The 56565-nt window shown below is 60.2% G+C and carries 53 protein-coding genes and 1 pseudogene (1 of these 54 only partly in view); 35 read left to right on the forward strand and 19 right to left on the reverse strand.

Going from position 1 to position 56565, the window contains the following annotated elements; all coding sequences use genetic code 11:
• The 4 genes and pseudogenes from ACQZ6F_RS00005 to mctS all read right to left on the reverse strand — a co-directional run.
• A pseudogene (locus tag ACQZ6F_RS00005) lies at window positions 1-510 on the reverse strand (sodium:solute symporter); the annotation flags it as partial.
• On the reverse strand, window positions 500-697 hold the full coding sequence (locus ACQZ6F_RS00010; RefSeq protein WP_068391887.1) for a DUF3311 domain-containing protein: 198 nt from the start codon (window positions 695-697) through the stop codon (window positions 500-502). The gene ACQZ6F_RS00010 and the pseudogene ACQZ6F_RS00005, both read right to left, overlap by 11 nt.
• A 270-nt stretch (window positions 698-967) precedes the next feature.
• Window positions 968-1609, reverse strand: a complete 642-nt coding sequence (gene mctR, locus ACQZ6F_RS00015; RefSeq protein WP_449095468.1) for a two-component system response regulator MctR — start codon at window positions 1607-1609, stop codon at window positions 968-970.
• The gene (gene mctS, locus ACQZ6F_RS00020; RefSeq protein WP_449095467.1) at window positions 1606-2982 is read right to left on the reverse strand and encodes a two-component system sensor histidine kinase MctS; all 1377 of its coding nucleotides are present in this window, start codon (window positions 2980-2982) and stop codon (window positions 1606-1608) included. Before mctS ends, mctR begins: the two co-directional genes overlap by 4 nt.
• 329 nt (window positions 2983-3311) lie before the next feature.
• Between mctS and ACQZ6F_RS00025 the strand changes: the two genes are divergently transcribed.
• From ACQZ6F_RS00025 to ACQZ6F_RS00055, 7 genes are read left to right on the forward strand one after another with little or no spacing between them, the layout of a single operon-like run.
• Entirely contained in the window at window positions 3312-4499 is a 1188-nt protein-coding gene (locus ACQZ6F_RS00025; RefSeq protein ID WP_449095466.1) for a PfkB family carbohydrate kinase, read from the forward strand.
• 37 nt (window positions 4500-4536) lie between these two features.
• Window positions 4537-5304 carry a glutamine amidotransferase gene (locus ACQZ6F_RS00030; RefSeq protein WP_449095465.1) on the forward strand — a complete coding sequence of 256 codons (768 nt, stop codon included), beginning with the start codon at window positions 4537-4539 and terminating at the stop codon, window positions 5302-5304.
• A 25-nt stretch (window positions 5305-5329) separates the two neighbouring features.
• Complete coding sequence (locus ACQZ6F_RS00035) at window positions 5330-6100, forward strand: ATP-binding cassette domain-containing protein (RefSeq protein WP_068391896.1); 771 nt, start codon at window positions 5330-5332, stop codon at window positions 6098-6100.
• Window positions 6101-6132: 32 nt separating this feature from the next.
• Complete coding sequence (locus ACQZ6F_RS00040) at window positions 6133-7119, forward strand: autoinducer 2 ABC transporter substrate-binding protein (RefSeq protein ID WP_077467249.1); 987 nt, start codon at window positions 6133-6135, stop codon at window positions 7117-7119.
• A 17-nt stretch (window positions 7120-7136) separates the two neighbouring features.
• Window positions 7137-8114 carry an ABC transporter permease gene (locus ACQZ6F_RS00045; protein WP_449095464.1) on the forward strand — a complete coding sequence of 326 codons (978 nt, stop codon included), beginning with the start codon at window positions 7137-7139 and terminating at the stop codon, window positions 8112-8114.
• The gene (locus ACQZ6F_RS00050) at window positions 8111-9067 is read left to right on the forward strand and encodes an ABC transporter permease (protein WP_077467247.1); all 957 of its coding nucleotides are present in this window, start codon (window positions 8111-8113) and stop codon (window positions 9065-9067) included. The genes ACQZ6F_RS00045 and ACQZ6F_RS00050 overlap by 4 nt, the downstream gene beginning before the upstream one ends.
• A 2-nt stretch (window positions 9068-9069) precedes the next feature.
• Window positions 9070-10386 (forward strand): M20 family metallopeptidase, encoded by a 1317-nt coding sequence (locus ACQZ6F_RS00055; protein ID WP_449095463.1) that lies wholly within the window; start codon window positions 9070-9072, stop codon window positions 10384-10386.
• A gap of 85 nt (window positions 10387-10471) precedes the next feature.
• Here ACQZ6F_RS00055 and ACQZ6F_RS00060 read toward each other — a convergent pair whose 3' ends face one another.
• The gene (locus ACQZ6F_RS00060) at window positions 10472-14173 is read right to left on the reverse strand and encodes an autotransporter domain-containing protein (protein ID WP_449095462.1); all 3702 of its coding nucleotides are present in this window, start codon (window positions 14171-14173) and stop codon (window positions 10472-10474) included.
• Between the two features lie 315 nt (window positions 14174-14488).
• Here ACQZ6F_RS00060 and ACQZ6F_RS00065 point away from each other — a divergent pair, with 315 nt between their 5' ends.
• From ACQZ6F_RS00065 to ACQZ6F_RS00095, 7 genes are all read left to right on the forward strand, one after another.
• On the forward strand, window positions 14489-15823 hold the full coding sequence (locus ACQZ6F_RS00065) for an epoxide hydrolase family protein (RefSeq protein ID WP_449095461.1): 1335 nt from the start codon (window positions 14489-14491) through the stop codon (window positions 15821-15823).
• Between the two features lie 248 nt (window positions 15824-16071).
• Window positions 16072-16521 carry an ester cyclase gene (locus ACQZ6F_RS00070; protein ID WP_449095460.1) on the forward strand — a complete coding sequence of 150 codons (450 nt, stop codon included), beginning with the start codon at window positions 16072-16074 and terminating at the stop codon, window positions 16519-16521.
• Between the two features lie 219 nt (window positions 16522-16740).
• Window positions 16741-17838, forward strand: coding sequence for a bifunctional DNA-binding transcriptional regulator/O6-methylguanine-DNA methyltransferase Ada (gene ada, locus ACQZ6F_RS00075; RefSeq protein WP_449095459.1), 1098 nt, complete (start codon window positions 16741-16743; stop codon window positions 17836-17838).
• A gap of 122 nt (window positions 17839-17960) precedes the next feature.
• Entirely contained in the window at window positions 17961-18893 is a 933-nt protein-coding gene (locus ACQZ6F_RS00080) for a DMT family transporter (RefSeq protein WP_449095458.1), read from the forward strand.
• 150 nt (window positions 18894-19043) lie between these two features.
• Window positions 19044-19295 (forward strand): hypothetical protein, encoded by a 252-nt coding sequence (locus tag ACQZ6F_RS00085; protein WP_449095457.1) that lies wholly within the window; start codon window positions 19044-19046, stop codon window positions 19293-19295.
• A gap of 96 nt (window positions 19296-19391) precedes the next feature.
• The gene (locus tag ACQZ6F_RS00090; protein WP_449095456.1) at window positions 19392-19940 is read left to right on the forward strand and encodes a methylated-DNA--[protein]-cysteine S-methyltransferase; all 549 of its coding nucleotides are present in this window, start codon (window positions 19392-19394) and stop codon (window positions 19938-19940) included.
• The gene (locus tag ACQZ6F_RS00095; protein WP_449095455.1) at window positions 19937-20689 is read left to right on the forward strand and encodes a 2OG-Fe(II) oxygenase; all 753 of its coding nucleotides are present in this window, start codon (window positions 19937-19939) and stop codon (window positions 20687-20689) included. The genes ACQZ6F_RS00090 and ACQZ6F_RS00095 overlap by 4 nt, the downstream gene beginning before the upstream one ends.
• A gap of 71 nt (window positions 20690-20760) precedes the next feature.
• Here ACQZ6F_RS00095 and ACQZ6F_RS00100 read toward each other — a convergent pair whose 3' ends face one another.
• The 4 genes from ACQZ6F_RS00100 to ACQZ6F_RS00115 all read right to left on the reverse strand — a co-directional run bounded on the left by ACQZ6F_RS00100 (window position 20761) and on the right by ACQZ6F_RS00115 (window position 22624).
• On the reverse strand, window positions 20761-21060 hold the full coding sequence (locus ACQZ6F_RS00100; RefSeq protein ID WP_077467239.1) for a hypothetical protein: 300 nt from the start codon (window positions 21058-21060) through the stop codon (window positions 20761-20763).
• A gap of 234 nt (window positions 21061-21294) precedes the next feature.
• On the reverse strand, window positions 21295-22140 hold the full coding sequence (locus tag ACQZ6F_RS00105; RefSeq protein WP_449095454.1) for a VOC family protein: 846 nt from the start codon (window positions 22138-22140) through the stop codon (window positions 21295-21297).
• 81 nt (window positions 22141-22221) lie between these two features.
• Window positions 22222-22413 carry a hypothetical protein gene (locus tag ACQZ6F_RS00110; RefSeq protein WP_068391935.1) on the reverse strand — a complete coding sequence of 64 codons (192 nt, stop codon included), beginning with the start codon at window positions 22411-22413 and terminating at the stop codon, window positions 22222-22224.
• A gap of 13 nt (window positions 22414-22426) precedes the next feature.
• On the reverse strand, window positions 22427-22624 hold the full coding sequence (locus ACQZ6F_RS00115; RefSeq protein ID WP_449095453.1) for a hypothetical protein: 198 nt from the start codon (window positions 22622-22624) through the stop codon (window positions 22427-22429).
• Between the two features lie 707 nt (window positions 22625-23331).
• On the opposite strand from ACQZ6F_RS00115, the gene ACQZ6F_RS00120 reads away from it, so the two are divergent.
• The 15 genes from ACQZ6F_RS00120 to ACQZ6F_RS00190 all read left to right on the forward strand — a co-directional run bounded on the left by ACQZ6F_RS00120 (window position 23332) and on the right by ACQZ6F_RS00190 (window position 39407).
• Window positions 23332-23880 (forward strand): OsmC family protein, encoded by a 549-nt coding sequence (locus ACQZ6F_RS00120; RefSeq protein ID WP_449095452.1) that lies wholly within the window; start codon window positions 23332-23334, stop codon window positions 23878-23880.
• Window positions 23881-23950: 70 nt separating this feature from the next.
• Window positions 23951-24943, forward strand: a complete 993-nt coding sequence (locus ACQZ6F_RS00125; RefSeq protein WP_449096319.1) for a fatty acid desaturase — start codon at window positions 23951-23953, stop codon at window positions 24941-24943.
• 62 nt (window positions 24944-25005) lie between these two features.
• Window positions 25006-25815 (forward strand): phosphate/phosphite/phosphonate ABC transporter substrate-binding protein, encoded by an 810-nt coding sequence (locus ACQZ6F_RS00130; protein ID WP_449095450.1) that lies wholly within the window; start codon window positions 25006-25008, stop codon window positions 25813-25815.
• Between the two features lie 244 nt (window positions 25816-26059).
• Window positions 26060-27046: a sulfate ABC transporter substrate-binding protein gene (locus ACQZ6F_RS00135; protein WP_449095449.1), complete on the forward strand. Its 987-nt coding sequence runs from the start codon at window positions 26060-26062 to the stop codon at window positions 27044-27046.
• A gap of 79 nt (window positions 27047-27125) precedes the next feature.
• Window positions 27126-27947, forward strand: a complete 822-nt coding sequence (gene cysT, locus ACQZ6F_RS00140) for a sulfate ABC transporter permease subunit CysT (protein WP_449095448.1) — start codon at window positions 27126-27128, stop codon at window positions 27945-27947.
• 2 nt (window positions 27948-27949) lie between these two features.
• Window positions 27950-28828 (forward strand): sulfate ABC transporter permease subunit CysW, encoded by an 879-nt coding sequence (gene cysW / locus ACQZ6F_RS00145; protein WP_449095447.1) that lies wholly within the window; start codon window positions 27950-27952, stop codon window positions 28826-28828.
• Window positions 28825-29844 carry a sulfate/molybdate ABC transporter ATP-binding protein gene (locus ACQZ6F_RS00150; protein ID WP_449095446.1) on the forward strand — a complete coding sequence of 340 codons (1020 nt, stop codon included), beginning with the start codon at window positions 28825-28827 and terminating at the stop codon, window positions 29842-29844. Before cysW ends, ACQZ6F_RS00150 begins: the two co-directional genes overlap by 4 nt.
• A 91-nt stretch (window positions 29845-29935) precedes the next feature.
• Complete coding sequence (locus tag ACQZ6F_RS00155; protein WP_077467228.1) at window positions 29936-31288, forward strand: FAD/NAD(P)-binding protein; 1353 nt, start codon at window positions 29936-29938, stop codon at window positions 31286-31288.
• Between the two features lie 293 nt (window positions 31289-31581).
• Window positions 31582-32718, forward strand: coding sequence for a transporter substrate-binding protein (locus tag ACQZ6F_RS00160; RefSeq protein ID WP_449095445.1), 1137 nt, complete (start codon window positions 31582-31584; stop codon window positions 32716-32718).
• Window positions 32715-33296: an ANTAR domain-containing response regulator gene (locus ACQZ6F_RS00165; protein WP_449095444.1), complete on the forward strand. Its 582-nt coding sequence runs from the start codon at window positions 32715-32717 to the stop codon at window positions 33294-33296. Before ACQZ6F_RS00160 ends, ACQZ6F_RS00165 begins: the two co-directional genes overlap by 4 nt.
• Window positions 33296-34144: an ABC transporter permease gene (locus ACQZ6F_RS00170; RefSeq protein WP_174074534.1), complete on the forward strand. Its 849-nt coding sequence runs from the start codon at window positions 33296-33298 to the stop codon at window positions 34142-34144. Before ACQZ6F_RS00165 ends, ACQZ6F_RS00170 begins: the two co-directional genes overlap by 1 nt.
• The gene (locus tag ACQZ6F_RS00175) at window positions 34144-35064 is read left to right on the forward strand and encodes an ABC transporter permease (protein WP_449095443.1); all 921 of its coding nucleotides are present in this window, start codon (window positions 34144-34146) and stop codon (window positions 35062-35064) included. Before ACQZ6F_RS00170 ends, ACQZ6F_RS00175 begins: the two co-directional genes overlap by 1 nt.
• Before the next feature lie 26 nt (window positions 35065-35090).
• On the forward strand, window positions 35091-36710 hold the full coding sequence (locus tag ACQZ6F_RS00180) for an ABC transporter substrate-binding protein (RefSeq protein ID WP_449095442.1): 1620 nt from the start codon (window positions 35091-35093) through the stop codon (window positions 36708-36710).
• Window positions 36711-36786: 76 nt separating this feature from the next.
• Window positions 36787-37731, forward strand: a complete 945-nt coding sequence (locus ACQZ6F_RS00185; protein WP_077467222.1) for an acetamidase/formamidase family protein — start codon at window positions 36787-36789, stop codon at window positions 37729-37731.
• Window positions 37728-39407, forward strand: a complete 1680-nt coding sequence (locus ACQZ6F_RS00190; protein ID WP_449095441.1) for an ABC transporter ATP-binding protein — start codon at window positions 37728-37730, stop codon at window positions 39405-39407. The genes ACQZ6F_RS00185 and ACQZ6F_RS00190 overlap by 4 nt, the downstream gene beginning before the upstream one ends.
• Before the next feature lie 91 nt (window positions 39408-39498).
• On the opposite strand, the gene ACQZ6F_RS00195 is transcribed toward ACQZ6F_RS00190, so the two are convergent.
• From ACQZ6F_RS00195 to ACQZ6F_RS00220, 6 genes are all read right to left on the reverse strand, one after another.
• Entirely contained in the window at window positions 39499-40080 is a 582-nt protein-coding gene (locus ACQZ6F_RS00195; RefSeq protein WP_449095440.1) for an NAD(P)H-dependent oxidoreductase, read from the reverse strand.
• Complete coding sequence (locus tag ACQZ6F_RS00200; RefSeq protein WP_449095439.1) at window positions 40077-41486, reverse strand: FAD-binding oxidoreductase; 1410 nt, start codon at window positions 41484-41486, stop codon at window positions 40077-40079. The genes ACQZ6F_RS00195 and ACQZ6F_RS00200 overlap by 4 nt, the downstream gene beginning before the upstream one ends.
• A 1-nt stretch (window position 41487) precedes the next feature.
• Window positions 41488-42801, reverse strand: a complete 1314-nt coding sequence (locus ACQZ6F_RS00205) for a cytosine deaminase (protein WP_449095438.1) — start codon at window positions 42799-42801, stop codon at window positions 41488-41490.
• Window positions 42801-43667, reverse strand: coding sequence for an ABC transporter permease (locus tag ACQZ6F_RS00210; RefSeq protein WP_449095437.1), 867 nt, complete (start codon window positions 43665-43667; stop codon window positions 42801-42803). The genes ACQZ6F_RS00205 and ACQZ6F_RS00210 overlap by 1 nt, the downstream gene beginning before the upstream one ends.
• Window positions 43667-44428, reverse strand: a complete 762-nt coding sequence (locus ACQZ6F_RS00215; RefSeq protein WP_449096328.1) for an ABC transporter ATP-binding protein — start codon at window positions 44426-44428, stop codon at window positions 43667-43669. The genes ACQZ6F_RS00210 and ACQZ6F_RS00215 overlap by 1 nt, the downstream gene beginning before the upstream one ends.
• A gap of 211 nt (window positions 44429-44639) precedes the next feature.
• Window positions 44640-45656: an ABC transporter substrate-binding protein gene (locus tag ACQZ6F_RS00220; RefSeq protein ID WP_449095435.1), complete on the reverse strand. Its 1017-nt coding sequence runs from the start codon at window positions 45654-45656 to the stop codon at window positions 44640-44642.
• Between the two features lie 184 nt (window positions 45657-45840).
• Between ACQZ6F_RS00220 and ACQZ6F_RS00225 the strand changes: the two genes are divergently transcribed.
• Window positions 45841-46809, forward strand: a complete 969-nt coding sequence (locus tag ACQZ6F_RS00225) for a LysR substrate-binding domain-containing protein (RefSeq protein ID WP_068393916.1) — start codon at window positions 45841-45843, stop codon at window positions 46807-46809.
• Here the strand turns inward: ACQZ6F_RS00225 and ACQZ6F_RS00230 are convergent.
• Window positions 46797-47594 (reverse strand): creatininase family protein, encoded by a 798-nt coding sequence (locus ACQZ6F_RS00230; protein WP_449095434.1) that lies wholly within the window; start codon window positions 47592-47594, stop codon window positions 46797-46799. The two genes, ACQZ6F_RS00225 and ACQZ6F_RS00230, sit on opposite strands and share 13 nt — an antisense overlap.
• 220 nt (window positions 47595-47814) lie before the next feature.
• On the opposite strand from ACQZ6F_RS00230, the gene ACQZ6F_RS00235 reads away from it, so the two are divergent.
• On the forward strand, window positions 47815-48810 hold the full coding sequence (locus ACQZ6F_RS00235) for a GntR family transcriptional regulator (protein ID WP_449095433.1): 996 nt from the start codon (window positions 47815-47817) through the stop codon (window positions 48808-48810).
• Between the two features lie 15 nt (window positions 48811-48825).
• Here the strand turns inward: ACQZ6F_RS00235 and ACQZ6F_RS00240 are convergent, their stop codons facing one another.
• The 3 genes from ACQZ6F_RS00240 to ACQZ6F_RS00250 all read right to left on the reverse strand — a co-directional run bounded on the left by ACQZ6F_RS00240 (window position 48826) and on the right by ACQZ6F_RS00250 (window position 52430).
• Complete coding sequence (locus tag ACQZ6F_RS00240) at window positions 48826-50358, reverse strand: UxaA family hydrolase (RefSeq protein WP_449095432.1); 1533 nt, start codon at window positions 50356-50358, stop codon at window positions 48826-48828.
• A 102-nt stretch (window positions 50359-50460) separates the two neighbouring features.
• Window positions 50461-51195: a response regulator gene (locus tag ACQZ6F_RS00245; RefSeq protein ID WP_449095431.1), complete on the reverse strand. Its 735-nt coding sequence runs from the start codon at window positions 51193-51195 to the stop codon at window positions 50461-50463.
• Complete coding sequence (locus tag ACQZ6F_RS00250) at window positions 51192-52430, reverse strand: GAF domain-containing sensor histidine kinase (RefSeq protein ID WP_068392108.1); 1239 nt, start codon at window positions 52428-52430, stop codon at window positions 51192-51194. The genes ACQZ6F_RS00245 and ACQZ6F_RS00250 overlap by 4 nt, the downstream gene beginning before the upstream one ends.
• 297 nt (window positions 52431-52727) lie before the next feature.
• On the opposite strand from ACQZ6F_RS00250, the gene ACQZ6F_RS00255 reads away from it, so the two are divergent.
• The 4 genes from ACQZ6F_RS00255 to ACQZ6F_RS00270 form a co-directional block, all read left to right on the forward strand.
• The gene (locus tag ACQZ6F_RS00255) at window positions 52728-53744 is read left to right on the forward strand and encodes an ABC transporter substrate-binding protein (protein ID WP_068393917.1); all 1017 of its coding nucleotides are present in this window, start codon (window positions 52728-52730) and stop codon (window positions 53742-53744) included.
• A gap of 81 nt (window positions 53745-53825) precedes the next feature.
• Window positions 53826-55316 (forward strand): ATP-binding cassette domain-containing protein, encoded by a 1491-nt coding sequence (locus ACQZ6F_RS00260; RefSeq protein WP_449095430.1) that lies wholly within the window; start codon window positions 53826-53828, stop codon window positions 55314-55316.
• Window positions 55313-56257, forward strand: coding sequence for an ABC transporter permease (locus tag ACQZ6F_RS00265; protein WP_449095429.1), 945 nt, complete (start codon window positions 55313-55315; stop codon window positions 56255-56257). The genes ACQZ6F_RS00260 and ACQZ6F_RS00265 overlap by 4 nt, the downstream gene beginning before the upstream one ends.
• Window positions 56254-56565, forward strand: the 5' end (the start) of a protein-coding gene (locus ACQZ6F_RS00270) for an ABC transporter permease (RefSeq protein WP_449095428.1). Its footprint extends 639 nt past the window's final position; only the first 312 of its 951 coding nucleotides appear in the window; its start codon is at window positions 56254-56256; its stop codon lies off the right edge, out of view. Before ACQZ6F_RS00265 ends, ACQZ6F_RS00270 begins: the two co-directional genes overlap by 4 nt.

Below are 56565 nucleotides of genomic sequence, written 5' to 3' on the forward strand. Positions count from 1 at the left end.
GAAGGCGACGGCAAGCGGCAGCTCACCATGCAGCCCCAGCGCCTTGAACACCGCCGTCATGCCGACGAGCTGCAGGGCGATATAGGGCATGGTGGCGATGACGCCTGTCAATGCCACCGCCAGTTCGAGCGACCGTGAGCCATATTGGCCATGGACGATATCGCCGGCCGTGACATAGCCGTGATCCTTGGCGCGCCGCCACAGAAGCGGCATGACCATGAAGACGAAGGGATAGACGACGATCGTATAGGGCAGCGCGAAGAAGCCATAGGCGCCGACGGTATAGACCAAAGCGGGGACGGCGATGACGGTATAGGCGGTGTAGAAATCGCCGCCGACGAGGAACCAGGTGATCCAGGTGCCGAAGGTGCGGCCGCCGAGACCCCATTCGTCGATATGGGCGAGCGTCTTCGGCCGGCGCCAGCGGGCGGCAACGAAGCCCATGACGGTGACGAGCGCCAGGAAGAAGATGAAGACGGCCAGTGCTGTCGGATCGATCTCAGTCATCATGGCGCATGCTCCGATAGGCGATCCAGGTCAGGAACGCGGTGATCGGCACCCAGGCGAGCTGGTACCAGTAGAAGAACGGAAAGCCCAGCAAGACCGGATCGTGGCTGTTGTAAAACGGCACCCAGAGCAAGCCTATATACGGTATCACCAGCAGCCAGCAGGCCGCCGTCCCAAAGCGTTTGTCCATATCCGATACCTCTCAGGCGGCGTGTCCGCGCCACCATGTTGCAGTTGTCAGAGTGGAAGGTGGCGCGCGTCAGTCCGCGATCGCAGCGCGCATTCATTGGCGTAAACCAAGAAGCTTTGGCTATGCGGAAACAGACTGACGAATGTGAATTCCTCCCAACGGCCCGCCGAAGGCCAGCCGCTGACAATGTCCTACGGCGAGCCTGCTGCCCGAACAAGATGCATGTAGATGCGAAGTGCGCGGGCCTACCCAGAAGTGGGTAGACGGACGTTAGGCCGCTCCCGCCGCGATCCCGTGGTCAAGAGCGTAGCGGATCAGACCGGCTGTGGTCGCGATGCCGAGCTTCTTCTTCAGATTCTTGCGATGCGTTTCGGCCGTTGCGGGTGTAATTCCGAGTTCTTCGGCGATCTCGCGGTTGCTACGGCCTATGACGATCAAACCCAGGATGTGGCGTTCGCGCGCCGTCAGCGGGTCGGCTTCCTTTTGGATCTGGTCCGCTATCAATATGTCGCGCACGCCGGATGAAAAATAAGTCCCGCCGCCAGCCACGGTTTCGATGGCGCAGACGACTTCGTCGGTCGACACGTCCTTGAGAATATATCCGACTGCGCCGTGCATGATCGATGAAGAAATATATTCGCGGCTGTCATGCATGGACAGCATCACGATCCGCGTCTGCGGAACCTCGCGGCGAAAGAGTTCGATCGCATCAATGCCGCTGAGCTTCGGCATGTTGATATCCATCAAGGTCACTTGTGGCAGCGTCCGTCGGGCAACCTCCAGGCCGGTTTGCGCAAGGCCTGCCGTACCCACCACCTCGATATGATCGAAGGTCTCCAGCACGGCTTTCAGTCCGTCCAGCACCACGGGATGATTGTCGATCAGCAGAACGCTGATCCTGTCTCTTTTCATGCTGCGTCCACCCTTGCTCTTGGCGAGGCATTGGCCGATTTCGGCAGCATCGCAATAAGTGTCGTGCCATCGGCCGTACTTTGAACGAGAAGCAGGCCGCGGAAATGCGCCATCCGTTCCTGCATGTTCCGGAGCCCGAGCCCGCCCTTGCTGTCCTCAGTGCCGTCAAAACCAATGCCGTTGTCCGAAATTCGCAGGCGTGCGCGTCCCCGATCGCTCCAGAGCTTGATCGTGAGACGCGTCGCGCCGGAATGGCGTTCTACGTTATTCAGGGCCTCCTGAGCGACACGGTAGAGTGCCGTGCTCGCCTCAGGCTTCAACATACTGATGAAGCCCGAAGTCTCGATCTCGGTTGCGATCCCGGTTCGCTCGGCGAAATTGTTCGCGAGCGCCGTGAGTGCTGCCGTCAGACCGAGATCATCGAGCACGCGAGGACGGAGATCATGCGAAAGTCGCCTGATGTCCTTGATCGCGCTGTTCAAGGTATCTATCCCCTTCTCGATGGTCGTGGCGGCGTCATCGACCTGGTTTCGTACCTTGCGGTTGGCAAGATCCATGACATAGCGCACGCCGAGGAGGTTCTGCGACACGCCGTCATGCAATTCACGGGCAAGACGTGCGCGCTCCTCCTCCTGCGTATCGATCACCCTTTGTGTCAGCTCCTTGAGCCGGCCGTCGGCCATGCGTCGCTCGCGGAAAGTCAGCAGCATGCAGGTCGTGAAAACGACCAGAACGGCAGGAACGGCAATGAGTGTGACGACGATGAAGGTTCCTCTTATGTTGGCTCGCATGGCGGAATTGGCAGCCGCGGTCTGGATGAAAATATCGTCCAGATAGACGCCGGTTCCAACAACCCAGTGCCATTTGTCAAGGCCGACAGCGAATGAGAGCTTATCGGCGACACGACCGGTGGAAGGCTTCTCCCATTTGTACTGGTGCAAGCCTCCGCCAGCCTTCGCTGTTTTGATGAGCTCCGCGATGACCTTGTCACCGTCAGGGTCGGTCAAATCGAGCCAATTGCGTCCGTTGCGAAATTTCTCGCGCGGATGAACGATGTTGTTCCCATCATAATCGTAGACGAAGAAGTATCCGTCCGGGCCGTAGTCAAGGGATGTCAGGATCGCGGCAACCTTGTCCTTCGCAGCCTGGTCGTCCGGCGCTGCATCCCGATAGGTCGCCTGAATGGCCGACACTGCGAGATTTGTAAGGTTGACGATTTCCTTTTCCTTCGCCTTCAGCATGTTCTGCTCGAAGGTCTCGATATTGCTCTTGGTGAGGGTGATCGATTGCCAGGTAATGAAGGCGGTGATTGCCAGGATCGAAATCACGAGAGGCGCAAGCGCGAGCGCAATAATCTGGTTGCGTAGTGTCAACGATTGCTCCTCCCAAGAACCGACGCGGAACCATGGCGCGTGTTGGATACGAATTCAACGGCTTCTCAGCTGTGCACATCCATAAGTGTCAATGACCATCGGGCATAGACCCCTCTCGGAGTCCACCTTGAGAGCTGACGGCGACCTGATGTGTGCTTTACGATCAATTGAAGGAAATTCAATTTCCGCCCGGCGTAGTCAATTTTCTTCTGAAAATCGGCAATTCTTGCCTTTGCAAGCGAAATGCAGGTTAAAATTAGATTTCGATTTCTTTGACGTACCCCTGATGGCTCCATAGCATTTGAAGCGTTTCAATGGATCGGGAAGCCATGAAAAAGGGACGTCCGACAATTGCAGATGTAGCGCGCGCCGCCGGTGTCTCCGTCGGAACCGTGTCCAATTTCCTGAACGAAACGGTTCCCGTCAAAGCCGAGACGGCCGAGCGGATCCAGGCAGCCATACAGAAGCTCGCTTATCGCCCGAGCGTATTTGCCCGTTCCTTGCCGATGCTGTCAGCAAAGACGGTTCAGGCAAAGGAGGGCAATCCGCGGCTGCTCGTCGTCGGCCATATTTGCCTCGATTATCTCTGCCGCGTCCCCGTTCTTCCCCATCGGGACGATCGCGTGGCGGCCGAGCACATCAACAAGGCGCTTGGCGGCCCCGCCGCCAATCTGGCCGTTGCCGCCGCTGGCGTCGGCGCCCCTTACGAGCTTCAGATCGACCTTGCGACGGCAATCGGAGATGACGGGGACAGCGAATGGGCGCTGGCCGAATTGCTGGCGCGTAACGTCAATGTTCTCCCCATTCGCCGGCCGATCAAGAACCGCCTGCCGCGGGCGATCGTGATCATCGAGGCCAATGGCAGCAGGACGATCATCCACGAGACATTCGAGCTGAGCGAGATCGACTTGACCGAAAATATGGAGATCGCTCCGGCCAATGTCCGCTCCTGCGTTCACATTGAAGGCTTTCACTACGAACGGATGATCCCTTCGATCGCCCGGTTTCATGCCGCTGGCTGGAAGGTGAGCCTGCACACCGCCGGGCTTCCCGCCGGCTCGCGGACGCCGGCAGCCTTTGCCGATCTTATCGGGCAAGTCGATCTGACCTTCATCAATGATGAGACGTTTCGCGAAGTTTTCGGCATACGCACGCCGCTGGCATCCATGCTGGATGAAGCGGAACATATTCTCAAACGGATCAAGATGCGTGGCGACGTTGTGCTGACGCTTGGCGAATTCGGGGCTGTCGTCTTCAAGAAAGGCGGCGGCACGACCATTGAGGTTCCGGCACTGCCGGTGACGCGGGTCGATGCCACGGGGGCCGGCGACGCCTTTGCGGGGATATTCCTAAGCCTCTGGCTGCACGGCAAGTCGCTTGCCGACGCCGCGCGCCACGCCGCGATCGGCGCCAGCCTGACAACAACGGCCGAAGGCGCGCAGGGACGGCCGGCGAGTGCTAACGAGATCAAGGCCCTGCTGCCATCGATCGAAGTAAAAACCGCGGTCCGGATGTGACCGTCATGTCCAACCGAAATTACGCAAGGAGATAATGATGACGATTAAGGTTCTGCTGGTTGGAGAGAGTTGGGTGAGCTCGGCCACTCACTACAAGGGCTTCGATCAATTTGGCAGCGTCACCTTCCACCTCGGCGCAGAGCCGCTGGTTGCGGCACTCCAGGGCGGCGAATTCGACATCACCTACATGACTGCACATGACACGGTGGAGAAATTTCCGTTTTCGCTGGAGGAACTGTCCGCCTATCAAGCCATCATCCTCTCGGATATCGGCGCGAATTCCCTGCTTCTGCCGCCGGCCGTCTGGCTGCACGGCAAGCCCGTGGCAAACCGACTGAAGATTATTCGCGATTGGACGGCAGCGGGCGGCGGCCTGGTGATGGCCGGCGGGTATTTCAGTTTCCAGGGCATCGACGGGAAGGCGCGTTGGCGCCGAACGCCGGTCGAAGAAGCGTTGCCCGTGACCTGCCTGCCCTATGACGATCGGCTTGAGATTCCGGAGGGATTTCGGGCTGACATCAAGCAGAAGCATCCAATTCTGGCCGGTATAGACGGCGAATGGCCGCTGCTTCTCGGCGCCAATGAGGTCGTCGTCAAACAGCAACCTGGCGTCGAAGTTCTTGCCGCGCTGCCTGAAGCCGAGGGTGGCCATCCGTTGCTCGTGACCGGCGGATACGGCAAGGGCCGCACGGTCGCCTGGACCTCGGATATCGGGCCGCATTGGCTGCCGAACGAATTCGTCGCCTGGCCGGGCTACGCCACTCTCTGGAAGAACATCCTGCGGTGGGTCAGCCATGCTGCATGAGGCCCACCAAGCAAGGGGATCGACAATGACACAGCCATTCCTGCGGGCAAACGGCATCAGCAAGCGCTTCGGCGCACTGGCGGCGCTGACCGGCGTCGATCTCGATATCAACAGCGGCGAAGTCCTGGCTCTGCTCGGCGACAACGGCGCCGGCAAATCCACTTTCGTTAAGATCCTGGCCGGCGCCCATGCCCAGAGCGACGGCGAGCTTCTCGTCGAGGGGCAGCCGGTCAACTTCTCATCTCCAAAGGATGCGGCAAGCTCCGGTATTGCCACGATTTTCCAGGAGCTTGCTCTATCGGAGAATCTGTCGATTGCCGAAAATGTCTTCCTCGGCCGCGAATTGAAGCGATCCGTACTCGGCATCCCTTTTCTGCGGCGGACGGAAATGCGCGAGCGCGTCGATGCCCTCCTGCACGAGCTTGAGGCCCATATTTCCGATCCGGAGGCACCGGTCGGCAGTCTGTCCGGTGGTCAGCGCCAGGCGGTCGCCATCTGCCGCGCCCTCAATCTCAATGCCAGGCTTGTCATCATGGATGAGCCGACAGCGGCACTCGCCGTTGCCGAGACACGCAAGGTGCTGTCACTGACGCGGCGGCTTGCCGAGCGCGGCTGCGCTGTCGTGCTGATCAGCCACAACATTGCCGACGTCTTCGAGGTCGCCGACCGCATGGTCGTCTTCCGCCGGGGCCGCAAGGTCGCCGAAAGACGGCGGCTCGAAACGACACCCGAAGAAATCGTCTCCCTCATAACAGGCGCTCATCCCGACGTGCGGGCGCTTGAAAACAATAAATAAAAAAGCGCGTTCAATCTCCAGAGGATCATAAAATGTTCAATCAATTCAAGAAGGCATTCATAGCATCATCACTAGGCTTGGCTCTCGCATCGGCGGCTGTCGCTCAGGACAAGCCTAAAGTTGCGTTCGTGCCCCAGCTGATCGGCATTCCCTATTTCAACGCCATGGAAGAAGGCGGCAAGCGCGCCGCTAACGACCTCGGCGTGGATTTCATCTACTCCGGTCCCGTCGATACGAACCCCGTCGACCAACTCCAGATCGTACAGAACCTGATCGATCAGGGCGTCAATGCGGTTTCCGTCAGCGTGCTCGACGCGTCCTCCATCGCGCCCGTCGTCGAGGCGGCCAAGGCGAAGGGCGTCAAGTTGTTCACCAGCGACAGCGATGCTCCCGATAGCGGCCGTGCCGTCTATGTCGCACAGGCGACCGATGAAGGCCTCGGCGGTGCCATCATCGATGAACTGGTCAAGCGGGTCGGAGACGACGCCAAGATCGGGATCGTTTCCGGTGAGGCTACGGCGTCAAACCTCAACGCCTGGATCGGCTTCATGAAGCAGCGTGCCGCTGCCAAATATCCCAAGCTCAAGCTGCTCGAGCCGCAATATGCCGGCGGCACCGCACAGCGCGCCGGCCAGATTGCCGGTGACCTCATGACGGCCAACCCCGATCTCAAGGCGATCATCGCGGTTGCCTCCTCGACATGCCCTGGCGTGGCGCAGGCCATCGAGACGGCGGGCAAGATCGGCACCGTTATCGGAACCGGCTATTGCAGCCCGAATACCGCACGCGCCTACCTGAAAAGCGGCGCCTTCGGCTTCACGGTTCTGTGGGATCCGGCGCAACTCGGCTATCTGACTGTTTGGGCTGGCAAGCAGCTGATCGACGGCAAGGCCTTTGCGGCTGAGAATACGGTTCCGGGCTTTGCTGCTCCCGTCACTTACGACGCAGCCAAGGGCATCCTGCTGCTCGGACCTCCAGCGATCTTCACTGCCGACAATGTCGACAAGTTCAACTTCTGAACGTGGATGATCAGGCAATGCGACGGTCTAGTCCACACTTCTTAGCCATGGGCGGACGTGAATGGGCGCTATTCAGCGCAATCATTCTCGCCGCGCTCGTCTTCACCGTCGCATCGCCCTTTTTTGCGACAATGGGCAATATTGATACCATCATCCGTAACAGCATCGAATTGATGCTCGTCGGTCTCGGCATGACCCTGCTGCTTGCCATGGGCGGCATCGATGTCTCCATCGGCATTGTCATGGGTCTTGCCGCAATCGGGGTTGCGAATGCCTTGCTCGCGGGTTGGGGCGCGTTGCCCGCGGCATTGTTGGGGCCGGCCATCGGCGCGGCACTCGGTCTGCTCACAGGCAGCGTCGTCGTCATCGGGCGCATTCCGGCAATCGTCGGAACGCTCGGTCTCTTCGGCGTCTATCGAACGGCGGTCTTTGCATTGCTCGGCGGCCAGTGGCTGTCGGGCCTGCCGACCAACCTGACAGGGCTCCTGGGAGCGACGGTCTTGGGCATCCCCGTTGCTGCCATTGCCATCGCCATCGTCTATCTCGCGCTTTGGCTAGCATTGCGGCGCACGCCCTTCGGCCCGCACCTTCTATCGATTGGCAATTCCGAGGAGAAGGCGCGTCTGTCCGGCGTTCCGGTGACGAAGGTACGTCTTGCGACCTTCGTCGTCAGCGGCGCACTGACCGGGCTTGCCGCAAGCTTTTACGTCGCCAACTACCGCAATGTGGAAATGGCGATCGGATCGACACTGGCGCTGGATGCAATCGCCGCCGTCGTCCTCGGCGGCACCAGCATCATGGGCGGCCGTTGCAGCCTCATCGGCACGGCCCTTGGCGTCATTCTTCTCAGAATTCTGCAGAACGGCCTGCTGCTGGTCGGCGTGCCCTCGCTCTGGCAGCCGGTGGTGACGGGCGCCCTTCTCATCGGCGTCCTCGCACTGGAGATGCCGACCTCGCAACTCGTTGCACTGAAGACGAAGTGGATGCGCGGATGACCAGCAATCCAGCAATGAACGGTTCCTCTCGCATCCTGCTTCTATTGGCGGCCCTTTGGATCGCGGTGGTCATCCTGCTTGCGTTCTTCAAGCCATCCATGTTTGGCGAGGCAACCGTCACCACCATCCTCCAGTTCTCGACCATTCTGGCGCTTGTGGCACTGGGGCAGGGCTTGGTCGTACTCGCCGGCGGTGCGGGCATCGATCTCTCGGTCGGCGGGATCGCGTCGCTATCGGCGGTCATCACCATGCTTGCGGTCAAGAGCGGCATGCCGGTGCTTGCCATCCCGCTTGTTTGCATCGTTGCCGGAGCGGCGCTCGGCGCCTTCAACGGTCTGCTGGTGACGCGCCTCTCCATACTCCCCTTGATCGCCACACTCGGGACGCTCTTCATCTACTCGGGCCTCGCCGTCGCATTGACGGGTGGAGCCGCGCAATCCGGCGTTCCCGCCTGGCTGCTGACATGGGGAAGGGGAGTGGTCTTCGGTTTGCCGGTTCCCTTCATTACCATTGTCGTTCCGGTATTTGCCGTCGGTTCCCTGCTGCTGATGCGAACGGCATGGGGATGCTGGATTTTCGCCATGGGCTACAACGAACGTTCTGCGCGGCTTGTGGGTATTCCGGTCGATCGCGCCCGGCTCACCATGTATGCGCTCAGCGGCGCCTTGGCCGGCCTTGCCGGGCTCGTCTCGATCGCCTGGCTCGGCAGCGCCCGGCCGAATATCGGGCAGAACCTCGAACTTGAATCCCTGACGGCCGTGATGCTCGGAGGCGTCGCCATTACCGGCGGCGTCGGCGGAGTTGGCGGCGTTCTCGCCGCCGTCATTCTGCTGATCACTCTCAAAACCGGCCTGTTGCAACTGAACGTCAATACGGTCTGGCAGGTCGGCATCGTCGGCGCGCTGCTGATCGCCGTCCTGTTGATAGACCGCCTTTCGAAACGCTGGAGATAACCATGCCATCCATTGAAAAACTGATTGCCGAACGGGTCGAGGCCGCACATGAGCGCATCGTCGCAACGCTGAGCGATCTCGTCTCTTTCCCGTCGATCGTCAAATCGAACCCGAAGGAAGCCGGCCCCGGCGAGCGCGATTGCCAGCTCTATCTTCAAAAGCGTCTCGAAAGCATCGGCTTTACCACTGATCTGTGGGATCCGGATGGTCCGGCGCTCTATGCCAAATACGAGGGGCGCCCGGGTGCAAACAAAGGCAGGACCTTTGAGGGAAGGCCGAATCTCGGCGGTGTGCTGAAGGGCACCGGCGGCGGGCGTTCCCTCATGCTGACCGGTCACATCGATGTCGTGCCGCCCGGCGCGCCCGAGCATTGGACGACCGATCCTTTCGGCCCGGTGCTCAAGGACGGTTTCCTGCATGGACGCGGCACCGTCGACATGAAGGGCGGGGTCGCCTGCATGCTGATGGCAGTCGAGATCCTGAAGGAGATGAATATTCCGCTGAAGGGCGACGTGGTCTTCACGACGGTGGTCGATGAAGAGATCGGCGGCATGGGTTCTCTTGCCATGGTCGATCGCGGCTTCCGAGCGGATGCCGGCATCATGACCGAGCCGACGGCCAACCGCATCGCTCCGCTCTGCCACGGCATTCTGTGGGGCAAGATCATCATTGACGGGATCGGCGGTCACGCCGAGCTGACGCCGAATTCCTGGTACACGAGCGGCCCGGTGGATGCGGTGCAGCTTTGCCGCCAGATGCTTGACGGCATCGACATTCTCAACCGCCGCTGGATGTTCGACCCGAAGAAGAACCATCCACTCATGGACCTGCCGAACCAGATCATCGTCACCCAGCTCAAGGCTGGCGAGCATCCATCGTCCATGGCAGGCAAGGCTGAGATCATCATCGATGCGCAATATCTGCCGAGTGAAAAGGACGAGTTCGGTCTCGGCGGTCATGTGAAGCGAGAGATCGAGGAGCATGTCCGCAACATCTGCCAAGCAGATCCATATCTTCGCCAGCATCCGGCGCGGGTCGAATGGATCCTCGATGCCGATTGCGCCGAGGTGCCCGCCGATAATCCGTTCGTGCAACTGCTTCAGGAGGCGGTTGAAACCGCCGATCTATCGCCCGTGCTTTCCGGGTTCGGCGCGCACAGCGATATCGGGCTCCCGACCTCTCTTGGCAATACACCGACCGTCAATTTCGGACCGGGCGATCCCGCTCAGGCGCATCAGCCAAACGAGCGCGTATCGGTTCGCGACCTTGTCGATTGCACCAAGGCCATCGCACTCGCCGTGCAGAAATGGTGTGCCTGACCGGGCGTCCATGTAATGTGGCCCGGATATTTTGATTGATGCAAGTTCCGACGCTGAACACACGGCGTCGGCCTTCCCACTGCAATCAATAGCGCGCTTGCAGGAGCAGCCTGAAGAGATGGGCTCGGTTTTCAGCACCGAAGCTGCCACTGTAGTTCATTGCGAGTGACACCTGCTGGCTGAGGGCAATATCGAAACCGGCATCGAGCACCAGCGAGTCCTGATCGACCACCGTGCCGCTTTCGGTGAAAATATCGCCGCCGGCAAAGGCCATGCGGGACGTGATATCGAGATCACCGAAGGCGTGCCGCCAGCCAAGGGAACCGTAGAGCTTGCCGGGCATGCCCGCCAGAGCGATCTCGCGCTCCGCACGAGCACCGAATGTAGCGAAGGTAATGGCAGACTGATCGGCGCTTCCGCTCAAGGCAGCTGCTCCTCCGCGCTCAGAGAACGCATTGGTGCGCACATCGGTGAAGGTGAGGTTTGCGAAAGGCTCGAGGCGAGTCTCGCCTGCGGAGACCTGATAGGCCAACTCGCCAAACACCTGCGCCGTATGCGCATAATAGTCGGCTCTGAGTTCGTCCGAATAACCCGAGAAATTAATGTCTCTCAGAGTTGAAACGGATTGCAAGGTGTAGGTGCTGCCGAGCCGAAGCGCCAGGGCGCCCCACTGCCTGCCGGCATAGAGCCCGACATTGTAATTGTCGGTATCGGCATGGGCCGAGACGCCCGATTGACTGAACCGGCTGCGGCCATAACCTGCAAGCGCGCCAACGCGCCAGTCCGAGCCATCAAGCATGGTATCGAAACCGAACAATATACCGCCGGTATTGCTGCTGCCATTGTCCGAAGACGTCCAACCCCCGTAAGGCGCGCTCCAGAATGTCGCGAGGCCGTTGGCTGGGTCGGAAAGGATGTCATCGATCGCTCGTTCCGATCCCGTCTTCTGGCGCTGGCCGACATCTGTATAGGCAAGGCCTGCATCTCCCGATATTCGTGTCTGCGCGGTGCTGTTGGTGACACCACCTTGCAGGCCGCGCAGGCGATCGATCGCGGCGTCACGGACAAAGCGGCCATTGTCGAAGGCCGTGCTGGCAAGGGACGTGTGAATCTCGCCGGCCAGTTGCTTCAGCGCGGCGGACGCTTCATTGAGAGTCAACACGGCGACGGCATTATAGAGCGTGTTCGACGCCCCCAGGCTTTCAATACCGTGTGCCGCTGAACGCTGGTTGGCATTTGCCCCGGCGGTGGCAAACGAAATGCCATTGCGTTCCAGCGTGAGGTCGATCGTGTTGCCGGAATAGCCAAGAACAGGGGTGACAAAGGCGTAGTTCGATTGAATGGCATCAAAGCTGCCGGAGATGCCATTTCCTGCCGAAATGATCGTATAATTCGTGAAGGCCTTCAGATCAGCGCCGACCAGCGAAAGCGTTCCGCCTGTCAGGTTGGCGGCCCCGGTAACGTCGATCCGGCTGGAAGTCGTTCCATTCCCTTCGATGAGAATGGTGGAGCCGCTTTGCGCGGTAAGATCGCCATCGATGGTCAGCGTGCCGGCGCCGTTGCTGCCAGGTGCTAGCGTCGAACCGGCTCCGACAACCATCGAGCCGACAGTACCTGTTCCACCGAGCTGTCCATAGCCGCTCAAGGCAATCGTGCCGCCCAAGGTGCCATCGACAATGAGGCTGCCGCCCGTGATCGTCGTCAGACCACTGAAGGCGCTCGAATTGCCGGTCAGCGTAACGTTGCCGGATGCGACATAGATGGATCCGGTCCCATCGATTGCGGCATTCAACGATTGGGGAGCACCGGCGAAATTGAAGACGAGAGAGCCATTGCCGCTGCCGAAATGAATGGCGTCGACGTCGAGGGTTGCAGTCCCCGTCGCGGTCTGGCCGAGCGCCGATCCGATATTGACCGAGGCTGTCGATCCTGTCTGGGCTGATATCGTCAGGCTCGAGGCGGAAAGCGCTGCGCCGCCGCTCAAGGTGAGGGCGGCGTCACCGGCCTGCCCGACGGTGAGCGCGTTGTCGACGGAAAGGGTCGATCCTTCGCCGGTGACGGTCACAGCGCCGCGGCTTCCCGTAGCATTGCCGATGATAGCGTTTGCCGTGCTGACCTTGCCGCCGAGAATGACATCCAGGCTGCCGTTTCCGGCATCACCGACGGCAAGCGTGCCCTGATTGCTCCAGCTTGAACCGGAACCCGTGACAGTCGCCGAACCGCTTGAGCCTGACGATGCCGCGATGCTGGCGCCCTGGCTTTTCACCGTGCCTGCCGATGAAACCGCAAGCTCTCCCGTTCCCTCATTTGCGCTGCCGATCTCCAGCTCGCCATTGATATCCCAATGGCTGCCAGCGCCGCTGACAAGTGCCTGGCCATTGCCGCCCGAAGCGGTGCCGAGCGAGGCGTTTCCAGTGGAAGCCGTGGCCCCGGCCAGAACTTTCAACGACCCGGAGCCGGCTACCCCGTCTTCAAAGTCGCCGTTGATATCGAAATGGCTGTTGCTTCCAACAACGACCACGCTGCCACTCGATGGACTCTCCTTGCCGAGCGTTGCCGTCGCAGCGCTAACACTTGCCTCTCCCGATACGGTCAGCGATCCGTCACCCTGATTGCCGATCCCGAGATCGGCATTGATATCCCAATGCGAGCCGGCACCATCGACTGTCACCGCCCCAATCGAATTCTTGCCGTCAGCAATGACAGCCGACGTGCTTTTGACTTCCCCACCGGTGCTGATATCAAGCCTGCCATCCGCGCCGGAACTATCGGCGTCGGCGTGATCGCCGCCGACCAGCAGCGCGCCGGTATCCCAAAGCGAACCGGAGCCACCAACCGTGACGGAGCCGCTGGCGAAGCGACCGACGATGGCAGAAGCACTTGAAACCGTTGCTCCGGAATAAACCGAGAGAGCACCATCGCCACTCGATCCCACGGTCAAGATGCCACTCGTGGTCCATTGCGAGCCGAGACCCGAGACCGTCAGGGAGCTGGTGCCGTTGCTGCTCCCAAGGCCGATCGTGCCATTGTCGTTTGAAACGGTTGCACCAGTGGATATGGCCATCGTTCCAGTACCGTTGTCGCCAACGATCAGATCGCCATTGATCAGCCAGCTGGTTCCGGAGCCGGAAATCGAGACGTTGCCAGTGCTGCCCGCGCCATAGCCGAGTGTCGCATCGCCGGTGCTGGCGGTTGCGCCCGATGTCACATCAAAAGAGCCTTGCCCGTTATAGCCGATGAACAGGGGCTGACCGCCGGAGAGCGTGAAGGTCGATTGGCCGTTCACGGCGATGCTGCCGACACTGCCGGCTGCATTGCCGATATAGGCAGCTCCATCGCCCAGATACTGCGCTCCGGCGCTGATCGTAAATGTTCCCGCTCCCTGATCGCCTACGACAAGTGTACCGTCATTTTGCCAGCTGGCACCGGCACCCGTCAGGTCAAGGAGACCGGTAGCGCCGGCGTGGGAGCCCAAGGCGGCCGACGATGTATGTAGGGTGGCGAAAACCGTCAGGGCGCCATTGGCGTCGAGACCGACCGTCAGGTCGCTCGCGGAAACCGAGCTGCCACCCAGGACTTCGGCGGGAAGATTACCGCCGTCGATTACGACGGAGGTAATGGAGCTCGGGACCGAGACCGCCGACCAGTTGCCGGCGTTGCTCCAGTCGCTATCGACGGCACCCGTCCACGACAACGACGCAGCGCCGGCTGCTACCGGCGTCATGCAGGCCGAAATCGGCACGAGAAAGGTCGAGATGCGCAAGATGGCGCGAGCCGCAGCCAACATTGAAAATGCTTCCTACAACGTGATGTTGCACATCTGTAGAAACGACATTTATGGTTAACGTTCTGTAAATTCGGCGCCAAAATTGATCGCTTAGGTCCGCGAAGCCTCTGGAAATTCATTCCGCCCGCGCAAGGGAAACCGTCGCTTTCCGCGACCGGAGCATTCAGCCGGTCAATCAATTTCAGTCGGGCGACCGCGCCTCTCCTACAAGCCGATACAATTCGGGCCGTTCCCGAAACATGCGGGATACGTCGATCTTTCAAGGTCCCTTCGTCAACGGGTGCCGCAGGTGCGGCACAGAACAAGGAGTATCTCATGACAAAGATCGAAGGGGTTTCCAGCCGAAATCGTCTCACCGCGCGGGTGGTCTCATTCGCCGTCGGTTCTATTATGCTCGTGCCTGTCGGATATCTGACGCCGGCCAACGCGGCCGATACCTCCCAGACCGCTGTTGTAAAAGCAAGTTCGGATGAAAGCATAAGGCCGTTCCCGATCCATGTTCCGCAGGCGCAACTGGACGACCTGCGCAAGCGTATCGCGGATACGCGCTGGCCGGACAAGGAAACGGTCGGCGATTCCTCGCAGGGCATCCAGCTGGCACAGGTCCAGGATCTCGTGCGGTACTGGGGCACGGATTACGACTGGCGCAAGGCTGAAGCGCAACTCAACGCCTTGCCGGAATTCGTCACCACGATCGATGGTTTGGACATCCAGTTCATCCATGTTCGTTCCCGTCATCCCAACGCGCTTCCGGTCATCTTGACCCACGGCTGGCCGGGTTCGACATTCGAATTCATCAAGGCCATCGGCCCATTGACCGATCCCACTGCCTATGGCGGGCGTGCGGAAGACGCATTCGATGTCGTCATCCCGTCGATCCCCGGCTATGGATTTTCCGGAAAGCCCGTTGATCTGGGCTGGGGGCCCGACCGAACGGCGCGGGCATGGGATGTGTTGATGAAGCGGCTGGGATATGACCACTACGTCTCCCAGGGCGGCGACCACGGCTCGGTCATATCGGATGCTCTGGCCCGCCAGGCGCCAAAGGGCTTGCTCGGCATCCACCTCAACATGCCCGCAACCATTCCGGGCGACCTTGTGAAGCCCATCAACAGCGGTGATCCGGCCCCGGCAGGGCTTTCGAAGCCGGAGGCAGAGGCGTTCCACTCGCTCAGCACCTTCTTCGGACGAAACGCCGCCTATGGCGCCATGATGGTAACGCGGCCGCAAACGATCGGTTATTCGCTTTCCGATTCACCCTCTGGTCTGGCGGCATGGATGTATGAGAAGTTCGCTCAATGGAGTGACAGCGGCGGCGTTCCGGAGCGTGTTTTTTCCCGCGACGAAATGCTGAATGACATTACCTTGTATTGGCTCACGAACACCGGTGCATCGTCGTCACGCTTCTACTGGGAAAACAACAACAACAACTTCAGTGCCGAGGCTCAGAAGACCAGGGACATCAAGATCCCGGTGGCCATCTCGGTCTTCCCTCAGGAAATCTATCGCGCCCCGGAGAGCTGGAGCAAGAAGGCCTACCCAACGCTCTACTACTACCACCAGGTCGACAAGGGCGGTCACTTTGCGGCATGGGAACAGCCCCAGCTGTTCGCCGAGGAGTTGCGGGCAGCCTTTAAGCCCTTGCGTTGACCATATGGAGAGAATGCGGCCCCTTACCAGGGGCCGCAAACCTGCAGGGTATTCATCCTCTGGCTCCCGGAACAAAAGGGCGCTGCTCCTTGAGGACCACTTCTTTAACGGCAGCAGTCGCATCTCGGGATGCGGTTTCCAGTTCGAAGGTAAGAACCGGAGTTTGGCGGTTCTCTCGCTCCAATACCTCTCATCCAGGCCATCGAGCGGTTTCGATTGTAGCTCGAAGCGAGAAGAGGATTGTTTCCATGAGCAAGGAAGAAGACAACAAGGCCGTCGTCGTACGCTGGTTCACCGAATTCTGGGGCAAGGACGTCAATCTTGCCGTTATCGATGAGATCGCGGCGCCCGATATGCTCCTGCAGTATTCGCTGCACGAGCCGCGCCGCGGCCGCGCAGACATCAAGGCGTTCATGACCGACTTCCGTGCCGCGTTCTCAGACCTCAACTTCTGGGGCACTGCCGATCTGATCGCCGAAGGTGATTATGTCGTCGGCCAATGGGAAGGTGGAGGCACGCATACGGGCCCGGCATTCGACGACTTTCTTCTCGGTGGCCTGCCTGCCGCAACCGGCCGCAAGATGCACTTCACCGGCAAGACGGTCCTGAAGGTCGTCAATGGTTTGATCGTCGAGGAGAACGGCCTGGACGACGGGCTGACGGCCATGATGCAGCTTGGGCTCATCAACAAGGCCTGATCGAAACGGGATATGGCCTGCCTGGAAGGATAGGCTTTTCTCCGAATGAAGAGTTGAGGCTCGCACGCCCCCCCGGTGCGAGCCTCATTTGCTTTCTGACCCTTCTCGGCCTTCCCGCAGGAATCGGGTGGGTATTATTCTGATTTGAGAGCAAGGATCGGAGTGTGATCAGCGCAGATCGGACGCAAGATCGAGCCGGAACAACCAGAGAAGATGGTAATGATGACCAGGACACAGCTTCAGCCGGCACTTCGCACTTCATTCTTTTCCGTCGTGGATGATCCCCGCTGGGCACGCGTTGCCACGCGGGACAAATCCGCTGATGGCCAACTCTGGTATTCGGTCTCGACCACAGGCATTTATTGTCGCCCTTCATGCCCGTCGCGCACGGCAAATCCGAAAAACGTCTCGCTGCACGACACGATCGAAAGCGCACGCGCGACCGGGTTCCGGCCTTGCAAACGGTGCAATCCCGAAGGTCTGTCGCTCGATAGCGAGAATGCCGCCCTGGTGGCAAAGGCATGCCGCATCATCGAGGAGAGCGAGGAAGAACGGTCGCTGGATGATCTCGCGGCGGCGGTCGATTGCAGCGCGAGCTATTTCCATCGTATTTTCAAGGCTTCGACGGGCCTGACGCCGAAAGCCTACACCGCCGCCGATCGCGCGAAAAAGCTCCGCGAGGGTCTGGAAACCGGCGCCAGCGTCACCGAGGCAATCTACGATGCGGGGTTCAATTCGAGCGGCCGTTTCTACGAGAAATCGACCGGCATGCTCGGCATGACCCCGACGCAATATCGTGCCGGCGGAGCAAACGAAGACATCAAGTTCGCGGTCGGTCAGACCTATCTCGGCGCGATCCTCGTTGCCTCGAGCGCGAAGGGCGTCGCCTCGATCCTGCTCGGCGACGATCCGGACGAGCTGGTTCGTAACCTTCAGGATCGTTTCCCGAAAGCTCGCCTGATCGGCATGGATCGTGAGTACGAGGCCTTGATTGCTCGCATCGTCGGCTTTGTCGAGAATCCCGGCATCGGGCTTGATCTGCCTTTGGACGTTCGCGGCACGGCATTCCAGCGCCGTGTCTGGCAGGCGCTGCAGGAGATCCCGGTGGGCGAGCGCGTATCCTATTCCGATATCGCGCGTCGTATCGGATCCCCGACCGCGACTAGGGCGGTCGCCGGTGCGTGCGCGGCGAACAATATCGCCGTCGCCATTCCCTGCCATCGTGTGGTGCGCAACGACGGAGCGCTTTCCGGCTACGCATGGGGCGTCGACCGCAAGCGGGCGCTGCTCGATCGCGAGGCGGCGCAGACTGCTTGATCCGCGTATTGCATCCTGAGCTTCATGCATCCGCCGCGTGATTGTCGATTTGAAAGCAGGAATCGGAGTGCGGGGTGCGTGCCCACGTCGCACGGTGCAGCGGAACTCAAGGAGCCGCAACCATGATTGCTACCCCCGCCATCAATCGCCCGATGACCTCGCATGAATGGGCGATGCTGCTTGCACTTTCAGCGCTATGGGGCGGGTCATTCTTTTTCACCGATGTCGCCTTGCGAGCCTTGCCGCCATTCACATTGGTGTTGTTGCGCGTTGCCGGCGCTGCAGTCATCCTCAATGCAACGATCCCGTTGCTGGGCCTGCGGCTTCCGACCGATGCTCGCAGCTGGATCGCCTTTTTCGGCATGGGCTTGCTCAACAATGCGATCCCGTTCTGCCTGATCGTTTGGGGTCAGACGCATATCGTCTCCGGTCTTGCCGCGATCCTCAACGCCACCACGCCGCTCTGGACGGTGATCGTTACGCATTTCTTCACGGCGGAGGAGAAAATGACCGGCAACCGTCTCGCCGGTGTCGTGATCGGCCTGATTGGCGTGACCATCATGATCGGCCCGAATGTGTTCGACGGCTTGGGCGCAACCATTCTGGCTCAGTTGGCCGTGCTGGGCGCCGCGATATCCTATGCTTTCGCAGCGCTATTCGGCCGCCGTTTCCGCCGTATGGGCGTGGCGCCGATGGTGACCGCCACCGGCCAGGTCACAGCCTCGACGCTGATGGTGTTGCCGGTCGCGCTCCTCGTCGACCATCCCTGGACGCTGGCAATGCCGGGCTTGTCGGTGTGGGCGGCGGTACTCGGAATAGCGGCACTCTCCACAGCGCTTGCCTATGTGCTGTATTTCCGCATCCTCGCCACCGCCGGCACGACCAACCTTATGCTGGTCACCTTCCTTATTCCGGTCAGTGCCATTCTGCTCGGCGCGCTGGTGCTGAGCGAACAGCTCGATACCAAGCAGTTCATTGGCATGATGCTGATCGGCATGGCACTCGCTGCCATCGATGGCCGCCTCGTGAAAAGATTGAAACTTAGATCTGCCTGACGTGGCTCGTCTGATCCCGCAGGCGAACGATATCGCGTGATGACGATAGACGGCCTCAGGCGTCGGCCGGCGTCCTGGCACGAGCCACGCTGATTTCAGGTCATCCACGACTGGTTAGCTGCAACGACGAAAACAAGGACACCCGCTACCATGTTCTCGCGCGGCGGATTCGACGCAAAGGCGAGCCGGGGCAAGCTACCCGGAACCAAAGAGGCTACCGACGCGCTCGTCGCGCTTGCCCAGGACAACGCGGATAAGGCGCTTGTCATGACATATATCGGCCAGCTCGTGGCCGATGGTTATGCGGAATGGGCCATGCTCGAAAATGGGGAAATCGAAGTCCGCTTTACCTCAGGTGAGACCTATCTACTCGCAGAAACCACCGTTCTCAGACTTGCCTGATCGAGCAAAGTTTCGATTTGAAAGCAAGGATCGGAGTTTGGAAACGCGGCTGAAGACGTAGCTTCGATCATGAGGACAAATCAAGGAGATACGACAATGAACCTCGCGATTGAGACTGACACCCTGCATTCCACTTCAACGGCCACCGATACTCTTTCCTACGCCATCGCCGACTGCGAACTCGGCGTGGTGCTGGTCGCGCGCAGCGCAAAGGGCGTCTGCGCGATCCTTGTCGGCGACAATGCCGAGGAGCTGACGGCGGATCTTGCCGATCGCTTCCCGCGATCGACACTCATCGCAAGTGAGGCCCTGGTGAAGGGTGATGTCATGAAAGTCCTGCGCTATATCGCAAGGCCCTCTACTGGCCTTCATCTGACGCTCGATCTGCGCGGCACGCCGTTTCAGCGCCGTGTCTGGGAAAAGCTGAAGACAATTACTGTCGGCAAGACGGTCAGTTACGCGGAGTTGGGCAAGTCGATCAGTCCGCTGACGAATCCGAGAGCCGTCGCCAGCGCCTGCGCGGCCAATCCGATTGCGTTGGCAATCCCGTGCCACCGTGTCGTCCGTATGGATGGAGAGCTCGCAGGCTATCGCTGGGGCATCGAGCGCAAGCGCGAGTTGATCCGCAAGGAGGCCATGGCATGAGCCGGCCATTCGTCACCGCCACCGTTTCGGCCTCTGCGGATATGTCTGCAGAGGCGCGCGTTGCCGCCTACGACTGGAGGGCGCTGACAGGCGAGCTCGACAGCTACGGCTGCGCGGTACTGCCGAAGCTTCTCACGCCGGAGGAGTGCAGCCACATCGCCGCGCTCTATCGTGACAAGAGCCATTTCCGCAGCCATATCATCATGGCGCGGCATGGCTTCGGGAAGGGCGAGTATCGCTACTTCAACTATCCGCTGCCCGACCTTGTCGGCGGCTTACGCACGGCGCTCTATCCGCGCCTCGCCGGCGTCGCCAACGACTGGAACGAACGTATGGGAATGGTTCAGCGGTTCCCCGCTGACCATGCCTCGTATCTGCAACAATGCCACGATGCCGGCCAGACCCGGCCGACACCGCTGCTGCTGCAATATGTTCCCGGTGATTTCAATTGCCTGCACCAGGATCTGTATGGGGATCTGTGTTTCCCGATCCAGGTGGCGATCCTGCTCTCCGAGCCGGGCCGCGATTTCACGGGCGGTGAATTCGCTCTGACCGAGCAGCGGCCGCGCATGCAGAGCCGCGTCGAGGTCGTGCCGCTACACCAGGGAGACGCCGTCGCCTTTGCGGTTCACAACCGTCCGGTTCAGGGAACGAAAGGCAACTATCGCGTCAACCTGCGCCACGGTGTGAGCCGCGTCCGCTCCGGGATGCGTCACACAGTCGGGATCATCTTCCACGATGCCCGATGAGGAAACAATACCGGCACCGCGGCTCTCGCGGCGTCGGACGCTGTTCGGTTGCTAGTACGCCGCTGCCCCAGTCAAGGCGCGAAATCGTTGAGAGGGCGGCAACTCACGACGGGGCAAGCGCCGTCGGCTGCCGGGACAGAGGCGCGAATGCCATATTGACCAGGGCCGCATTGGGCAGGGGTCGAGACGTAGCGATCATAGAGCGTCACGCGTCCATCACGGGATGGAAAACGCAGGATTGCCTGACGATCTCGCCCGAGGATCGCATGGACGCTCGCGCAATTCTGTGTGCGGATGTCAAACTTGTCGATCGCCATAGCCGGCGCAGCGACGCCGAGCACCAAAGCGATGGATAGCGTGGTTCTCCACATATGCCCCTCCGGATCTTTCGTGGCGCCTTGACCCCGTTGATCTAGAAAGCGCGGGATCACACGGCAGGATTGCCATCGACAATGCGCCGTACAGCCAATCTACACGAACAAGGCTTCGGGTCACTCCGCTTCTTATCTTCAAATCGAAAGCCTACGCACCCGATCCAGCAGCTTCAGATTTTGCGCGATGTGGATGTCCCGCCTTATATTCCTGCAAACCTGGCTGAACCCTGCCTATTCCTTGAACCAGAGCGCGACGCCACTGGCGGCATCTGCATCAATGAGCAGACCGCCGTCAAATGGCTGGGGTGAAAAACCTCCGAACGCCAGAGCATCCGCTGCGGTCTTCAATGAGCGGACTTTCAGGCCGAGTGCCACTTTGCGCTCATTGCCCTCAAAACCCTGTGGCACGGCCGAACCGAAGCGGGTGAGGGCGCTTGCCTCGGATATGAGATGGATTGTCACAACACCCGCCTGGATCGAGATCCCGCCCTCGTGGATTTGCGGGGCGGCGGCCGATGGAAAACCGTCGAGCAGTTCGGTGATCGTTTGAGGCGCACGGCTGACGATGAAGACGTCGCTGATGTTCAAAACACCATTTGGGTGGTTCTGATCAACCGGACGCCAGACGAGCTCCGGCGTATTGTGCTGGCAGAAGAAGAAGCGGCCGTTCGAAATCGTGTCTCCGCCGATCTGGAAGGTACGAAAGCTTGCCGGCTTTTGCTCGCCATCCACGTCAACGGGGCGCGAGAAATCTCTCCAATCCGTCACCGGTTTTCCGGCAGCCGCCAATTCACCTTGCAGAGTGGCAGCATCGGTGGTGCGAAAGGCTAGCCCGTTCAGGCCGACCGGATAGGACCAGAGATCGGTCCTCTTCTTGTCGCCCTCCGGTGGGAAGCCAAGCAGCTCGACATAATTGTCGGCGAAGACGGCAAGATGATTGATGGAACCGAGCGTGTGGTAGCCTCGGGGTGTCAGCGCGAATCCGAGTTTGCGATAGAGCTCCGCGGCGGTGTCGAGCTGGTCGAGTACGCCGATGACCGCGTGATCGAGGACGAGGGGCTGAGCCGTAACGGACATGAATGGAGTCTCCAGGATTAGATCTGTTAGATGGCCGCGAGGGGGGGCATCTCAATGTGAGGTGGAGATCAGTATCTCTGATCAATGGCGGTGCCTGAAGCGGCGCGACGAGATCGCGGTGGAGAGCTCGGCACATTTCGATTGGAGCTCTTTCTCTGTGCCATCCTCGAAATGGTCGTCGAGAAACAGCGAGCGGAACTCGCGAAGAAGCAGTCTCGTTTCAAGGTCGTCGCGCTCGGCGGAGAGGCGAAAGAAATGGCGTAGCCTGCCCATGATTTCTCTCCACTCAAGCTGCGTGATGAACGCTTGCGCGTGAAGTGGACATCAGTTTATGGATCGCGCGCAGCACGTCCGACGAGGACGCAAAATGCTGGCCATCGAGCTCATGCACATGAAATTTCACGGCGATGAATTTCAACAAGTCCCTATCGGGAACTACGATGCCGACAGGCATGCCGGCATATTCGATCACCTGTTTCGCCATTGGGGTCACCCGATCCTATCAGCCCCTCTGCCGGGCATGTCCGACAAAGGGTGGGGGTCTTTAGTCTATCAATTTAGTAGATTATATAATGTGCTATTATGGATGACCATTCCGGTTGGTACCAAACGAACCTGGCAATCGTAGAAAAGAATTCCATATCTTATCGAGTTTTATCTTTTGAAAGGCCTGCGCGAATTGGGCGTTGGCGTATCCGCGGTTTGGTGTCTGTGCTCCCAGGCGCATCTCTTCCCCGAGCTCAAAAGATCGCTTGAGCGCAGCCTGTGTCAGGCCGGTATTTTCCAAGTTCTTGCGGAATATTAGACATATATGTCGGATACCGGGGCAAATTCGGTCACTCTATCTGTCGCGTTCGAGGCCAGGTGGATGCATTGTGGGTGTAGTCAACGCGACTAGCGTTTCGTTCCTCCCTGTTGCGCTGCGTTGGCTGTTCCCTCTGGAGGTTTTTGACCTTCAAACTTTGAAGGGCTCCGGCTGTGCCGAGAGCCCTTTCTTTTTCTTCCCTGATCCCGGCGATCAAAATTTTCATGGATGGACGCATATCGGCAATATTCTTTGCCTTACGTCGCCATAAAGTCTATAAATTTTATCGACTATTAGGCGATCCGACGGCTATAAATTGTACACTCGTTGCGGATCCGGCCGGAGCCGGTGGCGAGTTGAATTGATGGTCAAAGGGCGAAACAGCAATGACAACCTTGAATGAATATCTCGGGCAGAAGCGCGCAGCTCTGCTTCATCGGAGTGCGCGCGTAAAATCGGGAGAACTCGGCGCTGTTGTCTTGAAAGCGAGCGCCAGCGCCGAAGGTCGCAGCGGTGTCCGCCGGATCAGAATTCGGGATTTCCAGGTTATCTCCGACAGCCCGCCCGATTTTGCCGGCTACAATCTGGGCCCGTCGTCACCGGAGCTGTTGCTGGGCGCGCTTTCGAGCTGTTTGACCCATACCTATCTGATCCATGCTTCCGACCAGGGTGTGCCGTTGGAATCACTTCACGCGGAAGTCTCGGCGACCATCGATGCTCGTGCCGGGGCGGAGGGACATGAGGATGTGCCCGTCTATCCCCAGGACATCAACTATCTGGTCACGGTTGTATCTCTCGCAAGCGGCGAGGAGATCGCCCGGCTGCAGGCGACCGTGGAGATGCTGTGCCCGATCCTCAATCTTCTGAAGCGTGGAAACGAGGTGCGTGGTCGGGTCGACCATCAGCAGCCCGGTCAATCGGCAACAAGCCCCTGACTATGACGACCGGTCCCCACGTTGGCGCAGCGCGCATAGTTCTTCAATCCTACCTTCAAGAAGAGATGCTATGGCCGACTCCCATATCGTTCACCATCTGAGCGAGAGAAAATCCGTTCCCGCCGTGGAGTGGCCAACACTATTCCTGCTGGTCGGCTGTCATCTCATCTGGCTGATGATCGGCGTGTTCCTGTATCCGGTTCTGCCGAATGTATCGCTCATCCTGTTGGGTATCTGTATTGCCTTTCATTCCTCCCTGCAGCACGAGGTCCTTCACGGTCACCCTTTCCGCAACGAACGCTTGAACGAGCTGTTGGTCTTTCTGCCGATCGGACTTTTCTATCCCTATCGCAGTTACAGGGACACGCATCTTCAACACCATACCGACGAGCGCCTGACGGACCCCTATGACGATCCCGAAAGCTATTATCGCACCCTTGGCGATTGGCTGAACCTGCCGAGAGCCTTTCAATTTCTTCTCACCATCAACAACACGCTGATAGGACGAATGCTTCTCGGACCGCCGCTCAACGTCATTGGTTTTACCATCAGCGAATGGCGTTTGATTGTGGCTGGCAACAGGCAGAAAAGAATGGCTTGGATCATGCATTTTATCGGCCTCGTGCCGGTGGGGCTCGCCATACATTTTCTCTTTGCTATGCCGATCTGGTTCTATGCGCTGACGGTCGGCTACCTCGGGCTGGCGCTCGTCGCGATCCGCTCATACTGTGAACATCAATGGTCGGAAGACCCGGATGGCCGCACCATCATCGTCGAGCGCTCTCTTCTTGCGCCGCTGTTTCTATACAACAACCTCCACATCGTTCATCACAAGTTGCCGTGGGTGCCCTGGTATCGCCTGCCGGAACTCTATGAGACGACGCGCGAGGAGTGGCAGCGCATCAATGGCGGCTATGTCTTTCCGAACTATCTGGCTATTCTGCGTGCCTATGCTCTTAAGCCGAAGGAGCAGGTGGCCCATCCCGCGCTCCACCGGGAAGTGCTTATGGATCGCATAGTCACTCCGCAGGCTTCGGAGAAACTGGAAAGTCACATCTCATAGACAGATGACCCCTGTTCAGTTTTTCCTTTGTTCTGACGCTTATTTTATGAAAGCTGCCATCCATGTCTCTCGCCAGTCTTGCCATGTATGCCAGTCCGCCGGCCCTTGAGGAGGCGACCGATCTCCTATGGGCGTACATCCGGGACGGGCTTCGCGCCGCGGGACTGCGACACGTACCCGACAGGCTTGATAAGCTGGTGCGGCACGATGATGCCTGGCTTCAGCCGAACCTGCTTTTATCCCAGACCTGCGGCTACCCCTATGTGCTGCGACTTCGCGGCCGTGTTCGTCTCGTCGCGACACCGGAGTATGATTATCCGGGCTGTGTCGGCCCTCTCAAATGCAGCTTTGTCGTCGTGCCGAAAGAATCCAGGTTTCAGACGCTTGCGGATCTGAGGGGCGCTCGCGCGGCGATCAATCATCCCGAAAGCAATTCCGGAACCAACCTTTTTCGTGCGCTTGTTGCTCCTCACGCGGAAAATGGACGTTTCTTTTCCTCTGTTGTCGAGACAGGAAGCCACAATGCAAGCTTGAGGTTCGTCAGTAGCGGCCTTGCGGATGTCGCCTCGATCGATTGCATAACCTATGGGAACATTCTGCGCTTCGAGCCTCGTTTGGTTGAGGGTGTCCGCATTATCGCGGAAACGCCGAAGGGGCCGGGGCTGCCCTACATCACGCGCGCCACGGCAACCGACGAGGAGCTTTCGATCTTGCGCGCGGTATTGGCGGCCGTCGCCGATGATCGCCGAATGGACGAGGTGCGCGATACCCTAGGGCTCAGAAAGTTCAGCGTGCTGGAAGATGCTGACTATCAGCCACTGCTGGACCTTGGGCGCGAAGCGGCGCGCATGGGTTATCCCGAGATCGCCTAGCCTCATTTTTCGCGTCGAAAGGGATGATCTATCCGATGCTATCGGCGTCGAGCGAAATGAAAATCGAGAAAGGCTCTGCCTTTTCGTCTCGGCTTGACTGATACAAGCTCGGCAAGAGCTGCGCGAATTACAGCATAAAGCGGACAAAATTTCTAAGGTTGAGCGGAAGTAGGGTGCAGTGTTCCTCGCGATCCGATGCACGTATCGGTAGTTTCCCGCATGACATAAATGACCGGAGACATGCATGATCCGCCTACTTATCCTCGGCACCGCATTTGCCGCCCTCCTTGCTGGCCCGACATTGGCGCAGCAGCCGACGAAACTGCTGAACGCCTCCTACGATGTTTCCCGCGAGCTCTTTGCCGCCGAGAACGAGGCTTTCATCAAGCAGCATCCCGGCGTCACCATCGATCAATCGCATGCCGGGACATCCAAGCAGGCCCGCTCGATCGTGGAGGGGCTGGAAGCCGACGTCGTGACCTTCAATCAGTCGACGGATATCGATTTCCTCGCCAAGAACGGATTTGTGTCGAAGGACTGGACCAAGGCCTTCCCGAACAATGCGTCTCCGTTCTATTCCTTCCCGTCATTCCTCGTGCGCGCCGGCAACCCGAAGAACATCAAGGATTGGGGCGATCTTGCTCGTGACGATGTTCACGCCGTTTTCCCCAACCCGAAAACATCAGGCAATTCCCGCTATACCTACCTTGCCGCCTACGCCTGGGCGAAAGAGGCCTATAACGGCGATCAGGGGAAGATCGAGGCCTACATCACCAAGATCTTCAACAATGTTCCCGTCTTCGATACGGGTGGCCGCGCTGCCACGACGACTTTCGTCGAGCGTGAGACGGGCGATGTGCTGATCACGTTTGAGGCCGAGACCCGCGGCATCGTCAGGCAATACGGCAAGGACAAGGTCGAAAGCGTCATACCATCGGTGAGCCTGCTCGCGGAGTTTCCGGTCGCCGTTGTCGATAAGGTCGCCAAGAAACATGGTACCGAGGAGCTTGCGAAGTCCTATCTGGACTTCCTCTACAGCGAAGCGGGCCAGCGGATTGCCGCCGAATTCGGCAATCGGGTCAACAACGAAAAGGTCGCCGCCGAGGTGAAGGGCCAATTCCCCGATATCCGCCTGGTCAAGGTGGATGATGTCTTCGGTGGCTGGGAAAAAGTCCAGAAGGAACACTTTGCCTCGGGCGGCACGCTCGACAAGCTTTATGGCAGCCGCTAACTCCTGATTGGAATTCGCTTTTGATATCGCCCGGCGGACTTCGGTCCTGCCGGGCTTTGCCATAAAAGGAAATAGCAGGTTGAGACGGAATATCCTTCCGGGATTGCCGCTGTCGCTCGGTGTCACCCTTTTCTATGTGGGGCTCATCGTCGTTCTGCCTCTGGCCGCGCTTGTCTTTAAAACGGGGAGCCTGGGCTTCGAGGACTACTGGCGTGTCGTTTCTTCCCCGCGCGCGCTTGCGAGCTATCGCGTTACGGTTTCTTCGGCTTTTGGGGCAACTGTCTTCAATCTCTTCTTTGGTTTGGCGCTTGCCTGGGTGCTCACCCGCTATCGATTTCCCGGCAGACGCATCCTCGATGCTATGGTCGATCTGCCTTTTGCGCTGCCAACGGCCGTTGCCGGCATTTCACTGACAGCCTTGTTTGCGCCCAATGGCTGGTTCGGCTCCCTGCTGAGCCAGATCGGTATCAAGGTCGCCTATACCCCGCTCGGTATCGCCATCGCCATGTGCTTTACGTCGCTGCCCTTCATCGTGCGGACGGTGCAGCCTGTCTTGGAAGATCTCGATCCGGCACTGGAGGAGGCGGCACAATCGCTCGGTGGTTCCGACTGGGAGATTTTCCGCAAGGTGATCCTGCCGTTGCTGACGCCGGCGCTCCTTGCCGGCGTATCGCTTTCCTTTGCCCGCTGCCTCGGCGAATTCGGCGCGATCATCTTCATCGCCGGCAACCAGCCGATGTCGACGGAGATCACCTCGCTGCTGATTTTCATCCGGCTGGAAGAATATGACTACGTGGCCGCTGCCGCTATCGCGTCCGTGCTGCTTCTCGCTGCTTTCGTGATGCTCGCGGTTACCAACTGGCTGCAGGCGCGCGCGCTGCGCTACACGGTGAGGAACTGACCATGAGTGTCGCTCAAACTCGCCGAAAGCCGCCACGCGTCGGCGACCAGCCTGTTTTCCGGCGCAGCCTGATTGCCGTGGTGCTGATCCTTGCGGGTCTCCTCATTCTGGCACCGCTCATTGTCATCGCCGTCGAAGCCCTTTCCAAGGGATGGCAGGTCTATGTTGCGGCGATCGTTCATTCCGATACCGTCAGTGCCATCATACTGACGGTGGTGACCGCGCTGATTGCCGTTCCCGTCAACACCGTCTTCGGCATCGCTGCGGCCTGGGCGATTACGAAATTCGATTTCTGGGGAAAGCGGCTTCTGCTTGTGGTGATCGAAATACCCTTCTCGGTGTCGCCGATCGTCGCGGGTGTCGCCTATCTCTTCGTATATGGCCTGCAGGGCATATTGGGCCCAACGCTGGAAGAGTATGGCATAAAGATCCTCTTCGCGGTTCCCGGCATTATCTTGGCCTCGATGTTCGTCACGGCGCCCTTCGTGGCGCGTGAATTGATCCCGCTGATGCAGGCGCAGGGCCGTGACCTTGAAGAGGCTGCGACTTCGCTCGGGGCTTCCGGCTGGCGCACTTTTTTCGCCGTCACCCTGCCGAACATAAAATGGGCGCTGCTTTACGGCGTCGTGCTCTGCAATGCTCGCGTCATGGGGGAGTTCGGTGCGGTCTCGGTCGTGTCGGGCAATATTCGCGGCGAGACCAACACATTGCCGCTGCACATCGAATTGCTCTACCATGATTATCAGGCGGCAGGCGCCTTCGCCGCCGCCTCCATCCTCGCAATCATTGCCGTCTTTACCATCATTGCCAAGGTAGCGCTGGAGCGTCAGGGCGCTGGCCGGGCCCGCGCCGCCGTCAATTCCGCAGAGAAAGCATCATGAAAATTCGCCTCGAGCATGTTGTCAAAACCTTCGAGACCTTTCGGGCGGTGCGGGATGTATCGCTGACGATCGAGAGCGGCGAGCTCGTCGCATTGCTCGGGCCGTCCGGCTCCGGCAAGACGACGATCCTGCGCATGGTCGCCGGCCTGGAATATGCTGACGGAGGCCATATCTATTTCGGTGAGCAGGATGCGACCGACATTCCGGTCCGCGACCGGGGCGTCGGTTTCGTATTCCAGCACTACGCGCTCTTCCCGCACATGACGATCGCGCAGAACATCGCTTTCGGACTGAAGGTCTCGAAGGTGAAGCGCGAAAAGGCAGCTGTGGACGCGCGGGTTGCCGAGCTCCTGCGTCTGGTGCGGCTCGACGGACTTGCCGAACGCTTTCCGGCGCAAATTTCCGGCGGCCAGCGGCAGCGTGTAGCGCTTGCCCGCGCTCTGGCTGTCGACCCCAAGGTTCTGCTGCTCGACGAACCGTTTGGCGCGCTTGACGCCAATGTTCGCCGCGATCTTCGGCGCTGGCTGCGGGAAATCCATTCCGAGCTGGGGATCACGACGCTGTTCGTCACGCATGATCAGGAAGAGGCGCTTGATCTCGCCGACCGGGTCGTTGTTCTGAAAGACGGCCAGATCGTTCAGCAGGGTACGCCTGGAGAGGTCTGCCGAGATCCGAAATCGGCTTTCGTCATGCGCTTTCTGGGCGATACCAATGTCATTGCCGCGGAGGTGCGCGACGGTGCCGCCCATGTTGGCGACGTAGCGATTGCAGCCTCCGGCCTGCCCAACGGCAAGGCGGAGATCCACGCTCGCCCCGCGGATCTCATCTGGTCCGAAGAAGGACCGGGGATTCCAGCCCATGTTGGCCGGGTTCTCGATCGGGTCGATGGACGCCGCGTCTTGGTGACGACCCGGAACGGAGAACAGCTGGAATTCGACGTCGAGCCGGAGAGGGCGGTCGAAGCCGGCGAGGATGGTTTTGTCCAATTCCGACGGGCCAAGGTTTTCCCGGCGTAGGGCGGTCGCGTTGGCTTGAGGGCTGGCCCGAACAGCGTGGCGTCCTAAATTATAGGGTCATGTGGTCCGCGAAGACGGAGAAGGACATTCAATGATCTATGATGCCGTGATCGTAGGCTCGGGTTTCTCTGCGATCGCGACTGTCTGCAATCTTGTCGAACTCCTGCCTGCTTCCGCGTCGATCGCCATTGTCGGCGACGATCCCGGCTTTGGAAGGGGAACGGCCTATCGCACCGAGCTCTACCTGCATCGGCTGAACGTGCCGGCTGGCCGCATGAGCCTCTATCCGGACAGGCCGGACAATTTCGTTGAATGGCTGCGTGAGCGCAAGCGGCCGCTCGGAGCCGGCGATTTCGCATCGCGTCAGGACTATGGCCTCTATATTCGCGATAGTCTGGCGGAGCTTCTGCGCCACAAGAAGCCGCGTTGCCGGGTCGATTTCATCAAAGCGAAGGCAACTGGTTGTGTCGAGCGCTACGGGACGGTGATCGGCTTTCTGCTGGATAATGGCAATGAGATCGCGGGCCGGAATATTGTACTCTGTCTCGGCGTCGGAAATGCCAAATTGCCAATCGATCTCTCGGCATTGTCCCCGCGCGCGCTGGCGCATGTCGTCAAAAATCCCTGGCGGCTCTCTTGGTTGAGGCGTGTGGAAGCGACGGACAGGGTTTGCATTCTGGGTTCCGGCCTCACCATGATCGACCAAGTCCTGGCTCTGTCGGCGCACGGGTTCACCGGAAAAGTCACGGTGCTGTCGCGCCGTGGTCTCGCACCGCTCGATCACGTCAGGGCGCCAAAGCTGGCAATGGAAATCGACGTTGCTGCATTGCCGACACGAATGAGCGAGCTTCTGCACGCTCTACGTCAGCAAAGCCGGACCTCCGGCGATTGGCGGAGCGTCATGGATGGGTTGCGCCCGAAGACCCAGGCGCTTTGGCTGAGGTTGCCTGAAGTCGAGCGGCGGCGGTTTCTGCGCCATGCATTGCCGTGGTGGAATATTCATCGCCATCGCGTCGCGCCCGATGTTTTCGGGAAGTTCGACTCGATGATAAGAAGCGGGCAGGTCTCGATCCGCGCCGGCTATCTGCTTGATGTCGAGGGCTCCAATGGTCTGACGCTGCGCTATCGTCCGAGAGGACGAAGCGATATCTCGTCGCTCGAGGCGGATTGGGTCGTCAATTGCACCGGCATGGAGCGGGCAGGTATCTCGCATTCGCCGCTGTTGCGCGAGATGCAGCATCAGGGACTGATCGAGGCCGATCCGTTGAACCTTGGGATCACTGTCGACGCCCAATCGCGCATCCCGCGCTCGACAAGCAGCGGCCCCGCCATCTACGCCGTCGGCGCTCTGACGGCAGGCCAATTCTGGGAGATTACCGCCGTACCGGATATTCGTGTACAGGCCAGAAAAGTCGGGCAGGCGATTGCCGGCGGCGTGCAGTGAAACCTTCGAGGCTTTCAGCAGAGGCAACTCTCGGCAGTCAATTCGAAAGGGCGGCGGCGTTTCCCATCCTTGGACGGGTTGTGCACCACAACTTGCGGCTGGCATCAGCAGCAGCAAGAAACGATAACGGCCGCATTGACAAAGCGGGAATGACCGTATTTTAATCACGCTCAAGATATGAGCATATTCGCTCGTCTTATTGACATGACTTCGTTCGTCGAAGGGCAATAGCGCCCCACAACGCCCCGGTTTCCGGGACCCGCGTTGTGGGATTTTTTATTTTTGGGGTTTCGATGCAAGACGTCGTGAAGATCGGCATTCTCTACTCGACCACGGGGCCATATGGCTCGCTTGGCCGCGAGGCCCGGCTCGGCGCCGAATTCGCGCTTCACGACTATCACCAGAATGGCGGCGGGAAGGCAGAGCTCGTCTTCTTTGATCCGCATGCCGACCTTGCCGCCTATCTCGAAGGCGCGCGCAGCCTGATGCGTGATAGCGGTTGCCGGCATATTGTCGGCACCATCACCTCGGCCGCCCGCAAGGAAGTCATTCCGCTGGTCGAGAAGCATGATGGCCTGCTTTGGTATATGTGCCCCTATGAGGGGTTCGAGGCCAACGAAAACGTCATCTATATCGGCGCATGTCCGAACCAGCATCTCATTCCGTTATTCGAGCATCTCATCCCTCGTCACGGCTCGAGACCCTATCTCGTCGGGGCGAATTACGTATGGGGTTGGGAAATGAACCGGCTCGCCCGCGAGCTGATCGTCAATGCCGGGGGGAGCATTCTCGGCGAGCGCTATCTGCCGCTGGAAGAGACCGCGGTCGAGCGTATCATTGCCGATATCGCCGAAAAGCGGCCGAGCTTCATCCTCAACAATCTGATCGGCCCGTCGAGCTACGCCTTCCTCGCTGCCATCGGTGAACTCGGCAAGCGCGACCCTCACTTCCTGCCGGAAAACTGCCCGGTTGCGAGCTGCGATCTGACGGAATGCGAGCTGGCCGATATCGCAGGTGGGGCGGTGGGACAGCTTTCGGCGCTTTCCTATTTCGACGGTCTGAACTCCAGCGAGAATCTTGCCTTCAAATCCCGCCTCAACGCATGGCACCCGGAAATCGGCAAGGTTTCCACCATCTTTGCCAGCTCCTATACCGCCGTCGCCCTTTGCATCGCCGCGATCGAAGCCTGCGGCAGTGACGATCCCGTTATGGTCAGGCAGGAAGTCATCTCACGCTCATGGCCGTCAGTTCTCGGTGACCTTGTTGTCGATCCGACGACAAACCACGCCGCGTTACCCTTCTATCTCGGGCGGATCAATGCGCAGCAGGGATTCGATCTCATCGCCTCGGAGCAGGCCATTCCCGCCGATCCCTATCTGATCACCAGCAGGCAGAAGCCTGCCCGGCATCTTCGGGTGGTGCAGTCATGAACGGCACGCCCAATTTCGCCGGATGGCACGTCACGATCCTCGCCGAGGAAGATACGAATACCGAGAGGCTGAACCGCCAGCTCATCGTTCTCGGCATGCGGGTGAACCGCCAATGGAAGCCCATCGCGACAAGCGATCTGCCCGATGTCGTCATCGTTGACGTCGATCGGGGCTGGGATGAGCTCATCCCGTGGAGTGGCGACAAGCCGCTGCGGCCCGTGGTTGCCGTGCTCGGTTCGGAAGCGCCGGGCCGCATCGCCTGGGCCATGCGTCAGGGTGCCGGCGCGATCATTCCGAAGCCGGTGATGGCATCGGCCGTCTTCCCCGCGCTTGTGCTGGCCGTCTCCATCCATGAAGAGCGCATCAAGGCAGCCGGCCGCATCGCCCATCTGGAGGAGCGCCTGAAGCTGCGTCCTGTCGTCTATTCGGCAATCGAGCGGCTGAAGGCCGAGCGTCACATCGACGACGAATGCGCCTATGCCATATTGAGAAACTGCGCCATGCGCCGGCGTCTCCCGGTCGAACAGATCGCCGCCTTCTTTCTCGTCGGCTCCGAAACCCTGTCCGAGGTCGGCTGATGCGGGTGCTCAAGGAACTTTGCCGGCAGCCCGCGGGGCTGTTCGGTCTCATCATCGTCGTGGCCGTCGTCGCGATGGCGCTCGCCGCACCATGGCTTGCGCCCTTCGACCCCGATAATCAGATGTTCGATGGCCTTACGCTGGAGGGTGCGCCGATACCGCCGGGCGGCCAGTTCCTGCTCGGCACCGATACGCTCGGGCGTGATCTTTTTTCGCGGCTGCTGTTTGGGGCGAGGACATCATTAATCATCGGTCTGGTGGCCAATGGCGTTGCGGTCGCGATCGGCCTCTTCGTCGGCGTCATGGCCGGCTATCTGCGCGGCTGGGCCGGCAGCGTGCTGATGCGCTTTACAGACCTGATGATGGCCTTTCCCGCATTGCTGCTGGCCATCGTGCTCGCCGCTATCCTGAAGCCTAGTCTCTGGATCGTCGTCATGGTCATCGCGCTGGTAAACTGGGTTCAGGTGGCCCGTATCGTCTATACAGAAACCCGCGGACTGGTGGAGCGGGACTTCATCATGGCCGAGCGGGCGCTTGGCGCCGGCCGCATCCGTATCGTCATCCTGCATATCTTGCCGCACCTAGTGCCCACAGCCATCGTCTGGGGGACACTCGGCATCGCCACGACCGTTCTTCTGGAAGCGACGCTCTCGTTCCTGGGCGTCGGGGTCCAGCCGCCGCAACCGTCCTGGGGCAACATCATCTTCGAAAGCCAGAGCTATTTCCAGGCAGCCCCCTGGCTCGTCTTCTTCCCCGGCGCAGTCATTCTGCTGACGGCTCTTGCCTTCAATCTCGTCGGCGACGCACTGCGCGATATTCTCGATCCGACCCAGCGGGGTAGAGGCTGATGCTGAACGTTCTCGCAAAGCGCCTCGTTCAATCGGCGCTCATCCTTCTCGGCGTCGCCGCCATCACCTTCGTCCTACTCTATGCGCTGCCGGCGGATCCGGCGCGCATGATCGCCGGCCGCAGCGCCACACCGCAGACGGTGGACAATATTCGCCGCGAACTTGGCCTCGACCAATCGCTCCTAACGCAGTTCCTGCACTATCTGAACGGCCTGCTGCACGGCGATCTCGGGCGTTCCTATGCCCAGAAGACGCAAGTTATGACGCTGATCCTGGCGCGCCTGCCGGCCACGATCACCTTGATGGCCGCGGGCATCTTAGTCGAGGTGCTGCTCGGGCTGACGCTCGGCATCATCGCAGCGCTCGATCGCGGCGGCCCAACCGACCGCCTGGTGATGGCCTCCGCATTCGTCGGGGTATCTGCGCCGCAATTCGTCGTGGCATTGCTCCTGCTCTATCTTTTCGCCGCGACGCTCGGCTGGTTTCCGATGAGCGGTTACGGCAGCTTCTCCAATATCGTGCTGCCGGCCGCCACGCTCGGGTTGCTCGGCGCCGGCTGGTATGCCCGCATGGTTCGCTCGGCGATGATCGACGTGCTGAACCAGGACTTCATCCGCACGGCACGCGCAAAGGGCCTGTCCGGACGCCGCATCATTCTGCGCCATGCGTTGCCCAACGCGATCCTGCCCGTCATCGCCATGATCGGCATCGATATCGGCCAGTTCATGGGTGGCGTTGTGGTGGTGGAAGCCGTCTTCGGCTGGCCGGGGATCGGGCAGCTTGCGTGGCAAGCGATCCAGCAGGTCGACATCCCGATCATCATGGGCGTCACGCTCACCTCGGCGCTGGCCATCATTCTCGGCAATCTCGTTGCCGACCTCATCGCGCCACTTATCGATCCACGTATCCGCTCGCATTGAATCATACCAAGAAGGGGAACTAACCTATGTTCAAAAGCTGGTTACTCAGAACGACGACAGCCGCCGTCCTCGCCTTTATGCCATTGGCGGCTCACGCATCCGATCAGCCCAAGCAGGGCGGCGACATCATCGTTACCTACAAGGACGATATCACGACGCTCGACCCGGCCATCGGCTACGACTGGGTGAACTGGTCGATGATCAAGAGCCTGTTCTCGCGGCTGATGGACTATGAGCCCGGTACGGCAAAGCTGGTCCCGTCGCTCGCCGAAAGCTTCACCGTCTCGCCCGACGGCCAGACCTATACTTTCAAGCTGCGCAAGGGCGTGAAGTTCTCGAACGGCCGTGAAGTCGTCGCCTCCGACGTCAAATATTCGATCGAGCGCGCAGTCAATCCGAAGACACAGGGTCCCGGCGCCGGTTTCTTCGGCGCGATCAAGGGCTATGACGACATGTCGGCCGGCAAGGCCGACAATCTTCCCGGCATCGAAGCGCCTGATGCAAGTACCGTCGTCTTCCATCTGAGCCGCCCGGATGCAACCTTCCTGCATGTGCTGGCGATCAACTTCGCCTCCGTCGTGCCGAAGGAGGCCGTCGAGGCTGCGAACGGCGATTTCGGCAAGAAGCCGGTCGGCTCCGGCACCTTCGTCCTGAAGGACTGGACTATCGGCCAGAAGCTCGTCTTCGAGCGCAACAAGGATTATTTCGCCAAGGATGTTCCGCACGTCGACAGTTTCACCGTTGAAGTCGGCCAGGAGCCGCTGGTGGCGTTGCTGCGGCTGCAGAAGGGGGAGGTCGATATCGTCGGCGACGGCATACCGCCGGCGAAGTTCCTGGAGATCAAGAACTCTCCCGATGGCGCGAACATGATCGTCGACGGCGAGCAGCTTCACACGGGCTACATTACGCTCAACACCCGGGTGAAGCCGTTCGACAATCTGAAGGTCCGCGAAGCGGTCAACATGGCTGTCAACAAGGACCGAATCACGCGCATCCTGAATGGCCGTGCAACGCCGGCAAATCAAGTCCTGCCACCGCTGATGCCGGGATACGACAAGTCGTTTCAGGGCTTTGCCTATGACGTGAAGAAGGCCAAGGCGCTGCTTGCCGAAGCCGGCTATGCCGATGGTTTCTCGACGGTGCTCTATTCCACCAATACTGATCCGCAGCCGCGCATCGCCCAATCGATCCAGCAGGATCTGGCAGCTGTCGGCATCAAGGCTGAAGTACGCGCGCTTGCGCAAGCCAATGTCATCTCCGCCGGGGGCACCGAAGGCGAAGCGCCGATGATCTGGTCCGGCGGCATGGCCTGGATCGCCGACTTCCCGGATCCGTCCAACTTCTATGGTCCGATCCTCGGCTGCTCCGGTGCCGTTCCCGGCGGTTGGAACTGGTCGTGGTATTGCAACAAGGCTCTTGACGAGCGCGCCGTCGCCGCCGACTCCATGTCGGACCCGGCCAAGGTCGTCGAACGCCAGGCTGCCTGGGGCAAGATCTTCACCGACATCATGGCGGATGCTCCATGGGTGCCTGTGATCAACGAGCGCCGCGTGGTTGCCAAGTCGCCGCGCATGGGTGGTTCGGGCAGCATCTATGTCGATCCGACCCGCGTCATCAACTACGACGCGATCTTCGTGAAGCAATAAGTCAAAGAGACCAAGCCATCTCCCTCGCAGTGCGCGGGGGAGATGATCGCCAGCGGATTTGAACCCGGAGACCATCATGTGCATCGCCTGCACCCACACCATTCATCGCGCACAGCATAATTTCGGCTGGAACAAGGACTTTCCGCCGGCGCTGACGGCCAAGGCCGGCGAAACCATCCTGTTCGAATGCCTAGATTCATCGGGCGGGCAGCTGGGTGCCGACGCTACGCTGGAAACGCTTGCAAATCTGGATTTCGGCAAGATCAATCCGGTCTCCGGTCCGGTCTATGTGGAAGGCGCTCAGCCGGGTGACGCTCTCAAGGTGACGATCCGCAAATTCCACCCGACCGGCCACGGCTGGACGGCCAATATTCCCGGCTTCGGCCTTCTGGCCGACCAGTTCAAGGAACCGGCTCTGCACGTCTGGAAATACGATAGCGTGACGATGGCGCCGTCCGCATTCGGGCCCGGCGGTCGGGTGCCGCTCAAGCCATTTGCCGGAACGATTGGCGTGGCACCCGCCGAGCCCGGTCTTCATTCCGTCGTGCCACCCCGTCGTGTCGGTGGCAATCTGGACATTCGCGATCTCACGGCGGGCGTCACGCTCTACCTGCCGATCGAAACCGAAGGCGCGCTCTTTTCCGTCGGCGACACGCATGCTGCCCAGGGCGATGGCGAAGTCTGCGGCACGGCAATCGAGAGCCAGATGAATGTGGAACTGACCCTCGATCTGGTGAAGGGCGCAAACCTCAAGACGCCGCGCTTTACGACCACCGAGCCGGTGACGCGGCATCTCGATGGCGCCGGCTACGAAGTGACAACGGGTATCGGCCCGGATCTGATGACCGGCGCACAAGAGGCGGTCATGCGCATGATCGATCTTCTTACCGCCGAGCACGGCCTCAATCCCGTCGATGCCTACATGCTCTGCTCGGTTTGCGGAGATCTGAGGATCAGCGAAATCGTCGACATGCCCAACTGGGTGGTCTCCTTCTACTTTCCAAGGATCGTCTTCGCGTGACCACTCAAAGCGACCGCACCGCGGTTCTCTCCGTCCGCAATCTGAGCGTCGATGCCAGAACGCCGGAAGGGTTGAAGCGCATCCTCGACGATGTGAGCTTCGACCTCGAGCCGGGCAAGACGCTTTGCCTTGCGGGCGAGTCCGGATCGGGAAAGTCGGTGACCTCGCTTTCGATCATGGGCCTGCTGCCTAAGGCTTCGCTCAAGGTCGCGTCCGGCGAGATCCTGCTGGAAGGCCGCAATATCGTTGGCATACCGCATCGCGCACTTCGCCAGATCCGCGGCGGCGAAGTGGCGATGATTTTCCAGGAGCCGATGACCTCGCTTAATCCGGTGATGACGATCGGCGAACAACTGGTCGAAGCTATTCGCGAGCATCAGGCCGACACCGCAGGCGGCGCAGTGCAGATTGCCAGATCGATGCTCGACGCCGTCCAGATCAACGATGCCGCCAAGCGGCTGAAGCAATATCCGCATGAGCTTTCGGGCGGCATGCGCCAGCGCGTCATGATCGCCATGGCTCTGTCCTGCCGTCCCAAGGTGCTGATCGCCGATGAGCCGACCACTGCACTGGACGTTACCGTGCAGGCGCAGATCCTGACGCTGATGCGCGAGCTTCGCAACGAATTCAACACCTCGATCCTGCTGATCACCCATGACATGGGCGTGGTGGCTGAAATGGCAGATCGCGTCGCCATCATGCAGCACGGCCGCATTGTCGAGCAGGGCGATGCGCTTGCCATCTTCGGTACGCCAAGCCAGACATACACACGCGAATTGCTGGCTGCGGTGCCGCGCCTCGGCGCGCATGCCGGCACCGATGAGCCGCCGCGCGTTTCGGATATGCCGAAGAAGGCGACACCAGCCGCTGCCTCCATCCTCGAGGTGGAGAAGCTGAGTGTGACCTATGGTGCTAAAGCGGGATTGTTCGGCAGGGGCGCAAAAAACGCACCGACCGTCAACGAAGTCTCTTTCGCGATCAAGGCGGGGCAAACGCTCGGGTTGGTCGGGGAGAGCGGATCGGGCAAGTCCACAACGGGCAAGGCGATTCTCAGTCTTATTGCTTTTTCAGGCAGCGTGAAAATCGAAGGTCGCGAGACCAGCGGTCTCTCCCCTTCGAAAATGCAGCCAACGCGTCGTGCCGCGCAGATGATCTTTCAGGATCCCTACGCTTCGCTCGATCCGCGGATGAGCGTCGGTTCGGCGGTAGCCGAGCCTCTCGTCATCCACAATGTCGGCAATGCCTCCGAACGAAAAGACCGCGTCGCCGCACTGCTGAAGCGCGTCGGGCTGACGACAGACGCTGCAAGCCGTTATCCCCACGAATTCTCGGGCGGCCAGCGCCAACGCATTTGCATCGCGCGGGCATTGGCGCTCGAACCGAAACTCATCGTGGCCGACGAAAGCGTTGCGGCGCTCGATGTCTCGGTTCGGGCGCGCGTTCTGGATCTGATGCTGGAGCTGCAGGAGCAGATGGGCCTCGCCTATCTGTTCATTTCTCACGATATGGCTGTCATCGAGAAAATGTCGCATCATGTCGCTGTCATGCGCGGCGGCCGGATCGTTGAGATGGGCACGCGCCGACAGGTGTTCGAAAATCCCAGCGACAACTATACGCAAGACCTCATGGCCGCGGTCCCGGTCCCCGATCCCTCCTACTATCGGGTTGGGCGCTGAGCGATATTATAACTTTGCCTGGATGCGTTCAGCGGGCCTTGCCTTTGGTATCGACATTGTCAGGGGCAATGCGTGCCGATCGGCGCAACTGTCAGAACCGCGTCATTTCCTGCTTCACCTTTTCGAGGAAGCGCCCTCTCGTTTCGTCGGTCGAGCGGTTCATGTCGTAGTGAGCAAGGAAGACGACCGGAGCGAAGGGCTTGATCTGCGCCCGCAGCACACGCTTGACGATTTTTTTCGGCGGATTGCCGGCGATGAAGGCGCGGAAAGGGTCGGCACCATAGGTCAATACTGCGCCGAGCTTGCGGATATGCTGCAGCTTGGAGCGCACCTTGCCGTCGACGAGTTCGAAGGAGACGCCGGGAAGCCAGACACGGTCGAAATAGCCTTTGAGAATGGCCGGAAAGCCGAAATTCCAGACCGGCGTGACGATCACCAGAGCCTCGGTGCGTTCCAGCCGCTCGACATAGGACTTTAGCGCCTCCGTATTCTCGGGATAGTCATGGTAGATCAGGCGGTCATGACGGGACAGCACGGGGTCGAAACCCTCGGCATAGAGATTGCAGTCGTCGACCTCATGGCCGGCGGCCTTGAGGCTCTCGATGGTCTGGCGATGCAGCGCACCGCCAAAACTTTCCTCGACCGGATGCGAATGAAGAACGAGAACCTTCATGAGGCCTCCATCAGCGCCGCCAGACCCGGGAAGAGGTAGTTCTTGCCGGATTTGAAATCGAAGTCCGGATTGTCCCAGGCGATCATCTTGCCGGGATTGAGCAGGCCCTTCGGATCGGTTTCCTTCTTAAAGGCGAGCTGGACGGCATCCGTCTGCTTCATGCCGCCTTCTTCCAGCGTATAGCGGTGCGGATTGAAGATCGGGCAGCCATGATCCTGGTGGATTTTGATAATTTCTTCAAGCCGCGCCTCGGAGGTGTAGCGCACCAGCGGCAGGCCGGCGCACTGGATCTGGCCGTCGAACCTGATGAATTCGAGATGGCCGGGTACTTCGTCGCCGAAGATCTCGACCATCTTCTGCACCTTGGCGACATGATCCGGCCCCGGATATTGTACCTGCAAATAGGTGATGCTGGGATCGACCTTGATGGCGCGCAGCGTCGTGTGGTTCCAGGCAAGCTCATAGGCATGCGGGATGCCCTTCATGCTCTCCACCTTGTCGGAGCGGAAGGTAATCTCGCCCCTCTGCTGCGCGGCGAAGGCTACGAAGGGTTCCATCGAGTGCGGCGCGATCATCAGCGCCACGACCGACTGTCCTTCGCGAATATAGGGCTTGTGGCGGGTGAAATATTCATACGGGATAGGTGCCGCAATCGGCGCGATTTCCTTGACGAGGATGCCGTTGCATTTGGCAAGCGCGTCGGAGAAGCGCACGGCGTCCATGAAATCATCGTAGCCGACCAGCACGTCGACCCAGTCATAGGCCGGCGCCAAGGGCATTTCGATCTCGGTGATGATGCCGTTCGTGCCATAGGCATGGCTGACCTTGGTCAGGTCCCAGCCTGTGAGGTCGAGGACGCGGGGCTCGGCCTCCATCGTCACCACGCGCAGCCGGAGAATATTGCCGAGATCGCGCAGGCCGCCCCAGGTAATCGAACCGACACCGCCGGAGCCGCCGGCGATGAAGCCGCCGATCGTCGCCGTTTGCGCGGTCGAGGGGTGGAAGCGCAGCTCCTGACCGGAATGGGCCTTGGTCTGGCGGTCGAGCTCGGCGATGACGATGCCGGGTTCGCAGACGATGCGGCCGGGATGGATTTCCTTGATCCTGTTCATGGCGGCGAGGTTGAGCACGATGCCGCCGGAGAGCGGCATGGCCTGCCCGTAATTGCCGGTGCCGGCGCCGCGCGGCGTGACAGGCACGTCATGCGCATAGGCCACCTTCAGGGTGCGGATCACCTCCTCCTCGGTCTTCGGCGTGACGACAAGATCGGCGGTGACATTGTCGAGCTGGGCTTTGAGGATCGGCGAATACCAATAGAAATCCCGGCTCTTCTGGCGCACGAGCGCCGGATTGTCTTCGATGGCGATGCCTTCGAGTTCCTTCTTGATGCGCTGATAATCCGGCATTTTACGCTCCAATGACGCTGTCGAGTTCACGATAGTCCGGCAGGCTGCGGTCGATCACCTTGCCCTTGCGAAGGACGACGCGGTCGGACTGTGGGCGGGAGAGGAATTCGCTCCAGCGCCGGGCGCTGAAAAGAACCAGATCGGCCGGGCCGCCGACGGCGATGCGGCCGATATCGGGGCGGCCGAGGATTTCGGCGGGCGAGATGGTGATGACCCTTGCGGCGGTATCCAGCGGATGGTCGAGATGCAGGATACGCACGGCCTCACGGAAGACTTCGACCGGATCGAGATCGCCATAGGCATAGAAGGGATCGCGGGTATTGTCCGAGGAAACGGCCGTCGGCACGCCGGCGGCGGCAAGCTCGTGCAGCAGGGTGACGCCACGCCATCGCGGCGTGCGGCCGGGATGGCGGTCCTGCAGGTACATGTTGCACATCGGCAGCGAGACGATGGAAATCCCGGCCTTGGCGACGAGATCGATGGTAGCGCGGGCGCCCTTCTCGTCTTGGCGAGCAAGCGAGCAGCAATGGCCGGCGGTGACCTTGCCGGTAAAGCCATTGCGCAGCACGGCCTCGGCGATCGCCTTCAGTGTTAGCACCTCTCTGTCCTCGGTCTCATCGACGTGCAGATCGATGTCGAGGCCGTTGTCGGCGGCAGCGCGGATCAGCTTGTCGAGCTGCGCGTCAAGATCCGGGTTCATCTGCGTGACACCGCCCATCAGGCCGCCGGCATCGCGCACGACGTTTAACAGATCCGCGAAGAAGGCATCGTCTGCCATGCTGTCGAGCGGGAAGAGGGCAACGGCCTGCAGCGCGATCTTGTCCTTCCAGGCCTCGCGGACCGAGGTGAAGACCTCGAAGGAGATACGGTGCTGCGGCGCCAGCGAATCCAGATGGGTGCGGATCAGGCCGGTGCCGTGGGCGTAGGCCGAGCGCAGCGAGAATTCCATGCGCTTGCGCACATCATCGGCCGACCAGTTGGCTTCGCGGTCAGTGCGCACGGCATCGAGCGCACCCATGAAGCTGCCGTCCGGATTGGGGCGCCTCTCCCATATATGGCCCTTGTCGAGATGGGTGTGCATGTCGACGAAGGTCGGCCAGACCATACCCTCCCTCATATCGACCCTGGCGAACTCGGCGGGTGCCGCGCCGGGCGGCAGGATATCCTTGATGAGGCCGTCGGCGACGACGATATCGGCCTTGACCAGCCCTTCGCTGGCAGTTCCGCGAAACTCGGAGAGTGTCACGGCGGGAACGGTGGCATTGCTCAGCACGAAGCGGGCAGCATTCGGCGGCGACATGAAGGCGTGGGACATCAGTTCTCCCGCTTGAGGCTGCTCTCATGCCAGCGATGCAGGCTCAGCCATGAGATGAAGGAGGTGAAGGCGAAAATGGCGACGCCGAGCGCCGACAATAGCAGCAAGGCGGCAAACAAGCGCGGCATGTTCTGGCGGTATTGCGCTTCGAGCAGGCGGAAGGCGAGGCCGGAATTGGGCCCGCCGGAGCCGGCGGCGAATTCCGCGACGACGGATGCGATCAGCGACAGGCCGCCACCGATTCTAAGCCCGGTCATGAAATAGGGCTGGGCGGCCGGCAGCTTCAGATGCAGCAGCGCCTGCCAGCGGGATGCGCCATAGAGATCGAAGAGGTTGAGGAGATTGTGGTCGACGCTCTTCAATCCCTGCACCATGTTGGACAGGATCGGAAAGAAGGCGACGAGGAAGCCGCAAATCAGCAGCGCCGACTCGCGCGTCGGCGCATAGATCAGGATCAGCGGCGCGATCGCCACGATTGGCGTCACCTGCAGGATGACGGCAAGCGGATAAAATGCGAGCTCGATCCAGCGCGATTGCACGAGGAAGATGGCAAAGCCGACGCCGCCGATGAGGGCCAGGATCAGCGATATGAAGGTGATCTGCGTGGTCACCCACAATGCCGGCCATAGGATGCCCCAGTCCGAGACGAGCGCCTTGGCGACGGCAATCGGGCTCGGCAGGATATATTGCGGAATGTCGGCGCCGACGACGAGGAGCTGCCAGAGGACGACCAGGACGATGACGGTCAGGATCGGCACGGTGACGCCGAGTGCGCGTTCGACATTCCTCTTTTTTGCGACCGCGATCGGAGGCGCGTCGACAACCTCGGCTGAGAGATCGGCAGGCAGGCTGGTACTTTCGCTCATCAATGGGCCTCCGGCCAGCCGATGGCCTCGATCAGGGAGAGGGAGACTTTCTCGCAAACCTGCCGGTATTCTTCCGACGAGCGATAAAGCGGATCGCGCTCGCCGCTGGTCACAAGCGGGAAATCCGTATGGACGCGGCCCGGTCGCGCCTTCATGACGACAATGCGGTTGGAGAGATAGGCGGATTCATAGACGGAATGGGTGACGAAGATCACGGTGATCCCCGTCGTCTGCCAGAGGCGTAAAACGTCATCGTTAAGCTTCTGGCGGGTAATCTCGTCGAGCGCGGCAAATGGTTCGTCCATCAAAAGCAGCTTCGGCTTTGTGACCAGAGCCCGGGCGATCGAGACACGCATTTTCATGCCACCGGACAATTCACGCGGATAGGCCTCGGCGAAATCCTGAAGGCCAACGGTTTCGAGGGTCTCCATGATCTGCTCGTAGGCCGCAACCTTGGAAACGCCTCGCAGCTTCAAGGGTAGATGCACATTGCCGAAGACGGTTTTCCAGGGCAGCAGCGTCGGCTCCTGGAAAACGAAGCTGATATCGCCGTCCGGCAGGCCCTTGGCATTGATGCGCGAGCTCGGCCAGTCAATCCTGCCGCCGGAGGCGCCGCCGAGGCCGGCGATGATGCGCAAGGCCGTCGACTTGCCACAGCCGGAAGGGCCGAGCAGGCTGATGAACTCGCCGCTCTCCACATTGATCGACATGCCGGAAAGCGCCAGCGTGCCGTTCGAGAAGACCTTGGAGACCTGCTCCATGACGACAAGCGGCCGCTTGCGCACTTCGGCTTTGGTGATCGTGGTTGCGCCACCCCGGGCCAGCGCCCGGCTCTCTGTTCACCCCCCCCCCCCTGGGGGGGGGGGGCCGGACAAACGCCCGGGGGGGGGGGGATCCTTCGAATTCCCGGGTCGTCACCCCCACCCGCCGCTTTGCGGCGACCTCCCCCCCTCAAGGGGGAGGTACCAAGACTTATTTCTTCAACGCCATTCCAAACCCCTTGCAGACGAATTGCGGATCGAAGGCCTTCTTGTAGTCGATGTCGGCGTCGAACACCTTGATCTGCACCATTTCGTCGAAGAACTTCTTGTAGTGAGCGTCGGTGATGCAGCCGATGCCCTTGTCGAGGGCGTCGCCAGATTCAACGATGCCATACTCCTTCATCTTGGCGATGGAATAGGCGATCTGGCCGTCCGTCATGTCGGGATTGTCCTTCTTGATCAGATCGTTGGCCGCCTTGTTGTCGCCGTAGAGATAATTGTACCAGCCCTCGATCGATGCGTTGACGAAGCGCTTCACTAGATCCGGGTTCTTCTGAACCAATGCGGTCTGCGTCGTGATCATCGTCGAATAGGGCGAATAGCCGGCGTCGGCGATGAGGAAGACTTTCGGCTTCCAACCCGCCTGCTTCTCGATTTCATAAGGTTCAGACGTCAGATAACCCTGCTGGGCCGATTGCTTGTCAGCAAGGAACGGTGCGGGGCTGAAGTTGTAGGGCTTGAACTGCTCGTCCTTGAAACCCGGAAAGTTCGCCTTCATCCATTCGAAATAGGTGATGTAGCCGTCCTTGCTCATAAACAGGCTCGGCAGCTTGGCAAGATCCTCGAACTTCTCCACGCCGGCATCCGGGTGGGCGATCAGCACCTGCGGATCCTTCTGGAAGATCGCCGCGACATCGATGATCGGGATGCCCTGCTTCACCGCGTCGATTTCCTGCTGGGGGCCACCCATGTAGAAGTCGATCTTGCCCGAGATCAGCAGCGCCGAATTGGCGGCATTCGGGCCGCCCTGGACGATGGTTACGTCGAGGCCGTATTTCTTGTAGGTACCGTCAGCAACGGCCTGGTAGAAGCCGCCATGTTCGGCCTGTGCGAGCCAGTTGGTGCCATAGGTCACCTTGTCGAGGGCATTTGCCGGCTCTGCCGCAGCGATGGCAGCCGAGAGGCCGATGACGGCGAGAAATGCTTTGATCTTCAATGCATTGGACATGGCTGACTGTTCCCCTTATCTGCCATGGGACGCCGCCAGTGACGCCCATTTTCTGCATTTGAGCGATTGCCTTGCGCTTTGAAAAGCATCAAAATTCGTGCGCATTGATGCCTTTTAGGCATCTGTTCCCGGGTCTGTGCCTAAATTGTGCGACCTGGGTAAAATTTATGCAATGGGGATGCGCATGCTGCACTCGAGACGGCTTCTTTACATCCATGAAATCGCCCGCTGCGGCTCGATCCGCAAGGCGGCGGCCCGGCTCAATGTGGCGTCATCGGCGATAAACCGCCAGATTCTGGCGCTGGAGGAGGAGATGGGGGCCCCGCTCTTCGAGAGGCTGCCGCGCGGCCTGCGGCTGACGGCGGCGGGGGAGCTCTGTATCGAGCACATCCGCGAGGTGTTGAAGAACTACGAGCGGCTGGAGGGGCGCATCCGCAGCCTCAAGATGCAACAGGCCGGCAAGGTTCGAATGGTGGCGACGGTTGGGTTGGCGTCTGGACCACTGCCGGAGATCATCGCCCGCTTTCTTTCCGAACATCCGCGCGTCTTCATTCAGCTGCGCAACGATTCCGGTTCGACGACGATGGCGCCGGTGCTTTCGGGCGAGGTCGATATCGGCCTTGGCTTCAATATACCGGCGACGCCTGGCATCCGCTCACTCGGCAATTTCGATATTCCGATCGGCGTCGTTCTACCGCCCGGTCATCCCCTGATAGGGCCGGGACCGATCAACCTTGCCGATGTCGTGGAAGAGCGGTTGCTGCTGGCGCAGCCGGGTACCAGCCTCAGGGATGTCATCAATCTGACGCTTGCTCGCCTTTCCGTGCAGGTCGAGCCGGTGCTGGAAAGCAGCGCATCGGAAATGCTGAAACAGCTGGTGAAGTGTGGGGCGGGTCTGACGTTGCTCAATCCACTCGATGTCATTACCGAGTGTCGGCGCGGCGAATTGGTATTTCGGCCGATCGCTGAACCGCATTCGCGGCCTCAGCCGATGAAGCTCTTCGCCCGCACACGAGCGTCGCTCGACGCCGCCACCAGCCTGTTCGTCGAATACCTGCTCGCCGAACTCGCTGGGATGGTCGAGGAACTGCAGGCAAAGGGGCATATCATGCCGCCCTCGGAGCGCCGCCGTGCGGATGCCTATTTCGAATAGAGGTTGGCGAGCGGATAGTCGCGCAGATCGCGCAGCATCTCGATGAAGCCGGCCACCTCGTGGCGGCAGATGAGTGCACCCTTTTCCGCCGTGCCGTTGGCGGCATTGCCGACGACGCCGTTCGGGTTGAGGTCGTGCGCGATCCAGGCGAGCGAATGCGGCGGCAGCGGCTGCAAATATTTGGAATGCGCCTTCATCCATTCCGCCTTGGAAGCAAAATTCTCAGCCTTGTCCATCCGCACCAGCTCGGGGCGGAAATGCAGCATCAGTGAGGTTTCGACGTCGCCGCCATGGATGCCGAAGCGCTGCTCATGTTCATCGATCATGCCATCAGGCGTGCCGAAGCGCGTCCATTGGGTGGCGACGACGGCCATCTGATAACGCACGCGCAGCTCGCGCGCGACGATGCCCATGATATCGAGATTGCCGCCATGGGAATTGACGATCACCATCTTGCGGATGCCCGCCTCGGCGACCTTCGCGCCGATCGCGGTCCAGACAGGGATCAGCAATTCAGCACTGAGCGACAGCGTGCCGGGGCCGTAGATATGTTCATTGGCCTTGCCGATCTCCTGCGTCGGCAACACGAGGAAATCCAGATCGTCGGGGCGCTGAGCCTTCAATTCGGCCAGCATGCCTTCGGCGATCGCGACATCCGTTGCGATCGGCAGATGTGGGCCGTGCTGCTCCGTCGAGGCAATCGGCAGGATGGCAATCGTGGTGTCGGGCGAGAGACCGGCGAAATCATAGGTGTTGAGTTCGTTCCAGTAAAAGGGCTTTGCCATTGCCGTGTCCTCGCGTCAGCATTCGTGAGTAACGGATACGGCAAGCATGATGACGGTGAAAAGCATCAATTTGCGGCCGCGCCGCTGCCTTTTTGCGCGCGCTTGTGATGCGCGCCTTTGAAGGTTGGCGTTGACCAACTTTCCGGGTTGTTGTGCTTCTCGCAATTATGCGATGCTTTCGCTGCGGCGAGAGATCCAGGCAATTGGGACATGGCATGGCATGAGCGTAGCGGACTTGGAGAGCGGCGGCAGTCCGCGCAAGCGGAGCCTTTATGAGGAGCTTCACGGCCGGCTGAAGGCTGAGATCATGGAAGGGGCTGTGCCGGAAGGCATCGTGCTGACGGAGGCCGCCCTTGCCGGCATCGTCGGCAGCAGCCGGGCGCCCGTGCGGCAGGCATTGCAGATGCTCGAGGATGACGGGCTGATCAATCGTTTCGAGGGCCGCGGTTTTGTCGTCGGCTCACCCGGAACGCCACCGAGGCGGGCGAACCTCGCCGACTATCTCGGCAAGCTGATCGAGACGGACGCCCGGCCAATGTTTGCCTGGCAGGCGCTCTACGAAAACGTTGAACGCATCGTTGTTTATCGTTCTTTCTTCGGGCGTTGCCGGATCAATGAAAACGAGCTCGCGCGGCATTTCGGAGTCGGACGGGCGGTAGCGCGCGACGTGGTCTTGAAGCTTGAAACGCTGGGGATTACCGAGAAGGACGATAATTTCCGCTGGTCGATCGTCCCGCTCGATAGCCAGCGTATTCGCGATCTCTACGAGGTGCGCGAGCAGATCGAACCGCTAGCGCTCGCAAGTGCCCTTGGCAGCCTCTCGCGCGATCATATCGGCGCGATGCTGGCGCGGCTCTCGAAAGCGCTTGCCGACTATCCGGATGTTTCGGCTTCGACCATGTACGAGCTGGAGCTCGACCTTCATCTTCGCAGCCTGCAGGCCTGCCCGAACAAGGAGTTCCTGAACATCCTCAAGCGCACCCATTGCATCCTGACGCTCAGCAAGCATGTCGTCGGCAGCCGCATCAAGATGCCGGAATATGAGCCGTTTCTCGCAGAGCACATCGGCGTATTCGAGATGATGATGAAGCGCGACAAGGAGGGGCTGCGCAAGGCAATGCGCGACCACATCCGTGGCTCGCAGCCGAATGTCCAGGCGCGCGCTGCCTATATTCGTGAGCATTATCAGCCGGATGACTATAGTTTTATCACCTAGAACATCGGCATGATATCAGGTGATGGCGCCGACCTGCCACGGCACGAATTCATTGTCGCCATAGTCGAAGGTTTCGCTCAGCGTCTTCTTGCCCGAGGCGACAGCAATGATGTCCTCGAAGATCCGCTCGCCGGCCGCCTCGATCGTATCCTCGCCGCTGACGATGTCACCGCAGTTGATGTCCATGTCCTCGCGCATGTGATTGTACATCTCGGTATTGGTGGCGATCTTGATGCAGGGCGCCGGCTTGAAGCCCGACACCGATCCTCGGCCCGTCGTGAAGCAGATGACGTTGCAGCCGCCCGCGACCTGGCCGGTAACGGCAACCGGATCGTAACCGGGCGTATCCATGAAGACGAAGCCGGGCTTGTCGACGATCTCCGAATATTCATAGACGGCCTTCAACGGCATGGTGCCGCCCTTGGCGACGGCGCCAAGCGACTTTTCGAGAATGGTGGTGAGACCGCCGAGCTTGTTGCCGTAGGAGGGGTTGTTGTTGAGTTCGGCATTGTTGCGGCGCGTATAGTCGCGCCACCAGTCGATCCTCGAGAGCAGCTTTTCGGCGACATCAGGTGTTGCCGCACGCCGCGTCAGCAGGTGTTCCGCGCCGTAGATCTCCGGGGTTTCGGCGAGAACTGATGTGCCGCCATTGCGCACGAGAAGATCGGATGCGTAACCGAGCGCCGGATTGGCGGAGATCCCGGAATAACCGTCAGAGCCTCCGCATTCCAGCGCAAGCTTCAGACCCGAAAGCGGCTGCACGGTTCGCTTGGCGGCGTTTACCTCCGGCAGCATGTCACGAATCATCTCGGATGCGGCGGCAATCGTCTTGCGCGTGCCGCCGAGATCCTGAATCGTCATGGTGCGCAGCCGGTTCCCCTCTTCGAGCTTGTAGTGTTCAAGAATGGGCGCGATCTGGTTGGTTTCGCAGCCAAGGCCGATCATCAGGATGCCGCCGAAGTTTGGATGGCGGGCATAGCCCTGCAGGGTCCGCGCCAGGTAGCGATAGCCCTCGGAATTGGTGTTGATCGCGCAGCCGCCGCCATGGGTGAGCGCGACGACGCCGTCGACATTGTCGAAGCCTTCGAGGCCGCCCGTGCGGTTAAAGTGTTCGGCGATGTATTTCGACACGGTGGCTGAGCAGTTGACCGTAGTGATGATGCCGATGAAATTGCGAGTACCGACGCCGCCGGCGCCGCGATCGAACCCCATGAATGTGCGACAGTCCTGGCGCGGCAGCATGCCCGGTTCTTCGATGTCGACGCTGAACTGGTAGGGATGGTCGGATTCGATGACGGCGAGATTCTGCAGATGCACGTGGCCGCCGGCTGGAATGAACTGCGTCGCCACGCCGATCGGCTGGCCAAACTTGCGGATTTCCTGACCGGCTGGGATATCGCGTACAGCTACCTTGTGTCCGCGCGGGATCTGATCGACGGCGGTCAATCCCTCGATGCCTGTCGGGTTTCCGGCGCGGATCATGGCGCGGGCAACGGCGACGTCGTCAATGGAGTTGAGGAGGATGACAGGTGAAACGGCGGCTGACATGAGCGATTCCGTGAGGTTGGATTAATGTCTATTGCTAGCAATAGACAATTATTCGAGGGAAGGCGTCAAGCACGATTGGCACTTGTGGCTAAGTTCTATCCATCAGTTGTTGTGCGGCTGGCGGGCGAGCCATGCGGTAAGATCCGACTCTGCCCGCTCGAGTGCGCTGTGGTTGAGCAGCTTTCGCAGGAGCGCCACCGCAACTGCTCGCGCCCGCAGATTGAACCGGCCATCATCGCTCTGGCCGCCGAGTGGCTGATAGACGCCGAGCTTGACGTAGAGCTGCTGTAGCCGGTTCTGCACGCTGCGGACCGAGAGATTGCGTCTCTGCGCAATTGCCCGATCGGTAAGGCCAAGCGCGATATCGACAAGGATCTCATATTCGGCCTCGGTGAAGCCGTTAATGTTGCCGAGGCTCTTTTGCTGCATGCCGCGGACTTCGCGGTCGATGACGCATTGGCTCTCGATGAAGATGCTGCGAAGCGCGAGTTTCAGTCGGTCATCGGAGGCCGACTTCAGGACGTAGCCGTAGACGGCGCCCATCGGCACGATGCGCGACACGCCACGCACATAGGCTTCGTCGGAATAGTTGGACCAGAACAGGATCCGCGTCTCCGGTCGCTCCTTCCAGATGGTACGGGCGGCCTCGATGCCGTTGCGCTCGCTCATCTGCAGATCCATGACGACATGGGCCGACTTACAGTCGCGCGCCAGCCGTTCGCCGGCATTGCCGTTTTCAGCTTCCAGCACGCCGTCGCATTCGGGAAGGGCGGCTCGGACGGCCTCGTTCAGATAGGAGCGATGCAGGGGATCGTCCTCGATGATCAGGACCTTCATGCTGCCGCTCCTCCGGCCGCTTGCGGCTTCGCGGGGAGGCTGACACTGACGAGCGTGCCTCCCGATGCACTCGCGGCCTTGACGCCGAAGCGCGCCGAGATCAGACGCGCCCTGGTCTTCATGTTTTCGATGCCGCCGCCGGATGGCCTGCGGGCATTGCCCAGCCCCAGGCCGTCGTCGACCACCTCTATGGTAACGGCGCCCTCGGCGGCTTTCAGGTGAACCATGATGTTACCCGCCTGCGCATGGCGGATGGCATTGTTGATGGCCTCCTGCGCTATGCGGAAGAGCGCAATGGTAACGGGCTGTTCGAGACAATCGATGGCGCCGGCGGTCTCGTCGTTCAGGGTCCATGCCAGTGTTGCTCCGCTTTCCTGGATCGACCGCTCGAGATGATTTTCCACCGCCTGGGCGAAGCCGAAGAGCTGCAGCACCGAGGGCTTGGCCTCCTCGATGATCTGGCGAAGGTCGTGCATGCTGTGCTGCAGACCTCTGAAAAGCGGCTCAAGCGCTTCACCGGTGACGTCAGGTTGGCGTGCCAGCCGCTCCAATCGCCGCGAAAGACGGGTGAGATCGGCAAGAATCTGGTCATGCAGATCCATGCCGATGCGCTGGCGCTCTGCCTCAAGCGCTTCCGTCAGCTTCAGCGCCCCAAGCCGCAGACCCTCCTCGCGAGCACGTGCCTCCGCCTCGACGATGGCAGCCCGCTTTGCCTGGTCGGCAGCGCGGATGGCGAAGAAATGCGGTGCCAGCAGATCGGCGATCTCGCGCGCGCTTTCGACGTCCCGCATGTCGTAGAAAGCCATCTGGTGGCTGGAGCAGGAAAGCGCACCGATGACATGGCCCTGCACTTTTAGGGGAACATGCAGGCGGCTGTGCAGCGATTGATGGAAGATCGGGTGCGAGAACGCGCCCTGAAAATGAAATTGCGGATCGCTCCAGGCGTCATCGGTCAGCAGATAGTCGGTTTCACCCCAGAGAAGCGAGCGAATGGGGCTGTTGTTGACGGGCGCGGGGAAACGCTTGCCCCAGTCTGTCTCCAGTCCGCTTTCATAGGCTGTATGGAATTTCTCATCCACCAGGATGATGCAGACGTCGAGATGATCATGCGGAATGACATGGCTGATCTCTGCCGCGACCGCCTGGATGACGGAGTGAAATTCCAATCGCCCGGCGAGAAGCCTTGAAATGTTAAGGTAATGGTCGAAAACCGATTGTGGCGCCAGATCGCGCAAGTTACGCCCTCCCAGGCATTGCGCCGACCTATACTCCTCCGGCCAACGCAGCATGCAAATTTCCGACTCTATTAAGCGCCGATCAATGCGGTTCGTCTTGCGGACTTGCGCATTTTTTCTGCGGGATCCCGCAAGGCCTTGCCCTTTAAGCGCCTGTACAAGCGTCACAATCTCGGACATCCTGCTTTTACTGACAGGGGAACCTTCAGTGCAAATATTATTTTCGACCGATCGTTGAGGAGCGCGTTCGAAAATCTTGGCCTGGAACGGGAAGTACAGGCTCTTTGGGAGGAAAAAATGAATATTACCAAGATGCTTCTGGCATCCGCCGTCATCGCATGCGTTGCCGCGCCGGGTGCTGCCTTTGCAGATACGTCATCCAAAAAAATTGCCCTGTCGAACAATTATGCCGGCAATTCCTGGCGCCAGGCCATGCTCACCAGCTGGCAGAAGGTGACCGGCGAAGCTGTGAAAGCAGGCGTCGTTGCCGCCGCCGATCCGTTCACGACGGCCGAGAACCAGGCGACCGAGCAGGCAGCCCAGATCCAGAACATGATCCTGCAGGGCTATGATGCGATCGTCATCGATGCCGCGTCTCCGACCGCGCTGAACGGCGCGATCAAGGAAGCTTGCGACGCCAAGATCGTCGTCGTTTCCTTCGACGGCATCGTCACCGAACCCTGTGCATGGCGCATTGCCGTCGATTTCAAGGGCATGGGCGCAAGCCAGGTCGAATATCTCGCCAAGAAGATGCCGAAGGGTGGCAACATCCTCGAGATCCGCGGGCTTGCCGGCGTTTCCGTCGATGACGAGATTTCGGCCGGCATTCACGATGCGGCCGCGAAATATCCGCAGTTCAAGATCGTCGGCTCGGTTCATGGCGATTGGGCGCAGGATGTCGCCCAGCGCGCCGTCGCAGGCATCCTGCCGAGCTTGCCCGATATCGCCGCGGTCGTGACGCAAGGCGGTGACGGCTATGGCGCTGCGCAGGCCTTCGCGGCGGCAAAGCGTACGATGCCGACTATCGTCATGGGCAACCGTCAGGATGAACTTGCCTGGTGGAAGAAGGAGAAGGACGCGAGCGGCTATGAGACCATGTCCGTCTCGATCGCGCCCGGCGTCTCGACGCTCGCCTTCTGGGTCGCCCAGCAGATCCTCGATGGCCAGGACGTGAAGAAGGATCTGGTCGTGCCGTTCCTGCGCATCGATCAGGATAATCTCGAAACCAACCTTGCCACCACACAGGCCGGCGGCGTCGCCAACGTCGAATACTCCCTTGATGATGCCAAGAAGGTCATCGCAACGGCGAAGTGATCGATATCGACTAGCGATTTGAGGCCGGCACCACCGATGAGAAGTGGTGCCGGCTACACTCAACGCCCGACCGGACGATCCATGATTGCAGCCAAAGACAACTCTTCGATAAAGCAAGACCCCGTGCAGCCGGCAGTGGTTTCCGCCCGTGGCGTCAAGGTGCATTTCGGCGCCGTTAAGGCACTCGATGGTGCCGATCTGACGGTCCATGCCGGGGAATGTATCGGGCTCGTCGGTCATAATGGCGCCGGCAAGTCCACGATCGTCAATGTCATCAATGGCGGCCTCAGTCCGCATGAGGGCTCGATCGCCTATGAAGGCGACGACAAGGTGCATGGCATCAACTCTGCCCGTGCGCATGGTATTCGCTGCGTATTCCAGGAACTGTCGCTGGCGCCGAACCTCACCGTTGTCGAGAACATGCGGGTCGTTCATCGCGGCCTTGCCGGCTGGAGCTGGCGTCGGCAGGCGGCCACGGTCATCCGCGCCAAGCTCGACGAGATTTTCGCCGGTCACAAGATCGATGTGATGCGCACCGTTGGCGAACTTTCCATCGCCGAGCGGCAGATGGTGGAGATCGCGATCACCTTTTGCGCTGTCGGCGAAAAGCCGAAGCTGGTCATACTGGACGAACCCACGTCCTCGCTCGATGCCGGGCTTGCCGCGCAACTGATGACTTATGTCAGGACCTTCGTCCAAACCGGCGGCGCCGTGATGCTGATCTCGCATATTCTTGGCGAGATCCTGTCGACCGCAAGCCGTATCCTCGTCATGAAGGATGGTCGTGTCGTCGCGGATCGCGCCGCTCAGGATTTCAGTGTGCACAGCCTCGTCCAGGCGATGGGCAGCGTCGTCAAGGAACAGGATCGCAAGCGCGGTGGCGGGGAGAGTGTCGCGGCAGCGTCCATCTTGGCGCTACCTGCGCGAGGCAGCAAAGGGCTTGCCTTCAAGGCCCGCAAGGGCGAGGTGATCGGCCTTGCCGGTCTGGCGGGTCACGGCCAGACGGACATGCTGCTCGATCTGCATCGCTCGCTCTCGAACAACTGGCTGCCGAGCAAGCAGAACAACATTACCTTCGTCGCCGGCGACAGAAGCCTGAACGGCACATTTCCGCTGTGGAGCATTCTGAAGAATCTCAGCATCGCATCGCTCGGTGATCTCTCGGAGAAATACCTCGTTGACAAGCGGCGGGAGGGTAGTCTCGGGGCGGATTGGAAAGCGCGGATCGAAATCCGCACGCCAGCGATGGAAAACGGCATTCTCTCCCTCTCGGGCGGCAACCAGCAGAAGGTTCTGTTTGCCCGTGCGCTGGCTACGACAGCGCCGATCGTGCTGATGGACGATCCGATGCGCGGCGTCGATATCGGCACCAAGCAGGAAGTCTACAAAATCCTGAACGATGAGGCCGCGGCTGGACGCACCTTCATCTGGTATTCGACCGAGATGGATGAGATCCGGCTTTGCGATCGCGCCTACGTCTTCCGAGACGGCGCCATTGTCGCGGAGCTGGTCGGTGAGCAAATCACGGAGGAAAATGTGCTGGCCGCTTCTTTTGCGGGAGAGGGCGCATGAACCGTCCCTCCGCCGCTACCTTGCGTCTGCTCATTCCGGCGCTTTCGCTGGCCGTCCTGCTCATTGCGGTCTTTTATCTGCAGCCGCGCGCCATGAGCTATATCGGCCTCAATCTGCTTTTCAACCTCGCCGTGCCGATTGCGCTGGCGACCATCGCGCAGATGATGATCATGTCGGTCAACGATCTCGATCTGTCGATGGGAACCTTTGTCAGCTTCACCGCCTGTGTAGCGGCGACCTATCTGCAGTCCTCCCCGCTCATTGGCATCCTCATCCTTTTGGTGGCGATTGCCGTCTACGCCGTGATCGGCGTCGTCATCTACATCAGGGATCTGCCCTCCATCGTCGTGACGCTTGGTATGAGCTTCGTCTGGGGCGGTTTGGCGGTTCTGCTGCTGCCCGCTCCCGGGGGCACCGCACCCGATTGGGCGCGCTGGCTGATGACCTCCAAACCGCCGCTCGCTCCCATGGCGATCGTCGCGAGCGTCGTCATCGCGCTGATTTCCCATCTGATCGTCATGCGCTCGTCCTTCGGCGTATTGATCCGCGGCGTCGGCGGTAATCAACGATCGCTGCAGCGGGCGGGTTGGTCGGTTGTTGGCTTGCGGGCCGCAGCCTATGCATTGGCAGGCCTTTTCGCAGTGCTGGCCGGGATTGCGCTCGTCGGGCTCACAACCTCGGCGGATGCGAATATCGCGCTGCGCTATACATTGCTGTCGATTGCCGGCGTCATCCTCGGCGGTGGCGAGTTCACCGGCGGCCGCATCTCGCCGATTGGCGCGGTTATCGGCGCGCTGACGCTGACCTTGGCGGGCTCCTTCCTGTCGTTCCTGCGGATCTCGCCGGACTGGCAGATCGGCGCGCAGGGCGCGATCCTGATCATCGTGCTTGCCCTGCGGCTCTTGCTCAATCGCGTCGAAAAGCGGGAGAAACAATCATGATCGCTCTTCGCGCGCTCGGCCGGAAGCCTTGGATCTGGTCCTTCATCGCCGCCATCCTCGTGTGGATCGTTACCGTGCTTTTCACCGGCGGTGCCAGCTCGGTCGGCTTGTCGCAGGCCGCGCTCACCTTTGCCGCTTTCTCCGTCATCGTCGGCATCGGGCAGATGTTCGTCATCACGCTTGGTCCGGGCAATATCGATCTTTCGGTGCCTGCCACAATGACGCTTGCCGGCACGATTGCGCTGAAGCTCATGAATGTCGAGGACAGCATGATCGTGCCCGGCCTTCTGGTCTCGGTCCTGATCGGT

The organism is Rhizobium sp. A22-96 (genome assembly GCF_053521805.1).

Bases quoted from the DNA above. Each gene is read 5' to 3' on its own strand.
- ACQZ6F_RS00010 (WP_068391887.1), bottom strand. From the start codon at position 697: ATGGACAAACGCTTTGGGACGGCGGCCTGCTGGCTGCTGGTGATACCG.
- mctR (WP_449095468.1), bottom strand. From the start codon at position 1,609: ATGAAAAGAGACAGGATCAGCGTTCTGCTGATCGACAATCATCCCGTG.
- ACQZ6F_RS00025 (WP_449095466.1), top strand. From the start codon at position 3,312: ATGAAAAAGGGACGTCCGACAATTGCAGATGTAGCGCGCGCCGCCGGT.
- ACQZ6F_RS00030 (WP_449095465.1), top strand. From the start codon at position 4,537: ATGACGATTAAGGTTCTGCTGGTTGGAGAGAGTTGGGTGAGCTCGGCC.
- ACQZ6F_RS00035 (WP_068391896.1), top strand. From the start codon at position 5,330: ATGACACAGCCATTCCTGCGGGCAAACGGCATCAGCAAGCGCTTCGGC.
- ACQZ6F_RS00040 (WP_077467249.1), top strand. From the start codon at position 6,133: ATGTTCAATCAATTCAAGAAGGCATTCATAGCATCATCACTAGGCTTG.
- ACQZ6F_RS00045 (WP_449095464.1), top strand. From the start codon at position 7,137: ATGCGACGGTCTAGTCCACACTTCTTAGCCATGGGCGGACGTGAATGG.
- ACQZ6F_RS00050 (WP_077467247.1), top strand. From the start codon at position 8,111: ATGACCAGCAATCCAGCAATGAACGGTTCCTCTCGCATCCTGCTTCTA.
- ACQZ6F_RS00055 (WP_449095463.1), top strand. From the start codon at position 9,070: ATGCCATCCATTGAAAAACTGATTGCCGAACGGGTCGAGGCCGCACAT.
- ACQZ6F_RS00060 (WP_449095462.1), bottom strand. From the start codon at position 14,173: ATGTTGGCTGCGGCTCGCGCCATCTTGCGCATCTCGACCTTTCTCGTG.
- ACQZ6F_RS00065 (WP_449095461.1), top strand. From the start codon at position 14,489: ATGACAAAGATCGAAGGGGTTTCCAGCCGAAATCGTCTCACCGCGCGG.
- ACQZ6F_RS00070 (WP_449095460.1), top strand. From the start codon at position 16,072: ATGAGCAAGGAAGAAGACAACAAGGCCGTCGTCGTACGCTGGTTCACC.
- ada (WP_449095459.1), top strand. From the start codon at position 16,741: ATGATGACCAGGACACAGCTTCAGCCGGCACTTCGCACTTCATTCTTT.
- ACQZ6F_RS00080 (WP_449095458.1), top strand. From the start codon at position 17,961: ATGATTGCTACCCCCGCCATCAATCGCCCGATGACCTCGCATGAATGG.
- ACQZ6F_RS00085 (WP_449095457.1), top strand. From the start codon at position 19,044: ATGTTCTCGCGCGGCGGATTCGACGCAAAGGCGAGCCGGGGCAAGCTA.
- ACQZ6F_RS00090 (WP_449095456.1), top strand. From the start codon at position 19,392: ATGAACCTCGCGATTGAGACTGACACCCTGCATTCCACTTCAACGGCC.
- ACQZ6F_RS00095 (WP_449095455.1), top strand. From the start codon at position 19,937: ATGAGCCGGCCATTCGTCACCGCCACCGTTTCGGCCTCTGCGGATATG.
- ACQZ6F_RS00100 (WP_077467239.1), bottom strand. From the start codon at position 21,060: ATGTGGAGAACCACGCTATCCATCGCTTTGGTGCTCGGCGTCGCTGCG.
- ACQZ6F_RS00105 (WP_449095454.1), bottom strand. From the start codon at position 22,140: ATGTCCGTTACGGCTCAGCCCCTCGTCCTCGATCACGCGGTCATCGGC.
- ACQZ6F_RS00110 (WP_068391935.1), bottom strand. From the start codon at position 22,413: ATGGGCAGGCTACGCCATTTCTTTCGCCTCTCCGCCGAGCGCGACGAC.
- ACQZ6F_RS00115 (WP_449095453.1), bottom strand. From the start codon at position 22,624: ATGGCGAAACAGGTGATCGAATATGCCGGCATGCCTGTCGGCATCGTA.
- ACQZ6F_RS00120 (WP_449095452.1), top strand. From the start codon at position 23,332: ATGACAACCTTGAATGAATATCTCGGGCAGAAGCGCGCAGCTCTGCTT.
- ACQZ6F_RS00125 (WP_449096319.1), top strand. From the start codon at position 23,951: ATGGCCGACTCCCATATCGTTCACCATCTGAGCGAGAGAAAATCCGTT.
- ACQZ6F_RS00130 (WP_449095450.1), top strand. From the start codon at position 25,006: ATGTCTCTCGCCAGTCTTGCCATGTATGCCAGTCCGCCGGCCCTTGAG.
- ACQZ6F_RS00135 (WP_449095449.1), top strand. From the start codon at position 26,060: ATGATCCGCCTACTTATCCTCGGCACCGCATTTGCCGCCCTCCTTGCT.
- cysW (WP_449095447.1), top strand. From the start codon at position 27,950: ATGAGTGTCGCTCAAACTCGCCGAAAGCCGCCACGCGTCGGCGACCAG.
- ACQZ6F_RS00150 (WP_449095446.1), top strand. From the start codon at position 28,825: ATGAAAATTCGCCTCGAGCATGTTGTCAAAACCTTCGAGACCTTTCGG.
- ACQZ6F_RS00155 (WP_077467228.1), top strand. From the start codon at position 29,936: ATGATCTATGATGCCGTGATCGTAGGCTCGGGTTTCTCTGCGATCGCG.
- ACQZ6F_RS00160 (WP_449095445.1), top strand. From the start codon at position 31,582: ATGCAAGACGTCGTGAAGATCGGCATTCTCTACTCGACCACGGGGCCA.
- ACQZ6F_RS00165 (WP_449095444.1), top strand. From the start codon at position 32,715: ATGAACGGCACGCCCAATTTCGCCGGATGGCACGTCACGATCCTCGCC.
- ACQZ6F_RS00170 (WP_174074534.1), top strand. From the start codon at position 33,296: ATGCGGGTGCTCAAGGAACTTTGCCGGCAGCCCGCGGGGCTGTTCGGT.
- ACQZ6F_RS00175 (WP_449095443.1), top strand. From the start codon at position 34,144: ATGCTGAACGTTCTCGCAAAGCGCCTCGTTCAATCGGCGCTCATCCTT.
- ACQZ6F_RS00180 (WP_449095442.1), top strand. From the start codon at position 35,091: ATGTTCAAAAGCTGGTTACTCAGAACGACGACAGCCGCCGTCCTCGCC.
- ACQZ6F_RS00185 (WP_077467222.1), top strand. From the start codon at position 36,787: ATGTGCATCGCCTGCACCCACACCATTCATCGCGCACAGCATAATTTC.
- ACQZ6F_RS00195 (WP_449095440.1), bottom strand. From the start codon at position 40,080: ATGAAGGTTCTCGTTCTTCATTCGCATCCGGTCGAGGAAAGTTTTGGC.
- ACQZ6F_RS00200 (WP_449095439.1), bottom strand. From the start codon at position 41,486: ATGCCGGATTATCAGCGCATCAAGAAGGAACTCGAAGGCATCGCCATC.
- ACQZ6F_RS00205 (WP_449095438.1), bottom strand. From the start codon at position 42,801: ATGTCCCACGCCTTCATGTCGCCGCCGAATGCTGCCCGCTTCGTGCTG.
- ACQZ6F_RS00210 (WP_449095437.1), bottom strand. From the start codon at position 43,667: ATGAGCGAAAGTACCAGCCTGCCTGCCGATCTCTCAGCCGAGGTTGTC.
- ACQZ6F_RS00215 (WP_449096328.1), bottom strand. From the start codon at position 44,428: ATGGAGCAGGTCTCCAAGGTCTTCTCGAACGGCACGCTGGCGCTTTCC.
- ACQZ6F_RS00220 (WP_449095435.1), bottom strand. From the start codon at position 45,656: ATGTCCAATGCATTGAAGATCAAAGCATTTCTCGCCGTCATCGGCCTC.
- ACQZ6F_RS00225 (WP_068393916.1), top strand. From the start codon at position 45,841: ATGCTGCACTCGAGACGGCTTCTTTACATCCATGAAATCGCCCGCTGC.
- ACQZ6F_RS00230 (WP_449095434.1), bottom strand. From the start codon at position 47,594: ATGGCAAAGCCCTTTTACTGGAACGAACTCAACACCTATGATTTCGCC.
- ACQZ6F_RS00235 (WP_449095433.1), top strand. From the start codon at position 47,815: ATGAGCGTAGCGGACTTGGAGAGCGGCGGCAGTCCGCGCAAGCGGAGC.
- ACQZ6F_RS00240 (WP_449095432.1), bottom strand. From the start codon at position 50,358: ATGTCAGCCGCCGTTTCACCTGTCATCCTCCTCAACTCCATTGACGAC.
- ACQZ6F_RS00245 (WP_449095431.1), bottom strand. From the start codon at position 51,195: ATGAAGGTCCTGATCATCGAGGACGATCCCCTGCATCGCTCCTATCTG.
- ACQZ6F_RS00255 (WP_068393917.1), top strand. From the start codon at position 52,728: ATGAATATTACCAAGATGCTTCTGGCATCCGCCGTCATCGCATGCGTT.
- ACQZ6F_RS00260 (WP_449095430.1), top strand. From the start codon at position 53,826: ATGATTGCAGCCAAAGACAACTCTTCGATAAAGCAAGACCCCGTGCAG.
- ACQZ6F_RS00265 (WP_449095429.1), top strand. From the start codon at position 55,313: ATGAACCGTCCCTCCGCCGCTACCTTGCGTCTGCTCATTCCGGCGCTT.